Annotated in this window: 39 protein-coding genes, 1 tRNA gene and 2 pseudogenes (1 of these 42 running past the window's edge); 15 read left to right on the top strand and 27 right to left on the bottom strand. The window is 58.5% G+C overall.

Annotation, left to right across the window (positions count from 1 at the left end; translation table 11 throughout):
* Positions 1-4, bottom strand: the 5' portion of a protein-coding gene (locus GRI65_RS06065) for an enoyl-CoA hydratase-related protein (RefSeq protein ID WP_160755671.1). 779 nt of this gene lie to the left of the window's left edge; the window shows 4 of its 783 coding nt (coding positions 1-4); the start codon lies at positions 2-4; its stop codon lies beyond the left edge, outside the window.
* Positions 1-1,047, bottom strand: coding sequence for an enoyl-CoA hydratase/isomerase family protein (locus GRI65_RS06060; RefSeq protein WP_160755670.1), 1,047 nt, complete (start codon positions 1,045-1,047; stop codon positions 1-3). Before GRI65_RS06060 ends, GRI65_RS06065 begins: the two co-directional genes overlap by 4 nt.
* A complete protein-coding gene (locus GRI65_RS06055) occupies positions 1,044-2,189 on the bottom strand; it encodes an acyl-CoA dehydrogenase family protein (RefSeq protein WP_160755669.1) in 1,146 nt (381 codons plus the stop codon). Before GRI65_RS06055 ends, GRI65_RS06060 begins: the two co-directional genes overlap by 4 nt.
* Positions 2,190-2,240: 51 nt before the next feature.
* Complete coding sequence (locus tag GRI65_RS06050; RefSeq protein WP_332872609.1) at positions 2,241-3,203, bottom strand: polysaccharide deacetylase family protein; 963 nt, start codon at positions 3,201-3,203, stop codon at positions 2,241-2,243.
* Positions 3,200-3,589, bottom strand: a complete 390-nt coding sequence (locus tag GRI65_RS06045; RefSeq protein ID WP_160755668.1) for a RidA family protein — start codon at positions 3,587-3,589, stop codon at positions 3,200-3,202. Before GRI65_RS06045 ends, GRI65_RS06050 begins: the two co-directional genes overlap by 4 nt.
* A 212-nt stretch (positions 3,590-3,801) precedes the next feature.
* On the opposite strand from GRI65_RS06045, the gene GRI65_RS06040 reads away from it, so the two are divergent.
* Together GRI65_RS06040 and GRI65_RS06035 are read left to right on the top strand one after the other, a co-directional pair.
* Positions 3,802-3,875, top strand: a tRNA-Gly gene (locus GRI65_RS06040).
* Between the two features lie 123 nt (positions 3,876-3,998).
* On the top strand, positions 3,999-4,877 hold the full coding sequence (locus GRI65_RS06035) for an HpcH/HpaI aldolase/citrate lyase family protein (RefSeq protein WP_160755667.1): 879 nt from the start codon (positions 3,999-4,001) through the stop codon (positions 4,875-4,877).
* Positions 4,878-5,000: 123 nt separating this feature from the next.
* Here the strand turns inward: GRI65_RS06035 and GRI65_RS06030 are convergent, their stop codons facing one another.
* A complete protein-coding gene (locus GRI65_RS06030) occupies positions 5,001-6,503 on the bottom strand; it encodes a tryptophan halogenase family protein (RefSeq protein ID WP_160755666.1) in 1,503 nt (500 codons plus the stop codon).
* Between the two features lie 395 nt (positions 6,504-6,898).
* On the opposite strand from GRI65_RS06030, the gene GRI65_RS06025 reads away from it, so the two are divergent.
* The 5 genes from GRI65_RS06025 (at position 6,899) to GRI65_RS06005 (ending at position 15,297) form a co-directional block, all read left to right on the top strand.
* Positions 6,899-10,039: a TonB-dependent receptor gene (locus tag GRI65_RS06025; RefSeq protein WP_232843982.1), complete on the top strand. Its 3,141-nt coding sequence runs from the start codon at positions 6,899-6,901 to the stop codon at positions 10,037-10,039.
* Between the two features lie 175 nt (positions 10,040-10,214).
* A complete protein-coding gene (locus tag GRI65_RS06020) occupies positions 10,215-11,270 on the top strand; it encodes a LacI family DNA-binding transcriptional regulator (RefSeq protein WP_160755665.1) in 1,056 nt (351 codons plus the stop codon).
* A 114-nt stretch (positions 11,271-11,384) separates the two neighbouring features.
* On the top strand, positions 11,385-13,868 hold the full coding sequence (locus GRI65_RS06015; protein WP_160755664.1) for a glycoside hydrolase family 3 protein: 2,484 nt from the start codon (positions 11,385-11,387) through the stop codon (positions 13,866-13,868).
* Positions 13,869-13,991: 123 nt separating this feature from the next.
* Positions 13,992-14,879: a glycoside hydrolase family 16 protein gene (locus tag GRI65_RS06010; protein ID WP_232843981.1), complete on the top strand. Its 888-nt coding sequence runs from the start codon at positions 13,992-13,994 to the stop codon at positions 14,877-14,879.
* 73 nt (positions 14,880-14,952) lie between these two features.
* The gene (locus GRI65_RS06005) at positions 14,953-15,297 is read left to right on the top strand and encodes a hypothetical protein (RefSeq protein ID WP_160755662.1); all 345 of its coding nucleotides are present in this window, start codon (positions 14,953-14,955) and stop codon (positions 15,295-15,297) included.
* Positions 15,298-15,429: 132 nt separating this feature from the next.
* On the opposite strand, the gene GRI65_RS06000 is transcribed toward GRI65_RS06005, so the two are convergent.
* A complete protein-coding gene (locus GRI65_RS06000; protein ID WP_160755661.1) occupies positions 15,430-15,714 on the bottom strand; it encodes a hypothetical protein in 285 nt (94 codons plus the stop codon).
* A gap of 14 nt (positions 15,715-15,728) precedes the next feature.
* Positions 15,729-15,953 carry a toxin-antitoxin system YwqK family antitoxin gene (locus GRI65_RS05995; RefSeq protein ID WP_160755660.1) on the bottom strand — a complete coding sequence of 75 codons (225 nt, stop codon included), beginning with the start codon at positions 15,951-15,953 and terminating at the stop codon, positions 15,729-15,731.
* Positions 15,954-16,187: 234 nt separating this feature from the next.
* On the opposite strand from GRI65_RS05995, the gene GRI65_RS05990 reads away from it, so the two are divergent.
* The 6 genes and pseudogenes from GRI65_RS05990 to GRI65_RS05965 all read left to right on the top strand — a co-directional run bounded on the left by GRI65_RS05990 (position 16,188) and on the right by GRI65_RS05965 (position 26,108).
* The gene (locus tag GRI65_RS05990) at positions 16,188-17,516 is read left to right on the top strand and encodes a TrkH family potassium uptake protein (protein ID WP_160755659.1); all 1,329 of its coding nucleotides are present in this window, start codon (positions 16,188-16,190) and stop codon (positions 17,514-17,516) included.
* Positions 17,506-18,168: a potassium channel family protein gene (locus tag GRI65_RS05985; RefSeq protein ID WP_202391204.1), complete on the top strand. Its 663-nt coding sequence runs from the start codon at positions 17,506-17,508 to the stop codon at positions 18,166-18,168. Before GRI65_RS05990 ends, GRI65_RS05985 begins: the two co-directional genes overlap by 11 nt.
* Before the next feature lie 270 nt (positions 18,169-18,438).
* Positions 18,439-19,269, top strand: a pseudogene (locus tag GRI65_RS05980) (glycosyltransferase family 87 protein); the annotation flags it as partial.
* 397 nt (positions 19,270-19,666) lie between these two features.
* Complete coding sequence (locus GRI65_RS05975) at positions 19,667-21,748, top strand: TonB-dependent siderophore receptor (protein WP_202391203.1); 2,082 nt, start codon at positions 19,667-19,669, stop codon at positions 21,746-21,748.
* A 5-nt stretch (positions 21,749-21,753) separates the two neighbouring features.
* A complete protein-coding gene (locus tag GRI65_RS05970; protein ID WP_332872608.1) occupies positions 21,754-23,004 on the top strand; it encodes a PepSY-associated TM helix domain-containing protein in 1,251 nt (416 codons plus the stop codon).
* Between the two features lie 224 nt (positions 23,005-23,228).
* Complete coding sequence (locus GRI65_RS05965) at positions 23,229-26,108, top strand: M16 family metallopeptidase (RefSeq protein WP_160755658.1); 2,880 nt, start codon at positions 23,229-23,231, stop codon at positions 26,106-26,108.
* Positions 26,109-26,783: 675 nt separating this feature from the next.
* Here GRI65_RS05965 and GRI65_RS05960 read toward each other — a convergent pair.
* The 4 genes from GRI65_RS05960 to GRI65_RS05945 form a co-directional block, all read right to left on the bottom strand.
* The gene (locus GRI65_RS05960) at positions 26,784-27,410 is read right to left on the bottom strand and encodes a tyrosine-type recombinase/integrase (protein WP_202391201.1); all 627 of its coding nucleotides are present in this window, start codon (positions 27,408-27,410) and stop codon (positions 26,784-26,786) included.
* 232 nt (positions 27,411-27,642) lie between these two features.
* Positions 27,643-28,536 carry a TIGR00341 family protein gene (locus GRI65_RS05955; RefSeq protein WP_160755656.1) on the bottom strand — a complete coding sequence of 298 codons (894 nt, stop codon included), beginning with the start codon at positions 28,534-28,536 and terminating at the stop codon, positions 27,643-27,645.
* 18 nt (positions 28,537-28,554) lie between these two features.
* Entirely contained in the window at positions 28,555-28,695 is a 141-nt protein-coding gene (locus GRI65_RS05950; protein WP_160755655.1) for a hypothetical protein, read from the bottom strand.
* A 119-nt stretch (positions 28,696-28,814) separates the two neighbouring features.
* A complete protein-coding gene (locus GRI65_RS05945) occupies positions 28,815-29,096 on the bottom strand; it encodes a hypothetical protein (RefSeq protein ID WP_160755654.1) in 282 nt (93 codons plus the stop codon).
* Between the two features lie 220 nt (positions 29,097-29,316).
* Between GRI65_RS05945 and GRI65_RS05940 the strand changes: the two genes are divergently transcribed.
* Positions 29,317-32,337, top strand: a complete 3,021-nt coding sequence (locus tag GRI65_RS05940; RefSeq protein ID WP_160755653.1) for a TonB-dependent receptor — start codon at positions 29,317-29,319, stop codon at positions 32,335-32,337.
* A 225-nt stretch (positions 32,338-32,562) separates the two neighbouring features.
* On the opposite strand, the gene GRI65_RS05935 is transcribed toward GRI65_RS05940, so the two are convergent.
* From GRI65_RS05935 to GRI65_RS05870, 14 genes are all read right to left on the bottom strand, one after another.
* On the bottom strand, positions 32,563-33,492 hold the full coding sequence (locus GRI65_RS05935; RefSeq protein ID WP_232843980.1) for a sugar kinase: 930 nt from the start codon (positions 33,490-33,492) through the stop codon (positions 32,563-32,565).
* 21 nt (positions 33,493-33,513) lie between these two features.
* Entirely contained in the window at positions 33,514-34,269 is a 756-nt protein-coding gene (locus tag GRI65_RS05930) for an SDR family NAD(P)-dependent oxidoreductase (protein ID WP_160755652.1), read from the bottom strand.
* Positions 34,270-34,305: 36 nt separating this feature from the next.
* A complete protein-coding gene (locus GRI65_RS05925) occupies positions 34,306-35,577 on the bottom strand; it encodes an MFS transporter (RefSeq protein WP_160755651.1) in 1,272 nt (423 codons plus the stop codon).
* The gene (locus GRI65_RS05920; protein WP_202391200.1) at positions 35,574-35,945 is read right to left on the bottom strand and encodes a cupin domain-containing protein; all 372 of its coding nucleotides are present in this window, start codon (positions 35,943-35,945) and stop codon (positions 35,574-35,576) included. Before GRI65_RS05920 ends, GRI65_RS05925 begins: the two co-directional genes overlap by 4 nt.
* Positions 35,938-38,118 (bottom strand): heparinase II/III domain-containing protein, encoded by a 2,181-nt coding sequence (locus GRI65_RS05915; RefSeq protein ID WP_160755650.1) that lies wholly within the window; start codon positions 38,116-38,118, stop codon positions 35,938-35,940. The genes GRI65_RS05920 and GRI65_RS05915 overlap by 8 nt, the downstream gene beginning before the upstream one ends.
* Positions 38,115-40,343 carry a chondroitinase-B domain-containing protein gene (locus GRI65_RS05910; protein ID WP_202391199.1) on the bottom strand — a complete coding sequence of 743 codons (2,229 nt, stop codon included), beginning with the start codon at positions 40,341-40,343 and terminating at the stop codon, positions 38,115-38,117. The genes GRI65_RS05915 and GRI65_RS05910 overlap by 4 nt, the downstream gene beginning before the upstream one ends.
* A gap of 164 nt (positions 40,344-40,507) precedes the next feature.
* A complete protein-coding gene (locus GRI65_RS05905; RefSeq protein ID WP_160755648.1) occupies positions 40,508-41,245 on the bottom strand; it encodes a FadR/GntR family transcriptional regulator in 738 nt (245 codons plus the stop codon).
* 147 nt (positions 41,246-41,392) lie between these two features.
* Positions 41,393-44,443, bottom strand: a complete 3,051-nt coding sequence (locus GRI65_RS05900; RefSeq protein ID WP_160755647.1) for a TonB-dependent receptor — start codon at positions 44,441-44,443, stop codon at positions 41,393-41,395.
* 1,518 nt (positions 44,444-45,961) lie between these two features.
* The gene (locus GRI65_RS05895) at positions 45,962-46,615 is read right to left on the bottom strand and encodes a PEBP family protein (RefSeq protein ID WP_160755646.1); all 654 of its coding nucleotides are present in this window, start codon (positions 46,613-46,615) and stop codon (positions 45,962-45,964) included.
* Between the two features lie 14 nt (positions 46,616-46,629).
* Positions 46,630-47,217 (bottom strand): YbhB/YbcL family Raf kinase inhibitor-like protein, encoded by a 588-nt coding sequence (locus tag GRI65_RS05890; RefSeq protein ID WP_332872637.1) that lies wholly within the window; start codon positions 47,215-47,217, stop codon positions 46,630-46,632.
* Entirely contained in the window at positions 47,214-48,077 is an 864-nt protein-coding gene (locus GRI65_RS05885) for a YHYH protein (protein ID WP_202391198.1), read from the bottom strand. Before GRI65_RS05885 ends, GRI65_RS05890 begins: the two co-directional genes overlap by 4 nt.
* 612 nt (positions 48,078-48,689) lie before the next feature.
* Entirely contained in the window at positions 48,690-50,261 is a 1,572-nt protein-coding gene (locus tag GRI65_RS05880; protein WP_160755643.1) for a M61 family metallopeptidase, read from the bottom strand.
* A gap of 336 nt (positions 50,262-50,597) precedes the next feature.
* Positions 50,598-53,390 carry a DUF3857 domain-containing protein gene (locus GRI65_RS05875; protein WP_160755642.1) on the bottom strand — a complete coding sequence of 931 codons (2,793 nt, stop codon included), beginning with the start codon at positions 53,388-53,390 and terminating at the stop codon, positions 50,598-50,600.
* Between the two features lie 499 nt (positions 53,391-53,889).
* Complete coding sequence (locus GRI65_RS05870; RefSeq protein WP_160755641.1) at positions 53,890-55,680, bottom strand: SLC13 family permease; 1,791 nt, start codon at positions 55,678-55,680, stop codon at positions 53,890-53,892.
* Positions 55,681-55,859: 179 nt separating this feature from the next.
* Between GRI65_RS05870 and GRI65_RS05865 the strand changes: the two genes are divergently transcribed.
* Positions 55,860-56,663: a lipid II flippase Amj family protein gene (locus tag GRI65_RS05865; protein WP_160755640.1), complete on the top strand. Its 804-nt coding sequence runs from the start codon at positions 55,860-55,862 to the stop codon at positions 56,661-56,663.
* Between the two features lie 681 nt (positions 56,664-57,344).
* Here GRI65_RS05865 and GRI65_RS05860 read toward each other — a convergent pair.
* Positions 57,345-57,671 (bottom strand): annotated as a pseudogene (locus GRI65_RS05860) (PD40 domain-containing protein); the annotation flags it as partial.

Below are 57,671 nucleotides of genomic sequence, written 5' to 3'. Positions count from 1 at the left end.
TCATAGGGGAGTCCATTCTTCATTTTCAGGCAGCGGCGCGAAAATCGCATCCAGCAGCTCCTCGGTGACGCCTTCCGGCGTAGCTGGGTTCCATGCCGGGTCGCCGGTTTTTTCCACGATCACCGCGCGAACTCCCTCGGCGAAGTCCGGACGGACAAGCACGCGTGACGCGATCCGGTATTCCATCCGCATATTGTCGGCAAAATCGGTCAGCTGTGCGCTGGCGGCCAGTTGGCGCAGCGCGACCTTGCAGGTCTGCGGACTCTTGGTGCCCAGCGTATCGCGTTCCTTCTGCGCCCAATCGCTGTCGTCCGCTTCCAGCCGGGAGAGTATTTCCTCATAGCTGTCGGAAGCGAAGAACCGGACGATCCGGTCAGCATTTTCCTCGATCCGCGGCTTGGGCGGGGTCACCGAAAGCTCGGACAGAATACCCGCGATACGGCTCGGGTCTGCGCTGATCCGGGCTTTCGCCTCGGCAAGTTTCTCCGACGGCAGGTAGTGTGTCGCGAGGCCCGCCCACAGGCATTCGGAACCGTCCAGCCGCGCACCAGTCAACGCGAGAAATTGGCCGATCCGCCCGCCGAGGCGCGACAGATACCAGCCGCCGCCCACGTCGGGAAACAGTCCGATACCCGTTTCGGGCATGGCGAAGCGCGTGTTCTCGGTCGCAATCCGGAATTTGGCCGGCTGCGAAATGCCGACGCCGCCGCCCATGGTGATCCCGTCCATGAACGCGACCACTGGCTTGGAATAGGTGAACAGCTGGTGGTTGAGCTGGTATTCGTCGTGGAAGAACTTGCGGCCGGAAACACCGCCGTCGTGAAGCGCCGAATTGCGCAGGAAGGCAATATCGCCGCCCGCACAGAAACCGCGCCCTTCGGCATGATCGATGATTACCGCGCCGACCGCATCGTCGTTCGCCCATTTGCACAGGGCGGAACTCATCGCATGGCACATCTCGAGCGTGAGCGCGTGCAGCGCCTTGGGACGGTTGAGCGACAGATGCCCGACCGCGCCGTGGGTGTGGGTAAGGACGTCCCGGGTCATTGGCGCAGCAAGTCCCGTCCGACGATCATTCGCATGACCTGGTTGGTGCCCTCGAGAATGGAGTGGACCCGCAAGTCCCGCCAGAACCGTTCGATCGGGTAATCCTTCAGATAGCCGTACCCGCCGAACAATTGCAGCGCATCGTCGACGACCTTGCTGCCGTTGTCCGTGGCGAGGCGCTTGGCCATCGCGGAAAAGCGGGATTTGTCCGGCGCGTTGGCGGTTACCTTTGCCGCCGCGAGATAAAGCAGCGCGCGGGCTGCCTCCAGATCGGTCGCCATATCGGCCAGCATGAACTGGGTGTTCTGGAAATCGGATACCGGCGTATCGAACTGCTTGCGGTCCTTGGTGTAGGCGATCGCTTCGTCCAGACAGCGCTGCGCCCCGCCCAGTGAACAGGCACCGATGTTCAGCCGTCCGCCGTCGAGGCCCATCATCGCAAAGCGGAACCCTTCGCCCTCCGCGCCGACGCGGTTGCCAACCGGCACGCGGGCATCCTCGAAGATGACCTGCGCGGTGGGGCTGGCGTTCCAGCCAAGCTTGCGTTCCGGGGTGCCGAAGCTGACGCCGGGAGTGTCCTTGTCCACCACCAGGCAGGTGATCCCGCCGGTCTTGTGATCTCCGGTGCGGACCATGGTGACATAGACATCGTTGACACCGCCGCCGGAAATGAACTGCTTGGTGCCGTTCAGAACATAATGGTCACCGTCAAGCCGTGCGGATGTCTTGAGCGCCGCCGCATCGGAGCCGGAACCCGGCTCGGTCAGGCAGTAGCTGGCGAGTTTTTCCATGCTGACGAGGTCGGGCAGGTAGCGGTCCTTGACCTCCTGACCGCCGAAGTTGTCGATCATCCAGGCCGCCATGTTATGGATCGAGATAAAGGCGCTGGTTGCGGGACAGCCGTAAGCCATGGCTTCCATGATGATCGCGGCTTCCAGCCGGCCGAGGCCGATGCCGCCGGATTCCTCAGACACGTAGATCGCGCCGAAGCCAAGCTCGGCCGTGGATTTGATCACATCGCGGGGGAAAATCTTCTTTTCATCCCACTCCGCCGCGAAGGGCGTGATGTTGTCGGCGGTGAACCGCTGGGCCATTTCCTGGATCGCCAGCTGGTCTTCGTTCAGTTGAAATTGATCGTTCATACGTCCTCGTTAGCGCAAAGAATTGCGCGATGCACCCGGTGTGGTGACGACTTAATCTTTTTGCCCGCCAATCACGCGGCGGCGAAACTCATCACCCGCCAGCGATGGGTTATTGCGTGCGTACCAGCGGGGGGCGGGAAGCCCTAGTTCCCACGCCAGCGCCTCGGTCAAGGTTCCTTGTGCGGAGGGAACATCGGGCTGCAACTGCCCAATCGGATCGGCGAAGGCCTCGTCGGCGGAAATGATCCGCCAGCCCTTGGCCTTCAGCGCAGTCACCAGATCGGACAGATACAGCGCGGCCAGATCGGTTTCATGCAGCAGCATCACCTGGGCCGGCGCGCGGCCTAGCGTCCGCCGGGCGAGGGCGTCGCTGAATTCGGCCGACTGGACGTGGCTTTCAACATACAGGTCCCGCAGGCCGTCCATGTCCATGACCTGACCCGCCGCCTTCGCGTCGATCGCCGCCTGTTCGTAAAACCAGTCGGACGCGTCCACCGTGACGTAACCATTGCGCAAACCGCGCTCCGCCAGCCCCGCACGGACGGTATCGCGCTTCACCTTGTCCCGGCCGCCTTCATCCAGAAACGGATAGCGGAACCAGGGGCGATAACCTTCCCGGCCTTTCAGCCAGTTCTCGGCAGTGTCGATATCCGCCAGGTACGCTTCGGCGTCGGTATCGGACAGGTGCGGGTGGGTGTTGGAATGGTTGGCGATCACGTGACCCGCCGAGACATAGCGGGCGATGCGGTCCGCAGCCCCGGCGCGCCCGTCGATCATGCCCGGATTAAGGAAGAACGCGGCCTGTGAAACGCCGGACTCGGCCAGGTTGGCGATGATCCGCCGGGTGCGCTCCTCGTCATCGAAAAAGGCACCTCGTCCACGCGGGATATCGTCGAAGGTCAGCGCTATCCGCTTATCCGTTACGGCCGCGCCATCCAGTGCGCCGGCGTTCGAAATCGCGGCGCATGCAGCGAGAAGGGCAGCGAGGACCGAAACCAGTGCTGCGCGGATCACGGAGCATTCCCCATTACCGCTTCAGCCTCGATTTCGACCAGCCATTCGGGCCGGCAAAGCGCCGCGACGCCGACCATCGTCGCCGCCGGCCGAGCTATGCCAAAATAGCGGGCATGCACTGCGCCGACCGTATCCTGATCGCCGAGGTCGGTCAGGAACATGCGTGTCCGGACTATATCGGCCGCGCTCCCGCCCAGTTCCTCAACCGCCCGGACGATGATTGCACAGCACCTCGCCGCCTGCGCGGCCGCATCGCCCGGAGTGCTCGACCCATCCTCCTCGATCGGGCCAGTCCCTGCGACTATAATGCGGTTGCCGATCCGAACCGCCCGGGAAAATCCGAATCGCGTTTCGAACGGGGAACCGGAAAGGGCATGCTGGCGCAACGGAAGTCTCCTGCCTTGTAGCCGGGCTCTTAATCCCGCAAAGCGGGCGGGCGCAAGGCGCAGTTCGAATGATAGCGGTGCATGGGCCTTCGATCTTGCGTTGACCGGGGCGGCCCGCTTATGGCACTTGGCAACCGATTGCGGGGAGGCCCTTGAAGCCAAGCCGTAAATCGTTTGGTTTTTTACGATGACATGTGCGATTTGAACGCCTTGCGGGTGTAGCTCAATGGTAGAGCAGCAGCTTCCCAAGCTGACGACGAGGGTTCGATTCCCTTCACCCGCTCCAAACCGGCGTTCCGGCGCCTTGTCCCGATAGCGCCGGACGTCATCCTGATCGGCATCGCGGAACCTGCGCCGGGTTTGACATGATCTTACTGACCACAAAGGTGCCGCTGTGACTGCTGCCGAAATGACCACGCTCAAAATGCGCTCCTGGCTGTTCGCTCCCGGGGACAGCGAGAAGAAGATGGCCAAGGCCTTGGCAAGCCAGGCGGACATCGTGATTTACGATCTCGAAGATGCCGTCGCGGCGGAGAACAAGGCAGCGGCGCGTCAGATGGTGCATGATTTCCTGTGCGAACACCCTGATGACCGGGCGCGGATGTGGGTACGGGTCAACCCGCTCGATGGACCGTATACGCTTACCGACCTGGCGGCGATCATGCCCGGAAGGCCCGGCGGGTTCATGCTGCCGAAGGTTTACGGGCGGCAGGATGTCGAAACGTTCGACAAATATCTCGCCGCGCTGGAAGTCGCGAACGGGATCGAGCAAGGCTCTACGCCGGTGATCGTGCTGATCACCGAAACAGCGGAAAGCATGTTCCACACCGGCGATTACAAGGGCGCTCCGCGGGTAGCGGCGCTGAGCTGGGGGGCGGAAGACCTGGCCGATTCTATCGGGGCAGCGTCCAACACCAATACCGATGGCAGCTACGGCTTTACCTATGAACTGGCCCGCAGCTTGTGCCTGCTTGGTGCCGCGACCGCGGGCGTTCCGGCAATCGAAACCATCCAGGGGGATTTTCGCGACCTCGAAAAGCTGCGGACGCGAGCGGAGAAAATGCGCCGCGACGGTTACCGCGGAATGCTGGCGATCCATCCGGCGCAGGTCGATGTGATCAACGCGGCGTTCACCCCTAGCGCCGAGGATATCGCGCAGGCCCGGGAAATCGTCGCACTATTTGCGGCCAATCCCGGGGCGGGCACCATCGGTTTCAAAGGCGGGATGCTCGACCGCCCGCATCTGTCACGCTCCGAACAATTGCTCGCGCAGGTGGACGAAGAATAGCGGAAACATCAGACTGCCCTGTTTGACCATTCCGATGGTAACCTGCCCGAGACGCCGCGGAGGCCGGGTTGGCTTAACTCAGCGGGGAAGGTGGCGGCGGCCGTGATGGATATTACGGAGCCGTTACGCGGGCGCGGCGGGGCAGTATTGCCGGACGAAATCGCTGTGGGACGGAAGGGCGTTAACCAGGAAACGGATCGATTTCTCGACCTCTCCGACTTCGATGGACAAAGCGGGTTCCTTCAAGGTGGCGGTCATCGGATTGAAATTGGCGGGGCTGATGCCCTGGCCCATCATCACGGCGACCCAGCTTGTTTCCGTGAACAGCTCATCCTCTTCACGGAAGATCTGGCCGTTGATGCGGAACAGGTCGATTTTTTCTTGGAGGCTGTCTGGAATGCTCATCGTGCGACAATAATTCCAAAACGGGCTGTCGTCCCTCTCCGTGGCATTATAATGCAGGATCAGGAAATCCCGGATCCGTTCGTATTCCTTGGTTGTCAAACGGTTGAAGGCATCCTCCTGGGCCTTGGACACGCCGTCGAGCGAAAGCAACGCGATCAATTTGGAAACGCCGGTGTGGATCAGGTGGATCGAGGTTGATTCCAGCGGTTCCATAAAGCCTGCCGCAAGCCCGAGGGCGACCACGTTCTTGTTCCAGAACTTCTTGCGCCGACCGGTCGTGAAACGGAGGAAATTTGGTTCTGCGAGCACTTGCCCGTCGAGGTTGTCCGTCAGGATGCCGTGGGCCTCGTCATCGGACATGTATAGCGAGCAATAGACATGGCCGTTGCCGTTGCGGTGCTGCAGCGGCACCCGCCATTGCCAGCCAGCAGACCACGCGGTGGCGCGTGTATAGGGCAGGTCCGGACCTGAGTTGGCGCAGGGCAGGGCGACCGCCCGATCACACGGTAGCCAGCGGCTCCAGTCCTCGTAACCGGTCTGCAGCGCTTGTTCGATCAACAAACCGCGGAAGCCCGAGCAATCGACGAACAAGTCGCCGGCAATCTCGCTTCCATCATCCAGCGTCAGCGATGCAATGAAGCCGGTTTCTTCATGCAACCTGACATTATCGACCTTGCCTTCGATCCGCACCGCGCCGCGTGCTTCGGCATAGCGGCGCAGGAACCGCGCGTATTGGCCGGCGTCAAGGTGATAGGCGTAATTGATTGGCGGCAGGTCGTCATGCTGCATCGTCTCGGTGCGGGCGAACTTGCGGTGCTGCGCGGCGATCGTTTCCGGGCTGAAATTGTGCAGCGGGCGCTGGTCGCCTGCCATTCGGTATTTTAGCCAGACATTATGAAACGACACCCCGTCGATCTCGTAGCCGTAATTGCCGAACGGGTGGAAATAACTGTCGCCCCGGTTCCCCCAATTGACGAACTGGATACCGAGCTTGAAGGTTCCCTTGACCTCCGACAGCAATTCCTGCTCGTCGATCTCCAGCATCCGGTTGAACAGCACGAAGGGCGGGATGGTCGCCTCGCCCACACCGACTGTGCCGATCTGCTCGGATTCGATGAGGGTAATATCCACCGGATTGTCGCTTTTCAGGCGGGACAGCGCCGCGGCGGCCATCCATCCGGCAGTTCCGCCGCCGACAATGACAATGCGTCTAATGGTCATCCTGTTTCCCGTTTCGCGCTGTATTCAGAGCCTAGATCGCCCAGTCGGCCAGCACGGCCAAGCGAAATGTTGCAATTTCACAACAAAGTTCACGAATAATCCAGCCGCTCCCTTGCTGCAATCTGCTCTGGCCAAAGAAAGACCCGGAATCCTTCCCATACCGTAACCGATCCGGAGCGCTTGATAGTCATCACAGATATCTGATTTCACATCTGAAAGTTCGCCAACGTGTGTTGAATGTGAACAAGCTGACCCGTTGTCTCTCCCGCATTTCAATCCGCTCAAATATCAACTTTTGTGAACGTTCATCTTTATCTTGATAACGCTCACAATGTGGCATATCAAGGTCGGATAACAAGGCGTTTTTGAGCGCCGGGAATTACAGGGAGAGAGATTTGTCCAGCCACCTCCAATTGTGGAACGGGTTCCGTTCCGGCCGCCTCGTGGTTCTCGGAACCGCGTCATCACTCGCGATCAGCATGGCCCTCGGCACTGCTGCGTCGGCGCAGGAAACCGAAAGTCCTGTCCTGGCGGAGGCCGAAGCATCTCCAGCTCCGGAAGACGCGCTGGATGAAGGCGATGTCATCGTCGTCAGCGGTTACCGCGCGGCGCTCGAAAACGCCCAGAACATCAAGCGCAATTCCGACACCTTTGTCGATGTCATTTCGGCGGAAGACATCGGCGCGCTGGCCGACCGGTCGGTAGCCGAAGCCCTGCAGCGCGTTCCCGGCGTCAACATCAGCCGTTTCGAACAGCGCGACGACCCCGACCGTTTCTCCGTTGAAGGCACCGGCGTCATCATTCGCGGACTGCCGTTCGTGCGGTCCGAACTGAACGGCCGGGACATTTTCTCCGCGAATGGCGGACGCGTTCTCAGTTTCAACGATGTGTCGCCCGAACTGCTGGGCCGCGTCGAAGTGTTCAAGAATACCACCGCCGACATGGTCGACGGCGGTATTTCCGGCACGGTCAATCTGGTAACCCGCAAGCCGCTGGACAAACCCGGTTTCCATATCGCCGGAACGATCGAAGCCAATTACGGCGATCTTGCCAAGGAATGGTCGCCCGGGTTCTCCGTGCTTGGTTCGACTACCTACGAGAACGATGCTGGCCGGATTGGCGTCCAATTGGCTTACGCGCAGTCGGAACTGGTCACCAGGACCGACGCTTCGCAACTGACCGACCCGTGCTACCGGGCGGATACGCTCGACGGCCCGTGCATCCGGATTCAGGATGTCGGTTCCGGCGGGCTTGGCGGCCAGAATTTCGACGCGAGCAATTTCCCGCCTCCGGGAACAGTCATCACGCCCAAGGGCGCCGGTGTTCGCACCACCGACCTGACGCGCGACCGGAACGCGTTTTCCGCCGTGCTCCAGTATGAAAGCCCGGGCGGCGAATTCGTCATGACAGGTGAATATCTGCGGGCGGAAACGTCGGCGACGATTAACGAATACGCGATCCTCGCGCTGGTTAACGACGATGCGTTGTTCCCGGTGCAGGCACCGGGAAGCACCTGGCAGTTTGACGAAAACGGGATCTTCCAGTCCGGTGTCCTGACCCAAGGCGGCGGTATTCCGGCGGAATTCCTGCGGTTCCAGCGCGAAGACCAGGCTGAAACGGAAGACCTGTCATTCACAGCGCAATGGGATGTCACAGACCGTCTGAGCCTGAATTTCGAAGCGCAGACGCTGTCATCGTTCCGGAACGAGAACGGCCTGATTGGCGTGATGCAAAGCGCAGCGGACATTTCGATCGACGCGACCGGCAAGACCCCTGATGTACAGTTCCTGCCCCCGACCGGTTCGGGCGGAGGCACCGACTTCTTCACCGATCCCGGCCAGAGCTTCTACTGGTTCCTGATCGATAACCAGGTGAAGAACGAAGGCAGCCTCGACAGCTTCCGCGGTGATATCGAATACGATGTCAGCGACACCGGCTTCTTCCGCAAGGCTAGCTTTGGCGCACGCTGGGCGGAACGCAACCGCGTGACCCGCAACGCGAACTTCGGCAACTGGGGCAACCTTTCCGCGCCGTGGTCTGGCGGCGCGGTGTTCGCCAACAATCCTAACGGTAACGTTTCCAGCTATTCGCAGGTTCGCAACCCCTTCGAAGGTTTCCAGCGCGGCAACACCACGCTTCCGGTACCCGGTGGGGCAGGCATCTTCTTCGGCGGCGATAATCTGGTCGACGAATATCTGAACCGGGAAACCGAAGCGCAGGCTGCCGAAATCATCGGTACCATCGGCTCGTTCGCGCCGTGGGGCCCGCTCTACAATCGCAGCGACGTGGTCGACGGAACTTTCCGTTCGGGTGAAATCTCCGACGTCGATGAAAAGACGGTCGCGTTGTATGGCCGGATCGATTTCGGTGCGGACGACCTGTTCGGAAACGGCTGGGAGCTCGACGGCAATTTCGGCCTCCGGTATATCAAGACGACGGTAAATTCCGAGGGCACGATAAGCTTCCCCGCGGTAGGCACGGCACCTGCCATCGGAGGTTCAGCGTGTGATCCCGCGTCACTTCCCGCCGGACAGCAGCTACCCGGTTTCTGCCAGCTTTCGCCAGCGCGGCAAGCTGAATTCCTTGCCGTTTTCAACGGGGACATCATCGACAATTCGTCGGGCATCTCCTTCAAGAACTGGCTCCCCAGTTTCAACGCGAAGCTGGATGTCGGCGACGGGTTGCTGTTCCGAGTAGGCGTCTCCAAAGGCATCTTCCGCCCCGATCTGGCACTTTACCGGACCAACGCGACGCTGGCCGACAACACCAATAACTTGCGCGCAGAAGGCACCCTCGAAACCGGACCGTTGTTCCTGATCGATACCGGAAACCGTTTCCTAACCGCGACCGAAAGCTGGAATTACGATCTTTCGGCCGAATGGTACTGGGCCGATGTCGGATCGCTGACCGTGTCCCTGTTCATGAAGGAACTTTCCGGGATCGTGAATGGCGGAACATCGATCGTCACGTTGACCGGACCTTCCGGTCTGTCGGTCGACACCAGGCTGGATGGGCCGACGAACTCGGCTGGCGGCACTCTCAAAGGTGTCGAAGTTGCCTACCAGCAAGTCTATGATTTCCTGCCGGGCTTCCTCAAGGACCTTGGTGCGGGCTTTACGTACACCTATGTCGATGCCGGTGATTTCACCGAACCCGATCTGGACGCCAACCGGAGCCTGATAACGTCCGGCCTGCCGCTGGCCGGGGTTTCGAAGCACACGGTCAACGCTGCGATATTCTACGAGAACGACTTCGTGTCGGCCCGCGCAGCCTACAATTGGCGGTCCGATTTCCTCCAGACGCCGCGGGACGTGATCTTCCCGTTCTCACCTATCTACGGGGAGGCTACCGGGCAGCTCGACGCGTCCTTGTTCTTTACTGTGATGGACGGGCTCAAGCTGGGTGTGCAGGGCGTCAACCTGCTGGACGAAGTCACCGAGACTACGCAGGTCGTCGATTTCGACGGTACGCGGATCACCCGTTCGGCGTTCCGCAACGATCGCCGCTTTACCTTCCTTGCGCGTTTCGACTTCTGAGGAACGGCTAGGAATATGCACGATGGAAAAGCGGCCGATGTTACGGCAGCGGCGCTTTTCCTAGTGCACAGCGGGCGCGGCCGAATGGGCTTTTGCCCGGTATAGCGGGGTTCTGGTCATGACCGGCCGATCCCGCTAACGCGGCCACAAATCAATCTAAGGGACACATTCGGATATGCCCCGGCGGCGTCAGGCAGTTACGATCAAGCATGTTGCCGCAGATGCCGGGGTGTCGCTGCAATCCGTCAGCCGTGTCATCAACCAGCAGCCCAACGTGCGCGAGGAATTGCGCGACCGGGTGCAGGCCTCGATCGATAAGCTGGGGTATGTACCGTCGATTGCCGCCCAGCGGATGAGCGGTTCGCGGTCCTATTTGATCCTCGCCATAAACGACCGGGAACGCACGATTGCGGACTGGCGGGCACGGCAGGGCAGTGACTGGGTCGACCAGATGCTGCTGGGCGGCATGCTCAAATGCGCCGAGCTCGGCTACCGCCTGATCTTCGAGCTGGTCGACACGCATAATGACCACGTGGAACGTGAATTGCAGGCGGCGATTGCGGCGTTGCAGCCGGACGGGGTGATCCTGACGCCGCCGCATTCCGACAATCCCCTGATTACCGACTTGCTCCGCGACCAGTCGATCCCCTTCGTCCAGATCGGATCGCGCGGCGAGGGCGGGGGGATCCCGATCATCATGGGCGATCACGGCGCGGCGCGGATGGCCACCCGCTACCTCATCGATCTCGGGCATGAACGGATCGGCTTTATTGCCGGTTCGCCCGAATATCGTCTCAGCACCTGGCGAACCAAGGGTTGGCACGAAGAAATGGCGTCCGAAGGTCTGCCGGTCGAAGGCCTGCTGGCCGAAGGCGATTTCACCCTTGAAGCCGGGCGGGCGGCAGCGCGCGAACTGCTTTCACGCACGTCGCGCCCGACTGCCATCCTCGCGAGCAGCGACCAGATGGCAATCGGCGCGATCGAAACCGTGCGGGAGCAGGGACTGGAAGTGCCCCGTGACTTGTCCGTGGTAAGTTTCGACAACACTCCGATCACCCGTTCGACCCGGCCCACGGTGACGGCGGTCGACCAGCCGATCGCGGAAACCACTTCGCGCGCGGTCGAATTGCTCGTCGCCGCGAAACGGGGTGAGGAGATTCCCGAGGGGCCGATCAACATTCCAGTCGGATTCATCGTACGGGAATCCACCGCAGCGCCTCCGCCGGACTGATCTCGGCTCGAGAGCAAATGCTTGCAGGGTAGTCCTTGATTTCACCAATCCGGCGTGTATAGCTTGGCGTTGAGAACGTTAACACAATAACGCAAAACGGTAGAGGATCATCGGATGCAGAGCCTGAAACTGGCGATAATTACGGCTGCGTGCTCGACGTTACTAAGCGCATGCAGTCATGGCCCGGCGCTGGATGCACAGGCCGTCCCCGCCATCTGGCCCGCCGCCGCAAGCCCAGCCGCCATTACCGATGCCGCGACCGAACAGCGGATCGATGCCCTGTTGGCGCGCATGACCCTAGAACAGAAAGTCGGTCAAACCATTCAGGCCGACATCAGCACGATCACTCCGGACGATTTGCGGTTGTATCCGCTGGGTTCGCTGCTGGCAGGGGGCAACAGCGGCGCTTATGGCAACGAACGCGCACCCGCTGCCGACTGGGACCGGATGGTTCGCGAATTTCGTAGCGTATCGATCGCTCCGGACGGCCCGGGCGCCGGCATCCCGATCATCTTCGGGGTCGATGCGGTGCACGGGCACAACAACATTCCGGGCGCCACGATCTTTCCGCATAATATCGGGCTGGGGGCCGCAAGGGATGCGGCGATGATCCGCAAGATCGGTGCCGTTACCGCGGCCGAAATATCCGGCAGCGGTATCGAATGGACTTTCGCCCCGACGCTGGCCGTACCGCAGGACCCTCGGTGGGGACGCACATACGAAGGCTATTCCTCCGATCCCTCATTGGTCGCGGCTTATTCTAAGGCAATGGTCGAGGGCCTGCAGGGGCCGCTCGTCCCGGGGCAGCCGCTGCAGCCGGGCAAGGTGGCGGCCACCGCCAAGCATTTCCTGGCCGATGGCGGCACCATGGACGGCAAGGACCAGGGCGACGCGGTCATCTCCGAAGCCGAACTGGTTCGCGTCCATGCGGCTGGTTATCCCCCCGCGATCAACGCGGGTGCGCTGACCGTGATGGCGAGCTTTTCCAGCTGGAACGGCGTCAAGCACCACGGCAACCGGTCGCTGCTGACCGATGTCCTGAAGGAGCGGATGGGCTTCGAAGGTTTCGTGGTCGGCGACTGGAACGGGCACGGCCAGGTTGAAAATTGCAGCGTGACCAGTTGCGCAGCTTCTCTGAACGCCGGGCTCGACATGTATATGGCGCCCGACAGCTGGAAGGACCTGTTTGCGAACACTGTTCAGCAGGCGCGAGACGGCACGATCCCGATGGCCCGGATCGACGACGCAGTGCGCCGCATCTTGCGGGTCAAGGCGAAGCTGGGACTGCTGGACGATCCAATGCGCGAAGGCAGCAGCAATTATGCCGCAATCGGCGCACCGGATCATCTGGCGCTGGCGCGCGAAGCGGTCGCAAAATCGCTCGTGCTGCTAAAGAACAACGGTTCGGTCCTGCCGATCCGCGCCGGCGCCAAGGTGCTAGTCGCAGGGCCCGGGGCCAATGACCTCGCCATGCAGTCAGGCGGCTGGACGATCAGCTGGCAAGGCACCGATGTCATGCCGTCCGATTTCCCTAACGGCCAGACGGTTTGGCAGGCGCTATCCGATGCCGTCCGCGAGTCCGGCGGGACGGCACAACTGGCGGTAGATGGCCGCTATGCAAGCAAGCCCGATGTCGCGGTCGTCGTTTTCGGGGAGCGTCCCTATGCCGAATTCCAAGGCGATGTTCCGACGCTGGATTACCAACCGATCGGCGCTTCCGACCTCGGACTGTTGACACAGCTGAAGGACCAGGGGATTCCGGTCGTCTCCGTCTTCCTGTCCGGCCGACCGATGTTCACCAATCCTGAAATCAACGCGTCCGATGCGTTCGTGGCGGCGTGGCTGCCCGGAACGCAAGGCGGCGGGATTGCCGATGTACTGGTAGCGCAGCGTACGGGCAAACCAGTGCGCGATTTCACCGGAACGCTCCCCTTCGCCTGGCCTTCGGACGCCGCGTCGCCGGTGACGCAGCCGCAGTTCGCGCTAGGTTACGGCCTGTCCTACGTCGCTAAGCGTGAAATCGGCCAATTGTCCGAAGATCCGGGCATTGACCTAGCAACCGCGATGAACCTCGAGAATTTCTTCAGCGGCGGTGTCGCGCGGTCCCCTTGGACGCTGTCGGTGGGCGATGCGGGCGGCAAACGCCCGGTGCCCGCAGGGGCGATCACGAGCCCCGACGGCGCTGTGTCTGTACGGTCGGTCGATGTCGCGGCGCAGGAAGACGGCAAGGCGTTCGTCTGGACAGGTGCCGGATATTTCACCATCGAGGGCCCGCCTGCCGATTTGCGCAGCCAGTATGAGAGCGGCGGCGCGCTTGTGATCGACTGGCGGATCGACAGTAAGAGTGGCGGCGGCGATGCCATGCTGATCCTTGGCGGCGGCAGGGTCGCCCTTGGCTCGCAAGTCGCGGCCGCGCCGTTGGGTCAGGTATCCCGCCTGTCGATCCCGCTGCGCTGCTTCTCGGCGAACGGCTCCGATCTCGGCACTGTGGATACGGCGTTCCGCATCGAGGCGGCGGCGGGTCTGGCGCTAACATTGCGAGCTGTCCGGATCGACACTTCAGTTCCTCCGGCATCATGCCCCGCTTGGGCCAAATAAACGAAACCAGAAAAAGTCCGGGTCAACCGGCGCACGGGAGAGTTTGAGATGGCACTAGCAGCTTTTGGGATGGCACCGACGTCCCGCCGCCACCTGACACATTCGCATCGGAAAGGAATGGATATGTCCAAACTGAGCTTGGCTTTCTCCGTCGCCGCATTGGTCCTTGCCGCACCTGTGATCGCACAGTCTTCGTCCTCTACCGAAGTGGAGAGAGCCGCCCATGCGAAGGAAATGCTGTTCCGCGACGAGTTCGACACCGGTGTACTCGACCGGACGAAATGGAATGTCGTCGGCCCCGATTTCTGGGTCAACAACGAACAGCAGGCTTACATCGATTCCGGCGATACCATCACCTTCCGTCCCGCGGGCGTTGTCCCCGGTGCCGATGGCGGCGTGCTGGTCCTGAAGCCGCAGTGGCGGGAAGGGTTCGCGACACCCGACGGCCGCAAAGTCGACTTTGTTTCCGGCCGGATCACTACCCAGGGCAAATTCGACTTCACCCATGGCCGCGCCGCTGCCCGCATCAAACTGCCTGCAGACACCGGAGTCTGGCCGGCGTTCTGGCTGCTCGGCAACGGCCGCTGGCCGGACACGGGCGAGATCGACATCATGGAATATGTCGGAGAGCCGGACTGGACCGGCGTTGCGCTGCACGGTCCGGGATATTCCGGCGAGACGCCGCTGGTGGACAAATTCTTTTTCCCGCCCGGCACAGATGTCACCCAGTGGCATGAATATGCAGTCGAATGGACGCCGCAGGAAATCCTGTTCAAGATCGACGGCCAGCTGACCTACCGGGCGACCCGGGCGATGGTGGAGCATTACGGCGAGTGGAGTTTCGACACCCCAAAACACGTCATCCTCAATTTCGCGCTCGGCGGGGCCTATCCCTTCAAGACCAACGGGATCGAGGAGCCCTATTCGGGCCTCCCGGCAATAACGGTCGAGAGGATTAAGCGCGGTGAGGTCGAAATGCTGGTCGATTGGGTCCGCGTAACCGGCAAATAGCGCCCTTGGTGTGGCGTTGCCCGGGTCATCCCCCTAGGGCAGCCACTGGTTCAGGCAATTCAGGCGCACACATATGGCCCGCAAGCATTCGAAACACGGCCGCTACGAGGACCTGCAGGATAGCGGGGCTGATGAGGCCGAGGCTGCTCCAGTGCCGTGCTGGCTGTGCGGCAGGCCCACCGGCAAGACCATAGTGTGGCATCATCCGGTTCCGAAAAGTCGCGGCGGACGCGAGGTCGTTCCCATGCATCCGATATGTCAGAATACCCTGATCGCCAATTTCACTAATTCGGAACTCCAGCGGCACGCAATGGACGTGGACGCCTTGCTGGCGAATCCGAATGTGCGCAAATTCGTCGATTGGGTGGCGAAGAAGGATCCCGATTTCACGGCCACCACCGCGAAGAAGCAACGCTGATTCCGTTGCGCCTACCGTAGGATTAGTGACGGACCGGGCGCGCTATCGTCCTGAGGGACCGGGCTCCTCCGTTTTGGCGGCTCGAGCAGTTTGTACATACACCGAGTGATACACCCAACAGGTCTTGCCGGCTTAGGTGACACTATTTCCGGAAAATTCGCGGCAGTCGGCTTGATCAGCCACTTCCCATAGTCTGTCCGAATGCCCGTCCCGTTTCCGTACGTAAGCTGCGACCACTACCAGTTCCTCCTGGACATTGCGCGGACCGGTATCGCAGAGAATATCAAGGACCCGGTCCTTGACGCGCGAACTTTCGGCGGCGGCCACACGGACGTTCGTATCATCCGTATCCGGAGCGCCAGCGGGCACATTCTCAAACGTGCAAGACGCCAGGATCGCGATCAGACCTACAGGCATGATGCGCCGTAAATTCATTTCGGTTTCACCCGTGTCGTCTTGTAGGGGAGCCCGCTGGCATCGTAGGTCGTCCATTCGCCGACCTGCTCCCCGCGTGCAAATTCACCGGATCGCTTCAGGGCGCCATCCTTGCGGTACCATTCCCAATAGCCGTGCAGCGAACCGCCGAGCATCTGGCCATTTGCGCACACCGTGCCATCACGGTGGTATTCGGTCTTGGATGTCGTTTCCTCGGTCATGCCGGATTCTCGATTGGCTGGAAGATCGCCGCCATCCTGCTTTAAAATCCTGAAACGGGCAACGGTGTGCGTCGCGCGCAAGAGGCAACTCACCCCGCCATTTCTCAAGCCTGGTTCGAATGGCAGCTGCCGGCGAATTGATCGGCGAACCGGGACATTAGGGCCAACGTTTAGCCGCACGGCGCACCATGCCGCGCTTTACTCACTGAGGTATCCCGCGCAGAGGCGCCTTACATGAAGGGCCTGAGCAATCCGATTCGCCTGATACCGGTGCTGTTCATCTGCGCGATCGTGATCGGCACTCTGCTGCTGAGTCTGCCCTTCGCAACTTCGGACGGGGTGCGGGCACCGCTCTTAACAGCGTTGTTTACCTCCACATCGGCGGTTGCCGTGACCGGGCTGATCGTGGTCGATACCCCGACTTACTGGTCGTTCTTCGGACAGCTCATGATCCTGATCATGTTCCAGATCGGCGGTTTCGGTATCATGACTGCGGCCACCTTGTTCGGGCTGATGGCGGGCAGGGGCTTCGGCCTGCGGCAACGTATGGCTACACAAGTCGAACGCAGCCGGCTGGAAACGGGCGATGCGGCCGCGGTGCTCAAACTGGTCCTGAAAATTACCATCGCGGTGGAGGCCGGAGTTGCTGCGATACTCGCCGTTCGGATGATGACGTTTTATGGCATGCCGCCGGGCGAGGCGATCTGGCACGGGGTGTTTCACTCCGTCAGCGCGTTCAACAACGCGGGCTTTTCCACCCATTCGGACAGCGTCATGGGATACCAGACCGACCCGGTGATCCTGGTGCCGATCATGTTGGCGGTGATCCTCAGCGCGCTTGGTTTCCCGGTGATGCAGGATATTCGCGCCAACCGCCTGCGCTGGCGGCGATGGTCGCTCCACAGCAAAGTGACAGTTGGCGGGACCGGCGCTCTGTTGCTCGTAGGTTTTTTCGCAATGCTGGCGATGGAATGGCAGAACCCCGAGACACTTGGACCGTTGGGGTTTGGCGCAAAGCTGCTCAACGCCGCATTCCATTCGGTGATGCCCCGCACCGCAGGCTTTAACAGTCTCGATGTCGGTGCGTTTCACGACCAGACCCTGATGGTGAACTACATCCTGATGTTCATCGGCGGCGGCAGCGCGGGCACCGCCGGGGGTATCAAGGTGACCACCTTCTTCGTCCTGTTCGCCATTGTCCTGTCCGAAATTCTCGGCCGGCGGGATGCAGGACTGTTCCAGCGCCGGTTCGGCCGCGCGGTCGAGCGTCAGGCACTGACGGTGACCGTGCTTGCAGCGAGCCTGATCTTCGCCGCGACGATATATATCGCGTCGATTACCACGCTACCGCTTGAAGATGTCCTGTTCGAAACGATCTCCGCTTTCTCGACCGTGGGCCTTTCGACCGGGATTACGGCCGATTTGCCTCCTAGCGGGCAGGTTGTGATTGCCGCGCTGATGTTTGTCGGGCGCGTAGGAACAATTACCGTCGCCACTGCGCTTGCCTTGGGCGGGCAGGAGCGGCCTTATCGCTATCCCGAGGAGAACCTGATTGTCGGCTAACAAACGCAGACCCGTTATTGTCATCGGCCTGGGACGTTTCGGGGGCGCCGTTGCGCACACGCTCGAACGGATGGGCCATGAAGTTCTGGGGGCCGACACCGACGCGCAGATCGTGCAGGAATTTGCGCCCAGCCTGACCAAGGTGGTTGAAGCCGACTGCACGGAAACCGCAACCCTCGAACGGCTTGGTGTCGCCGATTTTGAGGCCGCAGTGGTGGCCATCGGGACCGATATCGAGGCGAGCGTGTTGACGGTGCTGGCCCTGTCCGACCTCGGCCTGACCAACATCTGGGCCAAGGCGACCAACGAGAAACACGCCCGCATTCTCGAGCGGACCGGCGCGCACCACGTGGTCTTTCCCGAACAGCGGATGGGCGAGCGGGTGGCGCATATCCTCAACGAGCGCCTGCTAGATTTCATTTCTTTCGGGGACGAATTCGCTATCGCCCGGCTGGCCGCACCGGAAATCATTGTCGGGCTGCCACTCGTAACCAGCGAATGCCGGAAGAAATTCAACGTCACGGTGGTCGGAGTGAAGCGGGAAGGGGAAGATTTCATTCACGCGGTGCCCGACACCATCATCTTTCCCAACGACGAGTTGGTCGTGTCCGGCCGTATCAATGACATCGAGGCGTTCTCGGCAATCCAGTAACGGCGCATTGTTGTGGCGACGCTTGTACCGGGAAGGCGGACCAGAGCGGAATTGACGCTTTTTTGACGGTCGGCACGATTGACCAATAGCGCCAGCCGGGCGCGTCACTGTCCTCGACGAACATCGGTGCAGTCGCTGCCGGCGTTCTTTCGATGGGACATCGATTTTGCCGGGTTATGACCCGAGCCAACCAGCTTTCCGCCGGGCCATTCGCGACCCAAGGCCCGGCGGGAATCCGTTCGGGCACGGCGCAGTAACGCATGGCTCGCAGCGGTCCGGGCATGGTTCTCAAAGCTTGGGCTCAAAGCGCCGGGTATCGTACTGTTCCTCGCATTCCCTCCAGTTGTTGTGACCCTGACCCACGGACAGACCTCGTTCCTGGTCGGGGCGCTGCTCGGCGGGGGATTGCTGATGGTGCGCGAAAAGCCGTGGCTGGTCGGCGTGCTGATCGGACTCGCCACGATCAAACCGCAGTTCGGGCTTCTGGTAGCAGTCGCGCTGCTTGCTGGCGGGCAATGGCGCGTGATTGCCGCCGCCGGGGCGTCGGCGATGGGACTGGCTGGACTGGCAGCGCTCGCATTCGGGCCCGAGGTCTGGAGCGAATGGCTCGCAGTCATGGCAGTTGCCGGCAGCGCAACCGGTGACGGCACGATTGGCTTCGCGAAAATGGTCAGCCAGTTCGCCGGGCTTCGGCTGCTTGGCGTGCCGGGCGCCCTGGCGTTTGCCATGCAGGTACTGCTGGCCGCGGCGATCGGGGCGGTGATTGCCCGGGCCGCTTGGCGGCGACCGTTCTCGCCCGGCCTTGCTGCGCTGGTGCTGGCCGGTGCGCCGTTGGCGACCCCATTTGTCCTCGATTACGACCTGGTCCTACTTATCTTTCCGCTGGCTTACCTCTTCGCCCGAGGGCGCGAACGTGGGTTTCTCGATTGGGAAAGGGTTGGTCTTGCGGCTGTTTTTTGTTCGGCGGCTTTCGCCCGCCCGCTAGCGCTCACGACCGGTGTGCCGCTCGTCCCCCTGTTGCTGCTTGGTATGTTCCTGCTTGTATGGCGCCGCTTACGCACCGAGGCTCCGGCCATGCCGTCTGGCGATGGGCCAGGCTAAGACCATTGAGAGACCTAGATCAGGGACATGTTTCCCCGATTGCAAAATAACTACTCAGCCAACGTAAAGCGTGGACTGCTGATCAGGCAGGCGCCCTACTTCTTCAAGTGCAATTCGGTGCAGTTTGTCGCGGCTCGCACCAATTACGAGCGCAAGATAACTTGTCGGCCGGCGTAATTCCGCACTTCGGTTACTCGAATATCGTGAGCGCCCTTACGCTTATCCGGAAAACCTGCGATTGATTCGCAATTGCAAAAGACCTATCCGGCTTTTGCAAACGATTCGCAATGAGGGGTATTTAGTGTCCGGTTCTGCTTTTTCTCACCTGAAATTCATCTGTCTTACGAGCAGCCTCTTGTCGGCGCCGCTGTGGGGGCAAGATGTTGCTCAGGATCCGGTGGGTTCGTCCGCCGGAATGGAGCCTCGCGGGGCGGACTCCGAGACCGCGCAGGACCGGACGATCATCGTTTCGGGACGCGCGCAGAAGCTATACCGGGCCGAAGAGACCACTACCGGTAAGCTCGCTACCGCACCGCTTGAATCCAGCCAGGTCATCACCACGATCACGCAGCAGCTGATCGAGGATCAGGGCGCGCGCGATGCGCAGGACCTTTACCGCAACATCTCGGGCGTCAGCTTCTTCAGCTACGCGGGTGTTACCGCGCGCGGGTTTCGACAGGAGGAGATCTTCTACGACGGGCTACGCGGGGATCCGTATGCCGGTTTCTCGGTCCCGCAATTGTTCAATGTCGAGCGAGTCGAGTTCCTCAAGGGTCCGGCGGGCATGTTGTATGGCCCCGGCGCGCCCGGCGGGCTGTTCAACTACATTACCAAAAAACCCACCCAGCGCGGGTTCGAGGGGCAGGCGAAGCTGATCGCCGGAACCGAGGACCGCTTCGGCGGATCGGTGGAGGTCAACGCGCCGCTGGGCGGCGATGTCGCGGTGCGCGGCGGTGTGTTCTACGAGGATCGCGGGACCTTTCGCTTCAACGCCGCCTCGCGCACGCTGATCCTCGATGGCGGAGTGGCGTGGGAACCGGGACCAGTGAAGCTGATCCTCCAGGCGACCCGATATGACCAGGAGCTCGACGCCAACCGACTGCGCGGGGTGCCGGTGGACGACAATGGGGAGTTCCTCACCGATCGCCGCTGGAACCACAACGAACCGGGCGATTTCCTCAACCTGCGGTCTGACGTTCTGCAGGCGCGCGTGGAAGCAGAGCCGCTGGCCGGCGTTACCATCGATGCGACCCTGCGCTACAATGATGCGGTCGAGACCCAGAATTATCACGAACCGCGAGGGCTGTTCGATTCCGACGGCGACGGTACGATCGACGCCAGCATCCGGGAGTTCCGCGACCAGATGCGCCAGCAGGAAACCTGGTCCTTCGGCACCAATGCGGTCTGGTCGGAGCAACTGGGCGACGCGCTGTCCAACCGGGTGCTGGTGGGTCTCGATTATTACGAAGCCGAGAGCGCCTTCATGGGCCGTTCGCTGCGGGGGAGGACCACCAACACCCCCGGCTTGCCGAACCCGCTCAGCCTGTTCGACCCGCAATATGGCTTGTCGGACCCGGCGACCTACAACCAAGGACCTTTCAACGAGACGCTGACCCTGAGCGAGCGGTTCGGTGTCTATCTGTTGGACGAGCTGACTATCGGCCGATTGATCCTGACGGGCGGGGTGCGGCTCGACAGCTTTACCGACGATGCCGACGGCACGGTGACGGAGGACGACGAGGTCACCTATCGCCTCGGCAGCGTCTACCGGGTCACCGATGATATTTCATTTTTCGGACAGTACGCCACCAGCTTCGAGCCGCAGGGTGCTGCTTCGCAAAACCCGCTCGCGGGAGGACCCTTTGCGCCAACCGCTGGCGATATTATCGAAGTCGGGATCAAAACCGCGCTGATGGGCGGACGGGTGCAATCCTCGCTGTCGGCCTACCAGATCCGCCGCACGAACATTCTCCAGACCGATCCGCGCGGCGACACCGGCAATGACGGCGTCGACGATTTGGTCGCGCTGGGCGAGATCACCAGCAAGGGCTTCGAATTCGACATCGCCGCCGATATAACGCCCGATTGGGTGCTGACGCTGGCGTATGGCTATAACGACACGCGCATTACCGGCGACAATGGTGGTGGCGGTTTTTCGAACGCGATCGGCGACCGGTTCGCCAACGCGCCCGAACATCAGCTCGGGTTCTGGACGCGTTACCAGTTCCCGGCTCAAGGGCTGGCGGTAGCGCTGGGCGGCGATTACGTTTCTGACCGGATCAGCATCAGCGACCAGCCGGTGAACGACTACATCGTGTTCGACGCCTCCCTGATCTACGAGACCGGTCCGGTGCGCGCGTTGCTGCGCGTCGACAACCTGTTCGATGCGACCTACGCCGCATCGGGCTTCATCGACCGGACGGGGCATTTCCCCGGCGCGCCGCGCTCGGTATTCCTTGAGGTGGGTTACCGCTTCTGATGGGGGTGGAGGGCACCCCGATCGAGGTCGCGCTGCCGAGCAGCCGCCATGCGCCCAGCCGGGCGCGCGGCTGGTGGACGGTGCACCAGTGGGTCGGCCTGAAGCTCAGCCTGTTCCTGACCTTCATCCTGTTCACCGGTACGCTCGCTGTGGTCAGCCAAGAGATCGACTGGCTCCTCCAGCCCAGCCTGCGCGTAGCTCCGACGAGCGTCGAGGGTCCGGTGCACTGGGAAGCTATCGCCGGAAGCGCAGCGGAGCACGAGGTGGGAGGAAAGGTGCTCGCAATCGAAGCGCCGATCGCTTCCGCCTTCGCCGCGCGGGTGCGGGTCGAGCGTCCCGACGGCAGCCTGGCCTTTCTTCATGCGCATCCGACAACTGGCGAAATCCAGGGGGTCGGCCCCTGGGTCGGCGCGGCGCGGATACTCAGGAATATGCACCGGCATCTTAACCTGCCCGTCTGGCTGGGCGTGCCGATCGTGTCGTCACTCGCCTTCCTGCTGCTGGTGAGTTTGGTAAGTTCCTTCGTGGTCTACAAGAAATGGTGGCGCGGCTTCGCCAAGCCGCTGCGAAAGCGCGATGCTCGGATGTGGTGGGGGGATTTCCACCGGCTGGCGGGAGTCTGGTCGATGTGGTTCGTCGCGCTGATCATTATGACCAGCGTCTGGTATTTCGCCGAGAGCCTGGGGCTCGACGCTCCGCCCGCACCGCGTGTCGAAGCCGCCGCGCCAGCCGGCGACGCAGATCCGATTTCGCCCGAAGTAGGTGACCTGTCCGCCGCGCTAGCCGCCGCGCAAGAGGCCTATCCCGGACTGCGCATCAACCAAGTGCTGTTCCCGGGCGAGGGCAGCCCCTATCTCGTGCTGCATGGTGATTACGAGGCACTTTTGGTCCGTCCGCGTGCCAATTCGGTTTGGATCGATCCGGGATCATCACAGGTGCTGCTGACCACCGACGGCCGCGATATGACGGTCCATCAGCGCATCGGGGAGATGGCCGATCCGCTGCATTTCGGCAATTTCGGCGGATATTGGACCAAGATCCCCTGGTTCCTGTTCGGTCTCTTGCTGACCGGCCTCGCGCTATCGGGCGCGGCGATCTACTCGCTTCGTATTGCGCGTGAACGCCATTCGCAAGTACGGCTGTCGCGAAGCTTCAGCGGCATGTGGCATGGTATGGGGCGTTGGCGGTGGCTCTCGGTGGCGCTTATTGCGACCGGTTTGACCCTGCTCGTACTTCTCGTCACGGGCTCGCCATAGGTCCGTTAGCGAAACTGGAGTCATGCGACTAACAGCCGCCCAAAGCAGCTAGATCAGGCTGCAAAGCAGGCTCTTACCGTCGCTCGGCGATCCGATCTGCAAAAGACCCGATAACGGTTTGCCATTCTGTTTTCCCTGACATAGGAATCTGATCACAGCGGGATCGGGTCTGATCAATAACTGGCCGGGTTTTCAATACGATTCAACAACACAGGGGACTTTCCGTGGGTCGCAACACCGTCAAATCCTTTCGCGTAACTTCACTCTTTGCGCTGGCCGCATGTCTGGCGCTTTCCGCCCAGCCCTGCCTGGCGCAGGAGACCGCGCCTCAGACCAGCACGGCGGCAAGCGAGACTACCGGGGTGCCAGCATGGGGCATTGTCAGCCCGGATTTCGCGCCTGACAGGGACATCGTGTTCGGAGTGCTGCCCAACGGTATGCGCTATGCGATCCAGCGCAACACCAATCCTGCGGGCGAGGCAGCCGTGCGCTTTACCGTGGAAGTCGGTAGCCGCGAGGAAACCGATGCCGAAAACGGCGCAGCGCACTTCGTCGAGCATATGGCATTCAATGGTTCGACCAACATCGCGGAGGGTGAATTGCTGCCGCTTCTCGAGCGGCTTGGCCTGGCGTTCGGTGCAGACACCAACGCCGAAACCGCGCTCGACTATACGACGTACAAGCTGGCATTGCCCAACACCGACGAGAACACGGTCGACACCGCACTCGAGGTGATCCGCGAGGTCGCGGGCGAACTTACCCTTGATCCCGAAGCCGTCGAGCGCGAACGTGGCATTATCCTGAACGAAGCCCAGGTTCGCAACGATCCTTCGCGGCGGCGCATCGCCGATTATCTCCAGGTTGCCCTGCCCGGATCGCGCGTGGGCAACCGGGTGCGCGCCGATGTCGAGCGTATCAGGAACATATCGGCCGCCGATTTGCGCGGATTTTATGAGGGATACTATCGGCCCGAGCGGGCTACCCTTGCGGTGGTCGGCGATTTCGATGTGGCGGAAATGAAGCGCAAGATCGAAGCCGAGTTTTCCGACTGGGAGGGAGAGGGCAGCGCGCGCGATCCGTACACCGGTCCGGTTTCTACCGGCGATTCCGCAGTGGTCGCGAACTTTGTGGATCCGGCCATACCGGAGATCATCGAACTGCAACGCATTTCGCCCTGGAAGCCCTCGACGAACACCCTGGTCGAAGCTCAGGGCGAAGTCCTGCGCGCTATTGCCGGCATCGCCCTTTCGAACCGCATCGCCGCCCTGTCGCGCGCACCAGACTCGCCGACCTTGGGTGCCCAGGCGATTGAGCAGCCTCTGTTCCGGACCGCCGAAGCTTTCGGTCTGCTGATTGTGGCGAAGGATGGCCAGTGGCGCGATACGCTGGCCTTGGCCGAACGGGAATTACGCCGCGCGACAGAATACGGGTTCACCGCCGCTGAAATTGCCGAGGCCAAGGCAAATATCGAGACCGCGCTTCGCAACGCCGTGGCGCAGTCATCGGGCCGACCCAGTGCCGCACTGGCCGAGGCGCTGGTCCGCGCCAGCCTTGACGACACCGTCCTGACATCGCCGACAGACGATCTCGCTTTCTACCAGGCGATCGAGCCCGGCATCACGGCTGAAACGGTCAGCAGCGCCTTCCAGACCGCTTGGAACGAAGGTCCGAGCATCGTCCACGTGTCCACCAAGCAGCCAATCGAAGGCGGCGAAGAAGCGATCGCCTCAGCGCTGGAGGAAAGCACCGCGGTCGCCGTGACAGCGCCTCAGGAAGCTGCTGCCGTCGACTTCGCTTACGAGGAGTGGGGCGCACCTGGGGAAGTAGTCTTCGATCAGACTGTCGAGGATCTGGGTATCCGCACCGTACGGTTTGCGAACGGTTTGCAGCTTAACCTCAAGACGACGGACTTTGAACCCGGCAAGATCGCCTTCTCGCTGCGCGCCGGCACAGGTATCAGCGGCTTTCCTGCCGACCGTCCCGGCCTCAAAGAAATGCTGCCGATCGCGATGAGCGTCGACGGTTTGGAAGCCCACGATCCGGACGAATTACGCCGTGCCCTCGCCGGGAAGGCTGTCGTCGCAGGTCTCGCTGCTTCGAGCGGCGCGCTGGTCGCGTCGGGAACTACCACGCCGGATGATCTCGAACTCCAGCTCGACCTGCTGGCCGCGCGTTTGACCGCGACCGCATGGCGGCCCGAAACCCAGTCGCAATGGGCAGGTGTCGCGCCGCTCCTGGCCAAGAATATCCGGTCGGCCCCGATCCAAGTGTTCGTCAACGCGTTCAATTCCGTGCTCGCTGGCAACGACGCCCGATTGGGTGTCGTCGATGCCGAGCGCCTGACGGAGGTTTCGCTCGCGGACTTGCGCGCTGCCGTTGCGCCGCAGCTTGCCGAAGGGCCATTAGCCTTGGGTCTGGTCGGCGATATCGACGCGGATGCGGCAATCTCCGCCGTGGCGGCCACGCTTGGTACGCTGCCTGCGCGCGCTATCCGGCGTGAAGCCGGGGAGGTCACCCCGCCCATAGGGTTCGTCGCCGATCGGTCGACGAAAGTGCTGACCCATACCGGACAAGCTGATCAGGGAGCTCTGTCCGTCAGCTGGCCAACCGACGATTCGGCGGATCTGCGTGATGACATCATTCGCGATGTGCTCGCAGCGACGATAGGCCTGCGCCTGACCGAGAAATTGCGCGAGGAACTGGGCTCGACCTATTCGCCCGAAGCGTTCAGCTATTCCCAGCGCACGTTCGACGGCTTCGGCCACCTGACCGCCTTTGCAACCGTACCGCCGGAGGCCATGGATGCGACCGCCTCGGCTATCCGCGCAATCGCGGATCAGATGGCCGCCAATCCGGTGAGTGCAGACCTTCTTGAGCGCGCCCGCAGCCCAATCAAGGAAGGTTATCAGCGCGCCGAGACCCAGAATTCCGCGTGGCTCGACCTGGTCGCCATGGCGCAGAGCGACGTCGAAGTGCTTGATCGCCGCCGGCAGCGCATGGAGATCCTCGAGGCCATAACTCCTTCGGACATCCAATCCGCCGCACAAAAATATATCGGCGGTCAAAACCCACTGGAAATTCGTATCATGCCGGAAACAGAATGACCGTGGCAGCCTGATCGGCAAACGCCCCGTTCTCCACTTTTGCATAATCCGCTTCGCAAGCCGAGGTCTCCCTCGGTTTGCGGAGAGGTGATCCGGGTTAAACAGGCCGGTGGCGGAGACGGAGGGATTCATTTTTCTAGAATAAATAGTTGAAGTTACTAGTTTTCCTATTCTTTCCGGAAAAGTTGTGCCCCCATCCGTGCCCCCGGTTCGGTGCCTAATTTTTCCGACCCAAATATGGAGGTGTACCAACAAAACTGATGGCACAATCACATCCAAGTTTTTCGGTAGCTGGGATGTCGGCATTGCGTCATCATTGTCGACGAGATGAGGCATCAAATGATCCTAAATCCCGCTGTTTATGCGGCCTGCGTCAAAGCTGAACTGAGAGACTGTGTCTTCGGACGATCCGGAATGGCTCCTTTCTAGCGCCGATTAGTCCAAGCCGCCATCAGTTCATCGAATTAGATTCTGGGTTCTGAATGACCGCTTCGTCGGACAGACCGGAAAGTCCGCTGTTAGGGCGGCGATGGCGATTAGCTGCCGTTCGTTCACTCGATGAAAGACGGTGGCTTTACGCCCGCCGCGGCATTCGAGCTGATTTGGCGAGAAATAGCAGCGGCCCGTCTGCAATCGGCGATAGGGAGATGCCAACCCCAAGGGGCCGGCTATCACTTAGATTTCTGTTTGTTCCGATAAACTGAGTGCGTCTTCGATGTCGACTCCCAGATATCTCACCGCATTTTCAATCTTGGAGTGCCCCAGGAGTATCTGGATCGCTCTGAGGTTGCCGGTGGCCTTATAGATCATGGCCACCTTCGTTCTCCGCATCGAATGTGTTCCATATTCCTGCCGCTGCAGACCGATGGATGTCACCCATTCGTCTACCAAACGGGCATATTGACGTGTACTTAGGTGTTTGGTGCGGTCTTCCCTACTGGGAAAGACATAGGCGTTAGGTGATCCGCCCCGTCTTGCAAGCCAAGCTATTAGGCTATTGCGGGCATCAACCGCGAGCTTGAATTGAACTGGGCGGCCTGTCTTGCGCTGGGTAATCGACGCCCGGTTTCGGATCTCGGTGCCCGCCATTAGATCGCTAATTTTCAGCTCGACCAAATCACACCTGCGCAGCTTGCTGTCGATCGCCAGATCGAACAAGGCTCTGTCGCGAACACGCTGTTCACGATCTAGATAGAACCTGATTGCCCATATCTGTTTCTGCGTTAGCGGCCGCTTCGGGCCGATCTTTGCCCCCTCATTCCATGCACGCCGATGTTCAGCTGACGGATCAAATTGTGACATTCCCACTGATATTCTCCTCTAGCCGGAATGGCCGAGGCAAAGATCGCGACAGAAACTTAAGGAACGCTAGACTTGTGAGGTCCGCAGAAGTGCAGCTTTTGTGCGCTTCGTGAATCGCCAGGATGTCTGCTTTTGGGGCCAGTCGTTGGTGCCGGTTATGACTGAAACTGGGTGGCTTCCTGTCAATTGTGGAGCGTTAGCCCCCTGAGCGCGGCGGTTGGTTGGGTGATCATCATCCGCTCGCACCGAGATACCCAAAAACGCCTTCCCAAGCGCCAAAGCCGAGCAGAATGTGTCCCGCCATCATCGCCATCAGCAGTCCCAGCAAAAGCACCCAGACCAGCATGATACCCGTAGTCATGCGCCAGCTTTTGGGCGGCAGGCCTTGAAACAGGAAAGTCGCGATACCCGCGACATTCACGCACACCAGATTGACCGTAAACAGGAACATCGCGCTGGCCCCGGCAGCGGGCAATCCTGCCCCGGTGTAAATGCCCGCAGCGGTCAGCGGCGGAACCAGTGCAACGGCGACCATCACACCCACAAGCGCTAGTGACGCCCCGCGACTAAAGGCCAGCACCCCGGCCGCGCCGCACGCGAGAGCAAGCGCAATATCGGCGGGCTGAACCAACGTCCGGTTGCGCAGCTCAGGGGTTAACGGATCAATCGTCACGATCACGCCGATCACCATGCCCGCCAGGATTGCTAGCGCGCAGCCCACGGCCAGTGTCGCAATTGCCTGTCGGCCCAGCTTCCAGTCACCAACCGTCGCTGCCAGCGCCAATCCCATCGTGGGGCCAAGCAAGGGCGCGATGATCATTGCGCCAATCACCACAGCAACCTGTCCGCTGCGCATTCCCAGCCCGGCGATGATGGCCGACAACGTCACCGTCAGCACGAAGGAAGGGCGGATATGCAGGCATTCTTCGATGTCATCATAAAGTTCATCAGTGCTCAGCCGGTCGCGGCTGAAAAAGCGTTCCAGCCATGTGGGCGGCGCTAGGCTGGAAGTCAGCGGCATTTCGGTTGCCGGGTTTTCTTCCACGGCAGGTAACACGGCTTCCAACTGCGCAACATGGGCCGTGAAAGACGGCACAGCGGCGAAGGCATCCTCCAGATCAGTCAAAAGACGTTCGGTATAACGCTACTGGACGATGCAAGTGTATTTCTCCTGCGCGCCCGGCACGGTTTCGCGCCAGAACCTGCGCGTGTGGCGCGGCAGGATTGTTTCCAGTCGATCGATCTGATCTTCAGGCAGGTATATCTGGACAAGTCTAGCCGACATGGAGCCCCCCAATCTCAGAAAACGATCTGGTACCGCTAGAGTAGGGTAACTTGACCACCCAAACCAGAGAGATGATGCCGGTGAAACAGTGTCGCATGCACTTGGACAAACAACGTTCGCTAATCGATCCGCAGCACCGCCGCCTTCAATGACATGACAATCTGCGCTACCAGCGAAGGCTCCAATCCCCTGTTCCAGCAGACATAGGCAGGAAACGGGAAAGCCGGTACGTCAGCCACGATCTTCAATGTTCCGTCCAGAAGAGATTTCCCAACCGAGCGCCGGGGCATGAACCCGGCCATCGCGTGAGATTTCAGCCAGTCTGCCGATCGTGCGCCGAGGTCCAGAATCAGGCCGGACTGAGGAGTAATGTCGAGGCGGCTGGCAATTTCCGCTGCCATCTCGCGACCCCACTCGATCCGGACATAGCTATCTCGCCAATGGTCAGCGTCAATCTCACGACGTGACGTGACACATAGACCTCAGCATATCAGCGGTATAGTTGATTGGTATACAGACTTGGTACCTTAGTATATTCGTTTTCTATGGAATATAGGTTGACAAATTGGTAGTACACGTTCAGTTCTTTGGCATAAAAGTATAATCGGGAGGGTAAGATCAATGATTTCCATCGGTACAGCCGTAGCAAAATCGGCGCACCAGATTACAGGCCCCAAGCGTTTGCTCGTGGCCTTGTTGGCGGGAACAGCCATGACTCTGTCTGCATCGCCTGCGTCGGCACAGGATGCGGATGCGCCTGCTGTGGAGGCGGAAGACGATGATGTCATCGTTGTCTCCGGCATTCTAAGCTCTCTCAAAACAGCGCTTAATGAGAAACGCCAGGCTGACAGCTTGGTTGAAATTATTCAGGCCGAAGCAATCGGCAAGCTGCCCGATCAAAACCTTGCTGAAGTACTCGAAAACATTACTGGAATTCAGATCACTAGAGAAGCAGGTGTGGGTACCGGTGTTCAGATCCGTGGCTCCAACGACAATCGCACCGAGATCAACGGTGTTGGCACCGTCGGTTCGGGTTCGGGCCGTAGCGGTATCAATTTCGAGGATGTAAATGCCGCGATTATTTCATCCGTGGAAGTGATCAAAGCGCCGACCGCGATGACGACCGAAGGTTCGGTTGGCGGCACCATCAACCTGCGCACAATCCGCCCACTCGACTTGCGTGATCCATTGATTGCGGCCCGCGTTCAGGGCGAATATTCCGAGCTTTCCAAAAGCATCCAGCCCCGCATCTCTGCCAGCTTCGGTAACAATTGGGCCGTCGGTGACGGCGAGGTCGGCATTGTCCTTAGTGGAAGCTATGCCAAGCAAGACGCGCTGTCGTTCCGGCCGCGCGTTGATCGGGATACTTTGACGGCTCAAGGTACTGGTGTCACCGCCACTGGGGCTCCCGGCCCAGCGTTCGATTATCTAGGCATTCAGTTCCTGAACCAGGAGCTGGAAGATTTCAAATATGAAACGTACAACCTGGCCGGCACGCTGGAATATGCCCCCACCGATAGTTTGAAATTCTATTTCGACGGATTTTATAACAAGCAAACGCGCAAGCAGGAAAGTACCAGGATCCAAGCTTCCGGTGTAAGCAATGTTCAGAGAACCAACGTCCCTGACACATTTGAAACGGTCGATTTTGGGTCGCTCGGCGGCGTCGATCTGGGCAGTATCCAGGCTGCGGAAACCGGGACCTTACAGCCGACCGTAGCCAACAAGCCGAACTTGCGTTTTTCGAGTGATGTCGGCGCCCGCCTGACCGATAGCAATCTTCTTCGGTTGGGTACGGAATGGGAAAGTGGCCGCTTCAAAGCGCGGGTCGAAGCGTCGCGCTCTCTCTCGAGCACGCGCACTCCAGACCTGAGCACAACGCTGAACTTCATAAATCCGAACACCCCGCTTACTGGCGCTACCCTTCCGAATGACAACGGCACCCCCTTCGCCTATGATTTGTCGGGTGGGACGCTAGCATTCGGTATTGATACGTCATCGGCAGTTGCGCCGACAATTGCCCAGCTGCTCGATCCAAGCAATGTGGTTTTGGACGCCGTATCAGTTGGTAACAACACGACAAGGAACGTCGAATATGTGGGCCGGATGGATTTCTCGCTCGCCCTAGATGATTTGACGGGATTCCTCACCTCCTTCGATTGGGGCTATCGTTATAATGATACCTCGACCGAGTTTAACGAATTTACCTCTAGTATTGGCCTGTCTGCATTACGCGACAGCCCGAACGGAACGGTGTTTTCAGAGCTTCTTGTCGCCGGTCCCTCAATCTTTGGTCGAGCCGATGGCCGATCGCTCTTCTTTGGCGATTTTCTCATCATTGATCCGAACCTTGCATATTCCGATCAAGCGGGAACGCTAGCCACCTTGCAGGCCGCCCTGGCAGGTGAACCGGGTGGGCGCAGACTGGCCGACCCTAGCTTTGAACCAGCATCGTTTTATAAAATCACTGAAACGTCCCACGCCGTTTACGGTCAACTTAATTTTGCAGCGGGTATTTTTAGCGGGAATGCCGGTCTGCGCTATGTAGATACTATCGTAAACTCGCTCGGTAATAATATCGGCGCTGGAGGTACAATAACGCAGGTTACCACGCCGGGCAAATATCAGGTGTTGTTGCCACGGCTTAACCTGGCGGCAAATCTAACTGACGATATTGTAGCGCGAGCAAGTTATGGTCAAGATATCAATCGGCCAAATTTCAACGATCTGAAAACCTCGGTGCGGTTTACCAGTGGCCCGAATACTGCTGTCGTCATTGGCAACCCAGATTTAGCACCAGAAAAAGTGACGTCTTATGATGCCTCGCTTAGTTACTATTTTGCGCCGGCAGCGGTGTTTAGCGTTGGCGTTTTTCACAAGCGGCGCACAAACCTGTTTGTGACGCAGGAATTCGCACCCGCAGTGGAACCAGTAACTGGCTTTAAAGATTTCACTCCCCCGTGTGAAGGCGGTGGCATTTTCAATCCAATCGCGGATCGGAACGTATTTGTCGATCCTGCGAACGCCGGCAATGGACTGTGTGTTCCAGTGACAACCACGATCAACGACCCTGGGGTAACCAAGCAAACAGGCGTTGAAGTGGCGTTCCAGTATGATCTGTCTTCCTTTGAGGACAGCATCGGCTTCGCATCTGGTTTTGGTCTGGCTGCAAACTACACGTACCAAAAATTCAGCGGTGGCGAGGCCACGAATTCATCCGCTGCTGACAGCCGCGCAAACGCTATCTTTAATTCCAGCAGTGGCCTCAATTCAGCACCGTACACCGCGGTGCAGGGCCTGCTAGATTTCTCCCCGCATGCTTACAACATAACTTTGTTCTACGAGAAGTATGGTTTGTCGGCACGGGCACGTTACACATGGCGCGATGCATTCCGTACGAACGATACGGCAGGCGGTGCCACCCTTGGCAGTACGTTGGGCTTTCCGGTTGTCACGTCTGCCAGAGGGCAGCTCAATGGCGGCATTACCTATGATTTGACGGACAATATCAACATTGGGGTAGAGGGTGTTAATCTTACCAAGTCCGAGATAAAACAATATTGCGTCAATGATGGCGCGTTGCTCTGCTTCCAGGGCCTGCCGGATCGCCGCCTTACCTTTGGCGCGTCGATCAGGTTCTAAACAAAAACGTTACCAACAAATTGACCACGTTAAGGAAGCGCTCCACACATGTGTGGAGCGCTTCTTTTCGTATCGCAGCGACACCCGGCAAGTTTGCAGCCTGTTTTGCGGTCGCGGTTTTTCGTCCGGAATGGGTGCGCCAAAACCTGTTTCAACAGAGCAAAGGCTGGTACGCCCCCCCCCAGCTGGTCACAGCAAGACGTTAGCGAAGCGTTGGCAGTATTGTTATGCGCGAAAATCAGCCAGCAATTGGCGCAGATCGTCGTCGATGGGCGGAACCGCGCCGTGGCGGCGGATGACCCAGCCGGCGAGGCGTTGGCCGCGCGCTGCGGCTTGTTCGGGGTCCAGCCCCTCGATCCGCGCGGACAGATAGCCCGCGTTAAATGCATCCCCGGCTCCGCTGGCATCGACCATAATCAGGCGGTTGACAGGGATAGTTTGCATTTCAGAGTCCCTGCGGGCCAGCAGGCAGCCTCGCTCGCCCGCTTTCACCACCACTTCAAAGCAACCTTGGTCGAGCCAATTGGTGGCAATTTCCTGTTCGGTCAGCGCGGTGCCGGCGATTTCGCATTCGTCGGAATTGGTCGGGAGCCCGATCGAGGCACAGGCAATAGCACCCTGAGAAGACTGCCACGCCGCTTCGCGTGTGGGCCACAGCCGCATTCGGAAATTGCTGTCATAGGCGACATTCCCGCCCGCTTCGCGCACGGCGCAGGCCGCCTCCAGCAAGGTCAGGCGCGCGCTTTCGGGCAGAATAGCCAGCGTGATCAGGCTGTAATAAATAAAATCGCATTTTACGGTGTGAGCCAGCGCATCGGCCATGCCCGGCTGGCCAAACATCTCCCGCGCGGCGCTTTGATCTCGCCAATACAGAAAGCTGCGTTCCCCTGTCACATCGACATGGATCGCGTAAATTCCCGGATTGCGATCGGGATGGCGCAGCACGAAGCGGGTGTCGATCCCCTCGGCAGCCCATCCGGCAACCAGTGCGTCGCTGATCGGATCGCTGCCCACCGCAGTCACATAGGCCACATCGTGGCCCATGCGCGCAAGGTGGATAGCGGTGTTCAGCGTATCTCCGCCATAGCGGAGACCCCCTGAGGAGCCGCCACTATGGTATTCGAGCATCGCTTCGCCGAATATGATGACTGACATGGCCGCACCCTTGTCCTTCTCTTACGAGAAGAACAGACCGCCGTTGATATCGATATTGGCACCGGTGATGAATGAGGCTTCGTCCGATGCCAGGTAGACCGCTGCATCGGCTGTTTCCGATGCCTTGCCCTGCCGGCGAAGCGGCGTCGAATTGGCTACGTTCGTGCGCACTTCATCCTTGGTGAAGGTGTCGTGGAAAGTAGTCGCGATCATACCCGGGCACAGCGAGTTTACGCGGATACCCTTTGGGCCAAGTTCCTTCGCCATGCCGCGGGTGAAGGACATTACGGCCCCCTTTCCGGCGGAATAGGCCGATGCACCCGGCCCGCCGCCATCGCGGCCAGCCTGCGAGGCGAAGTTCACGATTGCGCCACCTGCGGGCATGTGAGGGACCACCGCCTTGGTCGCGAGGAAGGTCGAGGTGACGTTGAGCCGCATGACATGTTCGAAGAAATCGAAGTCCATTTCATCAAGCGTCTTGCGCGCAACCATGCCGCCTGTGACATTGACCAGCACGTGGATTTCCTCACCGAAATTATCCAGCGCGGCCTGCACAACCGCTGATACATCATCGGGCTTGGTCATGTCGCCCTTGGCAATTACTGCCTTACCGCCGGCCTGCGTGATTTCATCAAGCGTGGCCTGCGCTGCACTTTCATCGTTCAGGAAATTGACCACCACGGAGGCGCCTTCTTTGGCGAGACCGACTGATACGGCACGGCCGATGTCGCGGCTTCCGCCGGTTACGATTGCTACTTTGCCTGATAGTTTGGACATGTGATTTCCTGTTTTTAGCTTAGAGGAGTGTCTGCGCTAGGCAGATTTGGGATTCAAAGGTTTGATGTTGGGGCAGAAGATCAACACCGAAAGAACCGTCATGATCGCCAGTCCTGCGCCTACTGCGAAAGCAGGTGCGTAACTGTTGACCGTGATGAACGGGATAAGGGTATTGAGGCCGACCACCGCCAGTTTCGCAGCGGTGCCAGCAAAGCCCGCGAGCGAGCCGACCGATTTGCCGCTGTAGAAATCGCTCGGCAGGGTCTGGATGTTTCCGACAGCCGTCTGGAACCCGAACAGGATCGCCGCCATCAGCAGGACCGCAAATAGCGGGGTGGCGGCCTTCATTGTCATCAAAAGCGAGACCAGCATGATCAAGCCGCCCAACGCAATAATCACTTTGCGCGTCTTGTTGACTGTCCAGCCGGCCTTGATCCGGTTCTGCGCCATAAGCCCGCCGAACCAAGCGCCAAACATCGCGCCGACGTAGGGGATCCAGGCGTAAATGGCGATTTCCTCCACTCCGAAACCATAGGTTTCGGACAGGTAGAGCGGCAACCAGCCGACAAACAACCACCAGATCGGATCGCTGAAAAAGGATGCCAGAATAACGCCCCAGCTTTCCTTTCGCGAAAGGATTTCGACCGTACCGGGCGCATAGGTCGCAACTTCGTTGGTATCCTTGTTGCGCTGCCCGGTCAGGATAAATTCGCGCTCCTCAGCAGAAACCCAGGGATGAGTTTCCGGGCCGGATTTGTAGACGATCAGCCACGGCACCAGCCACAGAAAGCCAATCGCGCCGACCGCAATAAATGTTGCTTCCCAAGTACCAAGAAAGACAAACAGCACGCCAATGATTGGGGCTGATATGATCCCCCCGATGGCGGCGCCGGAATTGAAGATGCCCTGCGCCAGCGCGCGTTCGTTGATCGGGAACCATTCAGCGTTGGCCTTGGTCGCGCCGGGCCAGTTTCCTGCTTCGGACACGCCGAGAATTCCGCGAAAGATCGCAAAACTGGTCAGGCCAGTAGCCGTAGCATGCAGCATAGTTGCCGCCGACCACACGACAATGGACAGCACGAAACCCAGCCGGGTGCCAATCCAGTCGAAGATCTTCCCGAACAGCGACTGACCAAATGCATAGGCAAAGGTGAAGACGTTGAGGATAATCGCATAATCGAGTTTCGTAAGGCCAAGCTCTTCGGAAATTTCCGGCCAAAGGAAACCGATCGCACCGCGGTCGATATAATTGATGATTGTCGCAATCGCGACCAGACTGACAATGACCCACCGGAACTTGCCGTTCATGATACCAATTCCGCATCAGCCAGGAAATCTTCCCGAAGAGGGCTGAACGTATCTATGAGGACCCCTGCTTCGATACAGGTGGTGCCGTGATCGACATTGGGCTCGATATAAATGCTGTCTCCGGCGGCCAGCTCTCGTTCGGCACCGCCGACTAGCGCCTTGAACCGACCGGACTCGACGTAAGTTGCCTGGCTATGGGGATGTGAATGGACTGAGCCTTTCGCTCCAGCGGCGAACGTCACGCGGCAGATCATCAACTCCGCTCCGTAGCTCAGCATCTGGCGGAAAATCCCGGGATCGACTTCCTCGTTGGACCTATCGCTTGCAAAAACGAACGGTCCGCTGCCGGCTGTCATCGTGTTATTCATGGCTGGATCCTCTCCCCGGGATATCAATTTTTTTGGCGAAACCAGTCCAGTTCAGAGCGGTGCCATCGATTTTTGCGCTATGGCGTGTTGCCGGGTCGGCATCATAGGAAATTGCAAACGCCGTTCTGCTGCCGCTGATCGTTTCGACCACCAGCACATCGCTGCCGTCAATCTGCTCGATCCTGATTGTTTTTATCTGGCTGTCGCTGGCGGTGGTCTGTTCAGCGGCGCCATCGTAGCGGCCATGCGCTTCCAGGACTGAGGCAAAAACCGTGGAGCCGCTACTGTTGACCCGCTGGATAACCATCGGCTCGCGGCGGAGATTGAACTCCGGGTCATTGGCACCGCTTTCAGCGAGAATAGTTTCGCTGCCTGCCTGCGGAACCCACCGCGCAGTGTAGAACCGGTCCCCCAGCAGCCAGGTTAAATGCGCGGTTGCGGAATCCGTTGGCGCACCCTTCGCATCGACCCAGATATGCTGATATCCGTTGGCGCTGCCCAATACCGGCCGCGTGGTGACGTTCGACGTCAGGTCGAAGCCGACCCGCATAATCTGTCCCATATAATGCAGCGGCAAATCATAGGTATGCGGGGTATCGGAATTTACCCGCATGACATCCACCACCAGCGGCTGCGACAATCCGTCGACGTCCAGCAATGCCATAGTGCGGGTGAAGGTCACGCCTTCGAATGCGCCGCGCATGATGGCCGAACTGACCTGCTCGCCCGGAGTGGCGGAGTAATACAGCTGCTGGGGTGCAAGGGTATCGGCAAGCTTAGCGTCACCGCCAAAGTCGGACATTTCATCGACCACCAGCGTGTTGTGCGCGACAGTCTGCTTGGCCCAGCTTTCGTTTTCGGGGAGATAGCGTCCGCCCTGCTTGGCCTCGATATTGAGGAAGCGGGCTGCGCCGTAATCGGTCACGATCTCGCGGCCATTGTCGTAATATTGCCAGCTCAACTTGTCGAAATGGCCGTGACCCATCCCCTGCGAGCTGTTCTTGGTCACCAGTGTCTGGCCTGTGAAGCCAGAGCCGGTTCGCAACAGAGCAACTGCGCCCAGATTGCCGTTCGGACCATCGCCGAGCAACTTTGAGGTAAAATCGAACGGGATGGCTTTGCCCGCCGCCAAATCACGCGCCAGCAGTAACCCCGCATCGGTTGGCACGGTACGGCCCTGCCATTCGGCCACCGAAAGCAGGCTTGGATCCCGCGTCTTGGCATAGGCGATGGCGACGCCCTGATACAGTTCTTCGGTACGCAGGCTCTTGTCCTTCAGCGCATCGTTGAAGGGCAGGAAGTGTCCGTTATACGTAAGTTGGACCGTGGTGAGCAGCGCCTTCAGCAAAATGCCATCGCGATGTTCGAAGATCTTGCGGCTGGGATCGTTACGCTCGATCGAATCGGCGAATACCATGAAAGGCATCAGCGCATAGCGCTGGTAATAGGGACCTTCCGTATAATAGCCATCGGGTGAAAACAGCAATTCGGTCTGCCGCAGGAAACCGGTCTTACCATCCTTTTCAAGACCGTTGAGCGCAATATTGACGAGGTTTTTGTCGCCCAATACATAGCCCGTCATGCCGACACCGGCAGCAGCCCACGTCGCATGATTGTGGATGCGGCGGAACGTGTTGGCCGAATCTACGGAAAGGAATCTGGCGGCCCTGCGGAAGACCTGATCGTCGATCTGCTTACGCTGTGCGGCGACCAGCGTGCCGCGTATCGCCTCATAGCCCTGCACCGAATTTACCAGCCAGACTGCATCGTTGAGGACCTGCCAGAACAATCGTCCGCTATTCTGGTTTGCCTTGGCCGGATGATCCCCCAAAGTCGGGTAGAGTTTGGCATAGGACAGCAGCATATCGCGCACGTAATCGGCATATTTCTGCTCGCCCGTCAGCTTGAACAATTGTCCGCCGAGATAGATCGCGCGGTAATTGCGCTTGTGCTGTTCGTGGGTGTAGCCGCCGCCAGGATCGGTCGGTACGGGAACAACCACACCTTGCGCCATCATCTGATCCAGAAATGCAGCAGAGCGGGCAATTTCCTCTTCGAACAACGGAGCCGGTTGCGCGACAGATACGGTTGCCGGGGCTGGTTCAGCCGCTGCTTGTGCCGGTTGGGCCGTTCCCAGCGCCAAAGACAATGTTAAGAGAGCCGGGCGGATCATTTTTTGTTCCCCGCAGCAGCTTTGCTGCCTGTTATGATTGCCCGCTCAGTTCCTTTATAGAACAACTCTTCAACTTCCGGCCCGGCCCCGGTATCGAAAATGTTGTTTGTAATGACTGTGCTGGGATTCCCCACAGTGTGGGCGATTTTCAGCGGAGCGCTTTGGTTAAAACTGTTATTTTCGATTTTGGTGACCTGCACGCCGTGCAACACCAGCGATGCGCCTGAGGCATTGTTCTTGCCCTGACCCACTTCGGACAGTGCCGATCCGGAGAGCCGGAAATGCGGTCCAAAAGTACTTTCATCTGTACCGCCGCGATAAATGGCGGCGATCCCGTTCTGCACCTTGGCGAATTCGGAATCCTCAATCACCACATATTCGGCGTTATACTGGCCGTAATCATCGGATTCCGCTGCGGCATTCACCACCATTCCACTGATGTTTGCAAAGCTGCTGTTCTTAATCGTAACTTCGTCGGCGAGCGCTCCCTTGCCGATAACCAGCACATCGAACGCTTTGTTCACGTCAAGGCTGGAAATGGCGACATGATCCATCTCGATCAGGAAGTTGCGCTTCATTGGTCCTGGCACAGTCCGGATCACGCTGTTGCCGACATTGTCGGGCGCATCTTTACCGGTAATGGTCAAATTGGTGAGACGCAGGCTGCCACCCTCGGCTATTTCAAATAGCGAGGGCCGCCCGAAACTGATTGCAGCTCGTGCCCCTTCACTTGCCGCTGTCCCAGAGACAGTGATCGGCTTGTCGATCAGCAATGTCTTGTTTGTCAGATATTTGCCGGGTGCCAGTTCTAGCCGGTCGCCAGATTTGGCGCTGGCCACTGCGATGGCGAGAGTATCGTCGCCCGGCTTCACCGGGATAATTACACCGCCGTCGAATTCGGAGCTTGAAGTAGGTTTGGGGTACCAGTCGGGTCCGGCCATGTCGCGCGTCAACGGCGTCAGATCACGCGGCGCGCCCAGTGCGGCATAAGCAGGCCCAACCGGATACAGCAGACCGTTTGCAGCACGCTCCAGCTTGATCTCTGCCCGCCCGATTTCTGACGCAGCGCTGTGGACTTGCCCGGAAGTCACCGCATTGTTGGAGAAAGCAATGCCTGCAATGTCATCATCGACCTCGATAAACGACCCATTCCCCGCGCCGCTTAGCAAATTGTCGGTGAACCGGCTATTGACCGGAGGCGCGGAGCGTTCTTCGCTCTTGCCCGCGCCAAAGGTCACGCGAGTGCTGTCGAGGATTGAATTGTGCTCGATTAGGGCTTTGTTTACTTGGACGTAGCGATTGACCGGAGAATTGGGCACACCGTTCATTACGGTCAGGGCACTGGCAAATCCGGTTCCCCGCAAGCCTTCCATGTAATTGCCACGGACTGTCTGGTCCTGATTGATTACCCGAATGCCGCCGGTGTGGTCCTTGCCGCGACCGAAGAAGATGTTTCGCTCGACCAGATTGCCATCGCCATGGCGCAAGGTTACCGCACCGCGGCTGGTATCGAATACATTGCGGCGGATTATATTCGCGCCCGATTTGATCGAGATAATCTCTATCTCGCCGTCGCATTTTTCGAAATAATTATCTTCGACGACCGTGTTGGAATTGAACATCGAATATTGGCTGGTACCAATCCGTAATGTTTCGCCGCCGTTTGATCCCAGCACCGGGCGCGGCCCGAAATAATTATGGTCGATCCGGTGGCCATTCTCCTGGCTGCCCTTGCTGTCCAGCCGGACTGCCAATGTTACGCCTTTGTTGGTTTTTCCAGCCAGATAGTTGTGGTCGAAGCGGTTGTTCTTGCCATACATTCCGACCCAGTAATCATCGTCATAGCGATTGGGCTTGCTGAAATTATCGATCACGACTTCGGTTATGCGGCTGTTGCGTGCCTGGTCGTCCTTGCTGCGGCGGAATGAAATAACTTCTCCGGTGGGGCTGTAACCGTTCAGGAAAACCAAACCGGTAACCAGAATATGATCGCCGCCGATGCGAAGGTTGGACTTTCCGGTAATTACTACCTTGCCGGGGGTCTCTGAGATCAGCGTAATTGGTTTGTTCTTGGTGCCCTTGCCAGTCAGGACGATTTCAAAATCCTGCCAATTTCCGTTGGCCAGAATGATCACATCACCGGCCTGCACTTTTTTGGCGGCGGAAAAATATTCGGCGTGGTTCTTGACCAGATAGTGTTCGGCAAAGGCCGGGGACGCTGACATCAACGTTACACCCAAAATCAGACAGCGCCCGACGAACATATCAATCCTCCCACATTATTATGATGGAAGGGGTATCAGGAGTCTAGAGAGGCGTCAACCAATCTGTCATACCATTAAGCAATTTAAGTTAGACCAGTTTGCCAGACAATAATTCTGGGGTAGAATTATTCATCGGCTGGTGTGAGAAATCGCTGGCGACTCTCGGTGGCGCGTTGGCGCACTTTGAGCAATTCTTCGCGCTCAGTCACGTCGAGCATGGACGATATCAATCGCAGGAAATGTTGCCGCATCGCCGTGCGAGCGGCAATGGGGTCGCGCGCTTCGAGCGCATCGAGGATATCCTTATGCTCGCGAGAACGCGCTGTGACGTCGTCATCGCAGATCGCTTCGTAGCTGCGCTTCACTGCCGGCAATTCCTCGCGCATTCTCCAAAGCGTCTCGATCGTATGGAGCATCGCGCGGTTGCCCGAGGCTTTCGCAATCAATGCATGGAATTGCTTGTCCGCCGCGGTCGATACGGCATCGTCTGGCGTCTCCATTTCGGCAAGAAGTTCACGGAGCCGTTCGAGAGTCTCGTCGGTCATCAACTTCGCAGCCAGACCAGCAGCCTCTGCTTCGATCAAGGATCGCGCTTCGGTGAGTTCGAAAGCACTTACATCGGGCAATTTTCCTGGCCGCAGTGGCTGCTCTTCGCAAACATAGACACCGGCACCCGTTTTGATTTCAATACGTCCGACGGCCTGCAGGGCAATTTCTGCCTCGCGAATAGTCACCCGGCTGACATCAAACCGCTCGGCCAATTCGCGTTCGCCAGGCAAGCGCGATCCAGCAGGAAATACGCCCTTCTCGATCATCTCGCTCAACTGTTCTGCGATAGTATGAAACAGCCTCTGTTCTGCCATGGTTCGCGCAATCCCGCCCTAAATTGGTCTATACAACTGGTTAAATCCCTAGCCTAAAAACTGCCGCGCTGTCGACAGCAACGTTCGCATTGCCCCTCAAGGTTGCGCGTAGTGTAATGTCGGACCACACCGCGCGCCGTGACGGACCTAGAATTTGACCCGCACACCTGCATAATAACGCGGACCGTATGAGGAAATTGAAGCGAAATCGTCAATCGTCGGACGGTAGTCGACCCGAGGCTCGTTAAATAGGTTCAACCCTTCGAGCGACAGGCGAACATTCTTGTTCAGCTTATAGGAAATGCGTGCTTCGAACACGCCGGTGTCGTCGACGAAGCGGAGCCGTCCAGGTGTGCTGACGAACTGCTGGAAATATCTGCTGCGATATTTGTACACGCCCTGAAAATCGAACCCACCCAGCTGGTAATAAACCTGCGCCGACAACACATGCTTAGACAGACCGAAAATCTCGGCCGGCGGCACAACTCCAATACGCCTTGTCACAGTTCCATCCGCGGCGACGAGGGTGGACGAGCCCAGATCCTCATCTTCAAATTTGAAGTTGGAACTTGCATAATTGTACCCAACCTTGAAGCCTAGACCATCCAGCGGGGCAGGCAGATAGCTGAACCGGTGCGCGGCAGACACCTCGAAGCCGTAAATCGAGCTGGTTTCACCGTTCGTGTTGGTCGTGGTCACAATCGTATCCAGCGCCTGACCGTCGACAATGAAAGTTTCTGTCTGGCTGGTATTCACAAAGCCGCCGTTAAATGTCTTGTAATATGCGCCGACCGCCAGAATTGAATCCTTGTCAGGATACCATTCGAGAGCCGCATCGTAATTCCAGGATAGCAGCGGATCGGTAAAGGGGTTACCAGATGCCGTCGCGGTCCCGACAGCATCTGCTATCGATGTGACAGTATCATCAAGCAAAGCGTTGAACGAACGACCAAACCCGAGCGCCGAAGGATCGGGCCGCGACAGTGCGCGGAATACTGCGAAGCGGGCCAATAGGTCCGGCTGCAAATTGGCCGTAAGGTTAAAGCTGGGCAGGTATTCGGTATATTTTCCGCCGCCTGAAACTGTCGTCAGGGAATTCTGGTTCTCGGTGATGATCAGCGTGCCATCCGGCCGGGTCGAAGACGTGAGCGTACCGCGGAAACCGGATGAATCGACTTTGGTCTTGATTACCCGCAATCCCACATTGCCGCGTAAGGGCAAGGCACCCAGATCGCTGTCGAAGTTGGCCTGGACATAGCCTGCCCAGGTCTTTTCATCGACGTTGTTGTTCTGTATCGAATCAAAATTGCCGGTGGGGAAGCTTGGTACACCATTCTCATCGAAAGTAATGGTGCCGCTTGGATTGCTAGCCTCAAGAGATTGCACCAGGCACAAAGCGTCAAACGTCGCATAGGTGTTGGTGGAACTGATGACATTGCCGGCTGAGTCGACATTGGTAATTAGCGGGTTGCCGCTCGAAACCGATGACAGAAAACCGCTTTCGGGGAAGGGTGTGCGACATGCACGGTTGGCGGCAGCCAGTGCCGCATTGCTATAGGTGATTTCGTTGCGGCTGGTCCCGGTGGCGGCCCCGGGAACATCACGATATTTCAATTCCTGGAAGCGGCCACCCAGTTCCACGGTCTTGAATAATCCGTCCAGTTCGTATTCGAGATCAGCGCGCGCCGCGAAGATGCTGTTGTAGCGATCCTGTTCGAGATCGTAACGCGTCCGAGCATTGTCGGCGAAGAAACCGTAATTGTTGACGTCAAACTGCTGGACGACGAAATTGAGCGCTTGCGAACCATTCTGTTGGATTAGATAGGCGGTCTCGATCCGGTCGTTCGAGGTTGTGCCATCGCTTTCGCGAGAAAGCGGATAAGTGTTTGCACCATCCAGATTAATCTGGTCCCTGATCCGCATGCGAACCTGCACGGATTCCTCTATCCGCTGCGTTTGCGAATAGGACAGATCGGCTGAAACCTTTAGGCGATCAGTGGCCTGAACTGAGACTGACAGGCCGCCGCCGTAATATTCTTCATCCCGTTCCAAATATTCGCTGTTTGTTTCGACACTGGTTTCCCCGGTGAACTGTTGCAAGGCGCCTGACGAACTGACCATCAGAGGAAAATCGAGCGCATTGGCATCGCCCAAACCGTCGATCCTGCGACCTTCCGAAAATACCAGATCGCTGCGTTCCTCGCGGAACAGGCGCTTGGAATATTGGAAATCCATATTGATATCGACGTCGGAATTCGGTTTCAGCTGCACGGAACCAAAGAAGGAATCGCGCGTGTCATCGGTAATGTTCTGACGCAGCGTGTAACTGTTATGTGCGATTACGAAATCCTGCGTCGGATCATAGGCCGAATTACAGTTATTATCGTCAAATACTCCGCTCGCCCGGTCGGTCGGGTCGTTTTTGCAGAAATTCACGGTGCCGCTGACATTGGCTTCCTGCTCCGGATTGGTGGAGACATTGCGTGAGTAACCCAGCGAAATGCCTACTTCGCCGCCGCCCAGTTCGAACTGGTCGATATAGCTGACGGTCCCGCGATAGCCGAAGTCCTGAAACCGCTGGTCCTTATCAATATCGAAGTTGTCCGGGTTGTAGTTGACCTTGAGTTCGCCTTGGATCAGTCGCTTGCCGTAATCAACAGGCCGGACAGTGCTCAATGAAATCTGGCCGGCAACACCGCCTTCAATCATGCTTGCAGATTGGGTTTTGTATACTTCCAACCTGTTGAACAATTCGGATGGAAACTGGCTGAAATTGACCGAGCGATCCCCGCTGCCATTCGATGCCGAGCGGCCATTGACTACGGTGGAACCAAGGAAAGGGCCTAGGCCGCGCAGAGAAATTTCAGTCGCACCGCCCTGTTCGCGGTGCGAAGCGGCACTGGTCAGAGTTTCGATGGCCTCGCCAATCGACAGGGCGGGCAAGTCACCAATCTCATCAGCCGAGAGCGCCTCGACGATCTCGTCGGAATTGCGCTTAGTATTGATGGAGTTTTGAATGGTCGCACGAATACCGCTGACGACGATCGCGTTGTCGGCTTCCTCAAATGCTTGTTCGCCCGGAGCGTCCTGTGCTGCAACCTGCGGTGCATAGGCGCCGACCGCGCAACCAGTCAGCAGCACGGACATCAGCCGCAACTTAAAATTGATAGCCGAATCAGGATGCGCCTTCGTTTGCATCAAAACCTCCCTGCAAATCCTATTTTTTAAAGAATTGGACCAACCTACATAGATTGTCAACCAATGATGCAGACCTGCATTCTGTATATTGTCTGCCTAATAGCTATGCCAGTTTGGAACCTAACTTTTTTGAGCGGCACTGCGAGGTTGGTGTTTGCCGTGATTTTCAGGTCGTAAGTCTTCGATTCGCCTACTCGAATGAGACGGCGCGTGTTCGAGTTGCGAGCCCATCCGCGACATAATTAAATGAGGCTTCATCAGTCCGAGCGGTTTGTGCGCTGATAGAGTGGGAGCCCTAAATATAGCAGCCCACACTGCAACGCAGGCTCAATCGATCTCGCTATAGGATGACCGCTGTCGCCAAATTCAATCCAATCCTGACGGCCCAGTTTCAGTCATTGAGCTTAGTCCCATTGAATAGCGGCTTTCTGGATGCAAATTGGTTGTCAGCAGTGACTGCTTCTGGGTCGTTAGCGGAATGTCTGGTATTAACATCACATGGGCAAAAAGCAGACCGTCTGGAAGCGACCACTTAGCTGACGCTCATGCCATCATCGGACCGGTGGCTTCGCCCGCAGTGGCCACAGGTAGATCTGGGCCAAGGCGTTGACCATGCAAACATCCCCTTGGTGCTTCGAAAAGGCGAAAGGCCGCAGTCTGGACAACGAAATGCATACAGTGCCAACACGCCTTGGCTGAGCCAAAACGCAAAGCCAACGACCATCCCCGCCGCACCGAGATTTTGATGCAGCAGTGGCATCCAAACAGGGAAGCTGAAGAAGACGAGCAAAATCCAAGCAAAAAAGAGCCAGCATTTTCGATATAGCGACATGGCGAAAGTCTGCCATTTTTAATCTCGGCTGACAACGACTGGAAACCACCCCAGTTTTTGCCGCCAAAGCCGCCGGGAGCTGGTCCTAAAAGCAGACCGGCAGGAGCCGACCCCCTTGCTGACATTCGCAGCACTCATCTAACATGCCGTTCGAAAGGTTGCGGTAGGCGAGTGAGCGAAACTCTGTATGTCCCCATAGGAGCAATTGTCGCGATCGCTATCGATTGGGCTATTTACACCCACTTGAGTGCCTACCTTCGTGCCAGCTTCCCAAACATTGGGCACCATAGTTACCGTGAAATGTCGCTTGGCAATCCAACCACCCTTCTTCGCACGGTTGCTGTTTTCGTTACCGGACTGGCAGGAGGGCTGGCTTTTGCTACGAAGCATCCGCTCCTTTGGCTCATCGCCGTCAGTTTGTTCGCTGTCACGCACTCGCTAATCTATGCCTTGCTCCACCGGAGAGGCAAGCGCCCCTAATATCCGCATTCCACCTTAGTTTTTGCCGTTCAGCAGCGTTTTGGATTTCACCAAAAGCAGCCCGTCGGCTAATCGTGGCTTTGTGATAAAGCAGACCGGCAGGAAGCGACCCAAGTTCGGACATCGCGCGCCATCAGCTCAATCCCGAATCCAGACGCGCTTGTAAAGTCTTGGTACGCAAGGGAAAGTCCATGCCAAGCCTATGATCACCCAGCGACTGTCATCCGGCATAGCAAAGTATTGTCCTGCACCAAGTCGTCGCTCCAAATAAGCTTCGCCGCGGAATCCCAAGAAATCTCATCATAACCGTCTTTCGGGGACACCTCGCGGGTGCTATGCTCGACAGCGGCCGGCCAATCGCTGTCATCGAAGTCCGTAGCAGTCCAGTTTTCCGGTATCGGTGTCTCGACGAAGCCGCATGGGCCCTTGCCCGCCATTGGAGCTCGTTCCTTGGCGCAGGCCCGGTCGGTTGGCGCACGCTGAACGACCAAGCAGCGCACCTTGCTATCGGTTGCCCCAATAATCTTGCCTGTCGCATTGTCGCGAAACTGCGCAATAAACCCGCCATCGCCCATCTGCTGGCGGTTCGTGCCTATGTATTCAAGGCCGGTATCGTTTTCCTTGAAATCCTTGACCATGAAGGCGACCGTCATTGGCGGCTTGCTAGTGAAATTGGTCGTTTCAGCATTGAATGAACGCTCGGTGGTGATCGGCACGCTATCTTCAAGAACCTTTGCGCCATCCACATACATTTCGAACCAGTTATCGGCCCAAATTTCGGCGGTGATACCTGTTGTCTTGGGCGCGCTGGCGGCGCAACCGGCAGCCAGCAGAAACGCTAGGGTGACAAGCTTACGCATTGGTTTTCCTTTGCTCAGTTCAGAAATGATATTGATGATGAGCCGACGATCTTACCTTTCATGGCAGTTTTCATGGCCGACCAATCGACATCGGGATCGTCCCGCGCGGGGAGAGTATCAAGCGATGCATTCAGCGCGTATAGCGTGATCGTATATTCATGCTGTGAGCCGGGCGGTGAACAGGGCGGAGTGTAGCCGGTTCGCTTTTCATCCTTGTCTGCCCCTTCATCACCGATTGATTCAGGATTGCCACGCGGCAGGGAACGGGTTTCCGGCGGGAAATTCCACAGCAGCCAATACTGGCTGGGAGCATCTATCCCTTCACTGGTCCCGCGCGGGTAATGATACATCATGAGCGCAAGACTTTTGGTGCCAGGCGGGATATAGCCCCATTTGAGCGGCGGAGTGATCCCTTCGCCCCCATCGCGGGTGCATTTTAGAGCGGCAGGTAATACGCCGCCCTCTGTCAGCTCCGGACTGGTCAGCGTAAATCCAGCGATCGGGATGTTGGCTGGCGGCGCATTATCCGCCGCCTCCGCTGGTCCGACCTGCGAACACCCCGCCAGAAAAATCATCATTGGCAAGGCGATTAAGCGGATCACCGGCAATATTCACCAGTTTTGACAGCACCCTTGTTTGTCACCGTTCGGGTGGTGAAATTGTAGCAGTCTGGTTTCCCCGAGGGCTTATAGCGGATGTAATAAGCCTGCCCGTCATAAGTGTAATCCATGCTCCGGCTGCCATCCTTCTGTTGTGTGAAAACCAGATTCTGCACTCCGCCGCGTGGCGGCTCACCCGGAGGCGCACCTTGGCCGGATGCGCTCACCAGCGGGGCGGTGCGCGGGAGATCGCGCAAATCAGCAACTTCACCCATAAGGCATTGAACGATGTAGGGCGCGCCAGCTGACGTGTGATAGCGGTAACCGAAGTTTTTATCCCGCTTCCCATTACAGACATCGAGCCCGCCATTTTCAATTGGTGTGCCATCGGGATTTTTGTCGCCATAAATCGGAAAGCCATCAAAAGCCCAACCGATAATGGCCGCGTCCCCGGCATTTTTCATTTGCGCAATCATGCATTTGGGTTTGACGTGATAATGATAATCATCGCCGCGCCCCGCATGGCCGCCGCAGACATCAAGCTGGTTGGTTTGCAGCGTATCATGCTGCGCCTGATGGTGAGACAGTTCCGCAATGGTCATCTCGCCGCCGCCCGTATAATCAAAGATTGGCACGCCATTGACCGCTACGCCCAAGGCTGCGTCTCTGGTTTGCGGAGTAGTGCCCAGCACCGGCTCCAGCGGCACCGGCGCGGCATACGCTTTCGCAGGCACGGGCACCTGTTCATTGGTGCCGATGATGCCGGTCATCAAGTCATGGTCGGGATAGGTGTTGGAAGTCAAAACCGCATTGCCACCGGTGCAGTCCACCGTGACCTTGTCGAGAAAACCGGCATCTTTCACCGAAGCGGCTACATCGGCACAGCGGGCCGCGCTGGCAACCGGATCAGATGTCGCCGGGGCTGACGTGCAAGATGCGGAGAAAATTACCACAGCAACGCAGGGTATGAAGGGCCAATTTTTGACTATGGTTTTTAGGGGCATATCCGTCCCTAACCAATTTCATAGACCGCGCAAACAACACAAGTGAAATGTTGAGGCGTCACGTTCCAAAACCAAGGGCGATACGTTAATCTACGACGAAACGAAGTCTGCCGTATTCTGAGCACGACTTTCTGTCTGGCAACATCCTACGCTTAACATGAATGGTCTGGTAGCGGCGTGACACGGGCAAACCAAATTCATCTAATGTCAGCGAAAGGGCCTTTCTATCAATAGGCGGACAGTCCGCATCCCACCCAATTTACGCCATTCAACACCGATTTGCGTAGTCCTAATAGCTGCCGGTCTGGGGCGCTCAAGGAAACCTGAACGTATGGCCGGTTTCAGGTGAGAAGATCGAGCCTTTGTATGGCCGCTTTGTCAGCGGGAGCTGACTGATTGTTGGTTCTTACGGAGGGCGGCGCTGCCGACTATTTGCCTGAAGTGGGACCGGCCGAAAATGCCATGAAAAGATTAACCAGAATCGCCACCAGACAGCATCTGCCGGCATTGAGCTGTACCGGATACACTCGACGGGTCGAGCTCTTGAGCAGTATATGTCTCTCGCCCCGCGGGCAGCCAGCTTATCGTTAGCTCTTCATCTTGTTGGGCCACCCGATAGACCATCGGAACGCGAGAATCCCCTTCTTTGCTCGATATATAGGCGATCCGTTTCATTCCATTTTCTAGTCCGGCCTGAGCCGCGGGACCGTCGGGAACTACACCCTGAATTACCCCCGTTTCCGAACTTTTCCTCCGGTCGAAACCTGGGTCGAAACGTGCAAGGTCGACCGTGCGCAAGATTGCGCATGAGCCAAATAGGGCATCTGGCAAGAGGATACGTTCCCCGGCATCGATATACCGTGCAAGGTCTTGGCGCACGTTCAGTCCAAGTTCGCTAGCGGCATCGACAAAAGCGGACCTGAGTTCGGGCTTTTGATCTACCGCCGCAAGACGCCAGCGTTCGCGCATGATCGCCAGCAAATCATCGTAGTTGGCCGAACCCCCGCTCCTGACCCGCAATTGGTAATCGACTAGGAGCGCGAAGAGCCGGCCACGATCATATGGTAGTTGCTGAACGTCGTCGTCTGACCAGAATTCCCGGGCGATGGCGTTGTTGGGGCGGTCACGCGCGGGAGATCCGGCGTAGCGGGCTAGCGCCTCATTCAAGTCGTCCGCAAATTCCGCAGGGGTCCATACACCCGCGCTTAACAGGGTGCGCCCGGTGTAGAAATCGGTCACACCTTCGCTGAACCAATAGTTCAGTGCTTCGTCCTGCTTCGGCAATTCGCCCACCCGGCGAGATATCCAGGTATGTGTGTGCTCATGCGCCAGAATACGCGTCAGGATTGACAGGTCGATGTCGGACGTTGCCTCCAAAGCGAAGCCATCGCTTCGCCCCGTACCGCCTGCGCTGGAGCCGTTCGCGACATCTTGCAGCGCATAGAGTGTAACGGTGTACGGTCCGTTCGCGTCTCCCCAGAATTTCCGCTGCGCGGCAATGACCCGTGTCTGCGCGTTCACGTAATCAGCGATTTCGAATTGAAAGGTCCCGTTCACGCCCATGCGCAACGTGCCGTTCGGAATCTGGCGTTCGAAATATTGTAAAGCAGGACCGGCCAAAAGGGTACTTTCGACGATATCAGCGCCGGTCATCGCCTGGCCAGTCTGCCCGTGATCAATGTCGGAGACAACTCGCCAGCTTTCCGGCCAGCCCTGCCAACGATAACGGGCTGGGACGTAGTCCCTGCCTTCCACTGCTGCGAATAGAGCTTCTCCGAATGCTGCGAACCAGTCGGGACGGATAATTGCGCCGCCCTTCGCATAGGAAGAAGGCGTCTCGTCATAAGCTGAGTTAACACGGTAACGAACCGTCAATAGCTCGTTTGGCCAATGTAGCAGAATTCGAGTGGCGGAGTCCCTTGGCTCGATTTTTCCGCCAATGATTTCCAGAGCGGAAATATGCCGCCAAAGGTCCTGCTGTCCGGCAAATTCCTTGGGCAGGGTCAGGACCGTATTACCGTCCGCATCACCGGCGAACTTCATTGTCACGTCGACTGACTCAAGATCCGCGCCTACGAAATGGGGCGACAGCGAATAGTCTAACGATAAATCGGTCGCCGGAGCACTGGATGTTTGAAGGAGCGCGCTAATTGGCGGCGGGTTGCTTACCGCGCATCCTTGAAGCACAATAAACGAGAGGCTGACAAGAGAAGATCTGACCATGGCGCACACTCCTGTTTACGTGTTCCTTTCTGCCCGCGCATGCTCAATCGTCGAGTTTTCGCTGGTTGCCCTGAAGATGCAGACGTTCGCAGGAACATGAATTGCGGACCTCGGCGATCAATTGGCTAATCCAGAGCGCCTGCTCCCCGCTAGGGCTCAGGGCTTTATTCCATAGGCAGCATAGATGTGCGCAAGGCTTGGCTTCATGTGCAAGGCCAGTTGAACCTCATCGCGCCCGCCCTTGTCCCCCTGTGCGAGCCGCACGACGCCGCGCATGAAACGCGATTCGGCTATCTCGGGAGCCTTTGACACCACTGCATCGAGGTCGGCGCGCGCTTCGCTCAGCCGTCCGAGACGGAAATATGCCATGGCCCGGCTGTCGAGCGCGTTCGCCGACCAGTCGGACTTCTCGACCGCGCGCGTGCAGACGTCGAGCATTGCATCGTCTATCTTGGCCCAAACACCGGCTTCCCAACACTGGGCGTTGAGAAGTTCGCCGTCGCCGGGGCGGCGACCCGCTTCCTTCGCCAGAACAGCCAAGGCCTCGGTGGAGTTGCCTTCCCACATCAGCGCAGTAGCAATCAGTTGGCTGGCGTCCTCTTCGGATTCAGCCATCGGTCCATATTCTCTTGCGAGCGCCACACCTTCGTCGGCGCGGCCGAGCAGTCCAAGTAGCTCGATCTGAGAGGCGTAGCTTTCGCCCTTCGCCTCGAGAGCTTCGGCAGTCTGGAGGTCGCCGAGGCTGCTTTCGAGATCGCCCAGTTCGGTCAGCACCGCCGCGCGCTGGTAATACAACGCAATCGAGGCTTCGTGCTCGATTGCCTTGTCGAGATCCGACTTTGCCGCGGAAAAATCGAATGTTCCGGCGCGAAACGCCGCGCGGTTTGCATAAGCTTGTGCGATCTCATCTTCGGCCGCCTTATCTATGAGCTGCGAGAAGGCCCTTTCCAACGGCCCGAGTAGATCGCGATCGGTGCCTTTGTAGTTCCAGCGAGCTCGTGCCCCTTCCGGTGCCCGCAATTGCGGCAGCTGCCGCTGAATACGCGCCGAGTCACGCTGGGCGGCCGCGATATTCGCGGCAGGGAGTTCTCCCCCGGCGCTCACGACGGACTGCTTGAGAGTGAAAAGACGCTGCTTCAAGTCGGCCGTGGAGCGTACCGCTATTCCGGCAAGCATCTCGTCGATCCCGGCTCCGTCGACGATGGCAAATCCGCGCCCGCCGTCGGGCAGCACGACGCTCAGTTCCAGATGCTGGCTCGAAGGCCCATTGAGCCGGAGCGGGATATCGCGCCAAGCAGACCGAGCACGGTCTGCAGCGAAACTGATTTTTACAGCAGGCTGCCCAGGAGGCTGGAGCTGATAAACTTCCTGCTCGCGCCGCCAAGGTGTAGTCATGACCCCGCTCGCGGTGACGTTCGCGACACCCTTCGTCTGGTCCCATGAGAGGTCGTGGGTCAGCAGCTGCGTATCGCCCAACACTGCGCCGACGATCGAAGACACCATCTGCTCGAGCAGCTGGCCCTCGATCTGACCCGCCATCGCACGGACGGGCGCCGCGGAGGCGCCAGTCAGCTCGATGTCGATCTCGTACATAGCGGGCACGGAAATACCCGCGCTGCTGTCGATCACCAGCTTCAGCTTGTCGCCTTCGCCGGACGGCAGCCGCGGAGAGAGTACGATCAGCTCGGCGCCTTCGGCACGCAGAGGCAAGCCATAATGGAACGGCGGAACGATGGCGATGTTGTCGATTCGTGCGCCCGCACTTGTTCCATCGAGCCAGTAATCGGTCCCGTCTACCACCGCATGCACGATGACGTGATCGAAGCCGCCGGGCATGGGCAACATCTCCGGCAGCGCGTCACCTGCACTTGTCCGCACGAGCATCGGTTCGGCCTCGATGTCCATTGCCCGCAGCAGCGCAGCGAGAAGCAGGCTCTTTGCCTTGCAATCCCCGTAGCGATGCTCCCACGTCTCGGCCGGCGCCTGCGGAATATAGTTCCCCCCGTCCATTCCATTGGCGAGATAACTGATCTCGTCCTGCACCAGCCGGGTCGCGAGCGCGACGCGGATCAGCGGGTCCGTACTTGCCGATTTTAACTGTTCGACTTGCCGCGCAAGGTCACTGTCGGCCGCAATTCCGAGAACCCGCAGATAAAGCGGAGCCATGATTTCAGAGACCTCGGACCAGCCAGAGAAGCTGCTGGCGCCGATAATTGGCGGAATCAGGTACCGCAGCGGAGCGTCGCCTGGCATTTCCGCTTGTTTATCAATCGGCAGATCGAACGACAGGTAGCGATATCCTCTGCGCTCGACAGGCTGTGGACCGGCGGTGACCGCCTTTGCGCGCCAACGAATATCCTCGCCCGCCGGCCAGGAAATTGTGATGTTGCCGCGGTCTAGCGGCACCGGCTTCGCCAGCAGCATACCTTCCCATTGCATCTCGTCGCCGAGCGCCTGGTCGCGCATGCTCACCGAATAGGCGAGCCGCACGACATCGCCCACTCGCGCACCGGGAAGTGCCAAAGACGCAGTACGTATGCCATCGACGACGCGCTGCTCGAGCTGACGCTCGCGGCGCAGGGCGTCGAACCGCGCGCCTTGCGCGATCACGTCCACCGTGGTGCCATCGCGGAGCAGCTCGACTCGGTGGATCACGAGATCGCCCTTGTCTGGCATCCACTGCGCGGTCAGCGTGCCCGCTTGCGTGAGCGCTTCGGGCGAGCTCAGTCGCATTGCCATGTCGTTGTAGCTGGTGACGGTGCCCCCTTCGAGGCGGACCTGCTGTTCGACAAGGACCAGCGGCGCGCCCTTGCTGTCGGCAGCTATGAGCGGCTTGACCTCGACCCAATCGGGGGCCGGCGCATAAAGAATTTCCTCACCGGCGACCGCCGACGTAAGCGGAAGCACGCCGAACGACGAAGCCAAAAGTAGCAAGCGCAGCGGTTTCATTTGATGCCCCCAAGTTGTGCGTTCGGCTCACATGAAACAGAACCTCGCAGCCTTCTCCAGTTGATAACGAGTAAGGCACTCCATTTCAAAGGATAAAGAGGCGGTGAGAGGTCGCCGCCGCCCCTGCTAACAAGACTATGTTGGAGTCGGTGTTTGCATTGTTCCGGCGTGCGACAATTGGCCGCCTTCGAGACCAGTTTTGCTTGCGGCCGTACGGAGGAACCGCGCGTCGGCGGCGAGAGTCAGACGATTGCAACCCCTAAGCATGCCCCGACATCGAGAGACCTGCCATCGGTTGCCCATTGTTTCTGCGTGGGAGTATGGCCGCTTTCAGCAACCAAATTTCGCAAGCGCTATGACTGCTTTGTTCGCGGATGCCGCCATGCTTCCCCCGGTCGAGCCTGTCGGTCGCTAATTACCATTCTCGAAAAAAACCTGCGTTTCCCAGAAAGTAAGTCAGCCGCCAAAACCTGTCTCGACCCTATCCACAAGCGTCGGATCAAAGCGGCCAGATAAGGGGGATGGCCGTGATCGAGGTAATCGCGACCACTACCGTCAGCGGCAGGCCATAGCGCGCGAAATCGAGAAACTGATAACCGCCTGCGCCATAAACCAACGTGTTTGTCTGATACCCTATTGGCGTCAGAAAGCTGGCGCTTGCGGCAAACATGACAGCGATGACAAATGGGCGCGGATCGGCACCTAGGGCAATCGCAAGTTGGATTGCAATCGGCGTGACGACGATTGCGACTGCATTATTCGTCACCAGTTCGGTGAGCAAAAGGCTAAGCAGATAGATCGCCGCCAGCGCCACAATCGGCGGAAACGAGGACAACATTGGTGTCGCAGCGCTGACGAGCATTTCGACCAAGCCGGCGTTTTCGAGCGCTGTTCCTATTGCAAGCATCGCGATGATCAGTCCGATTATCCGCCAATCTACGGATGCAAATGCCTCGTCCGGTTCGATGCAGCGCGTGACCAGCACCACTGCCATGCCCAGCACCGCCAAGCCGGTAATAGGCATGATGTCGAACGCCGCAGCAACGATCACCGACATAATTACCGCGATGGCAATAGGTGCCTTCTGGGTTTTGAACCCGCGCGATTTGGGCTCGGACACATTCAACAAATTTTCGCCTTCGACCAGGCGCATCAGATCCGCCGGAGACCCTTCGACGAGCAGCGTATCCCCGACCCGTAAAGGTGATCTTTCATATCGCTCTTTCAGATTTTCCCCCCGCCGGTGCAAGGCGATGGGACTGACCCCGTATCTCTTCGTCATTTCCAGCTGGTTTAGACTTTGGCCAATACAGCGGGCGTCGGGCAGCAACAGTACTTCGGCAATGACGGATTTGTGAGATGAAACAGGAATGGTCCCATCGTCATCGGCGACTGCCAAAGCTAGCCTTCCACGTTCCCGGATAGTCATAACATCTGCTTCATCGGAATTGAGGATCACGACATCGCCGGGCTTGATGACCCTATCCTCGGCAGTGCGATTGATCGGCACATCGTTGCGAACCAGATCAACAAAGCGGCGGTTACCGCTTTTGAAGATTGCGACATCCTCAGGCTTCTGCCCGACATAGGGAGAAGTGGCCGTGACGTAGACGGACATGGCGTATCGCTTGTTCTGATTCACAGGGAGAAATGCCGACATCACGTCACGATCAGGAAGAAATCGGCGGGTCAGGGCGAGATATCCCACACCCACTATCGCGACAATTATGCCTACCGGTGCCATTTCGAAAATCGTGAATGCAGCCAGGCCTTGCTTTTGCGCGACCCCATCGACCAGAATGTTCGTCGAGGTGCCAATCAGCGTGCAAGTTCCGCCCAAAATTGCTGCAAAGGAAATAGGCATCAGGATTTTGGAAGATGTCTCTCCCAACTGCTTGGCCAAAGTGATGCCGATGGGGATCATGATCATGACCAATGGGGTGTTATTCGTGAATGCAGACATCACTGCCACGGCCGCCAATAACATCGCCGCCGCTGCAATTGGCGCCCTCTTTGCCACCCTGGTAACCTGACCAGCAAAAGCCTCAAGCGCGCCGGTCCGCACCACTGATGCAGATATAATGAACATCGCGGCGATCGTGAGAGGTGCAGAGTTCCCCATCGCGCCTAACAGGTCATCGGTAGAGATGATCCCCAGCAACAGCAGAATGCCGACTGCAGCAAGGGCCGTAACTTCCGGGGGACGAATTTCGAACGCGAAAGCAACCAGCAGCAAGACCAGGGTTCCCCCCACGATCATAGGGGCGAAGGGAGCGATCAAGTCAAACATCTACTCGTTCCGATTCGAAAAGTACGAAAACAATGCGGGCTATTTGCTACTGATCGCGGATGTTCCAAAGACACATTTGATTGCAGGGGTACTCTATTTTTGGGGTCGCGCAGATTTGGTTCGCATCCATGTCACGGAATTCGTATCGGCAGCGTTACCGTCGGCCAGAGAAAACCATTATGGATACGCAGCTATTTGCGATTTGCGCGCTTACCTTTGTAATCCATCTGATCGGCGCACTCGCCTATGCGGCCAGAATAGCAGGAGTGAGGACCGGAAGAATTGCGGTTTCTTTCGCCTTATTCAACATTCTCGTCCTCGTTTCTCGGCTGTCCAACAGTTTTCTCGGACCCTTTCTGGCAAAGCGGATAGAAAACGATATTGCCAATGGTACTGGTTCCGGGTTGGAGATGGACTTCAGGATCGTGCTGCTTTCTGCCAGCGGAGCCGCTATTGTAGGCGCGCTTCTGATACCAACGACGCAGCGCTGGTTTACTTCTGCAATCGCACATTTTCATGAAAACCGGTCGCTACCCAGGCTCATCTGGCATGCCCTATCAAGAGGCGGTTTTGGATATCTGAGGCAGACTGTAACCTTGCCGCGGGAAGTGCATCTGACCGACTTGAAGAAGCCGCGCGGAGTGTCGCTGACTATCATCTTGCTCAACATATTTGCGCAGGCGCTCCTTACCGTGGGTGTTATCGGATCGCTTTATGCGGGCTACCTTAACCCAGAATATCGGGTCACCGCCTCGCAGCTTTCGGCGGTTATTAACGGCTTTGCCACCATATTGCTGTTCGTCGTCATTGATCCCCAATTGTCGGTGATGACCGATGACGTGGTTTCGGGGCGGGTCGCCCAGTCCACTTTCAGAAGAACGATCATATGGCTTTCGTTCAGCAGGCTGGGCGGTACTTTTTTAGCTCAGGCGATGCTGTTGCCCTCGGCCTGGCTGGTCGCCCATTTGGCCGGAGTGATCTGATCCGGGTTTTCGGGAAGGGACACGCTGCCAGTAGCGCTTCTTTTGGTGGAATCGTTTGCCCTGAACGTCGCGTACCTTCCTTGGAACGGCATTGACCGGGCAAATCGCCCATCAGTCAATCTCATCAGTCTCCATGATCGTCGATTACCCCCTTCGAGACACGAAAACGACTAACCAAAGCCTTAATATCGAGGTGGAAAATTGCACAACCAATGGCGCTTGGCTTGGTGCTACAAGATAATTGGGCGCATTGTCATTCACCTTGAAGGCATCGCTGGACCGCTCAGTAGGAGCCTTTTTCCTATTCTCGAACTGCCCGCCGGTTTTGGTTTAGACTGAACTTAGCGGTCTGTCCGGTTTCCACCCAGCTCTTGCCAGTCAATAGCGATTCTCGCAGTCTTAAAAAAGGCCAGTTATGCGCGCTCAACGAACCCTGAATGAAGGACAGGTTTCAAGAGCTTGGATTGAACCCAGGAACGGCAGCTTTGTCAGTGGAAGCGGTCGCACTGTCCTTGATTTAGTCTATCGCCAGCTATTCGCCATCGTCGGAGAAAGTCCGCTGTTCCGGACGCGACTACATTTCGGCCATTGTCCAGCGTATCCTATGGTATGACCGACGGATTTTTCGGACTTGGTCATCTCCTTGATAGGCTCGTTTGACAGGACCATATCAGAAAGTAATCAGGGTAAAATTGGCCCCCAAGCAGGGTCTGAAGCATCCATCGGAGTATCGAGGCTTCGTTCGTTGCGGCCGGTCAGGTCGACTTGCCATAAGGATGTCCGGCCGGAATTACGCTCCGTACGGAAGAACTGAATGATCCGCCCATTCGGCGCCCACGCTGGGCCCTCATCCTGCCAGGAATCGGTCAGGAACCGAAGGCCGCCCCCACCGGGGTTCATCACTGCGATCCGGAAATCGCCGGCGATATGAGTGAAGGCAATCTGGTCACCGCGCGGGCTCCATTCGGGTGTCGCTGCGCGGCCACCGAAGAAACTGACCCGCTTCTG

This window comes from Allopontixanthobacter sediminis, assembly GCF_009828115.1.
In the GTDB taxonomy this organism is placed as follows: Bacteria; Pseudomonadota; Alphaproteobacteria; order Sphingomonadales; family Sphingomonadaceae; genus Allopontixanthobacter; species Allopontixanthobacter sediminis.
This window is presented reverse-complemented; position numbering and strand designations above follow the sequence as displayed.

Bases quoted from the DNA above. Each gene is read 5' to 3' on its own strand.
- GRI65_RS06060 (WP_160755670.1), bottom strand. From the start codon at position 1,047: ATGACCCGGGACGTCCTTACCCACACCCACGGCGCGGTCGGGCATCTG.
- GRI65_RS06055 (WP_160755669.1), bottom strand. From the start codon at position 2,189: ATGAACGATCAATTTCAACTGAACGAAGACCAGCTGGCGATCCAGGAA.
- GRI65_RS05875 (WP_160755642.1), bottom strand. From the start codon at position 53,390: ATGAAACCGCTGCGCTTGCTACTTTTGGCTTCGTCGTTCGGCGTGCTT.
- GRI65_RS06015 (WP_160755664.1), top strand. From the start codon at position 11,385: ATGCAGAGCCTGAAACTGGCGATAATTACGGCTGCGTGCTCGACGTTA.
- GRI65_RS05960 (WP_202391201.1), bottom strand. From the start codon at position 27,410: ATGTCACAATTTGATCCGTCAGCTGAACATCGGCGTGCATGGAATGAG.
- GRI65_RS05925 (WP_160755651.1), bottom strand. From the start codon at position 35,577: ATGAACGGCAAGTTCCGGTGGGTCATTGTCAGTCTGGTCGCGATTGCG.
- GRI65_RS05995 (WP_160755660.1), bottom strand. From the start codon at position 15,953: ATGACCGAGGAAACGACATCCAAGACCGAATACCACCGTGATGGCACG.
- GRI65_RS05900 (WP_160755647.1), bottom strand. From the start codon at position 44,443: ATGCAAACGAAGGCGCATCCTGATTCGGCTATCAATTTTAAGTTGCGG.
- GRI65_RS06010 (WP_232843981.1), top strand. From the start codon at position 13,992: ATGTCCAAACTGAGCTTGGCTTTCTCCGTCGCCGCATTGGTCCTTGCC.
- GRI65_RS05905 (WP_160755648.1), bottom strand. From the start codon at position 41,245: ATGGCAGAACAGAGGCTGTTTCATACTATCGCAGAACAGTTGAGCGAG.
- GRI65_RS06035 (WP_160755667.1), top strand. From the start codon at position 3,999: ATGACCACGCTCAAAATGCGCTCCTGGCTGTTCGCTCCCGGGGACAGC.
- GRI65_RS05935 (WP_232843980.1), bottom strand. From the start codon at position 33,492: ATGTCAGTCATCATATTCGGCGAAGCGATGCTCGAATACCATAGTGGC.
- GRI65_RS05950 (WP_160755655.1), bottom strand. From the start codon at position 28,695: ATGTCGGCTAGACTTGTCCAGATATACCTGCCTGAAGATCAGATCGAT.
- GRI65_RS05880 (WP_160755643.1), bottom strand. From the start codon at position 50,261: ATGAAGTTCGCCGGTGATGCGGACGGTAATACGGTCCTGACCCTGCCC.
- GRI65_RS05930 (WP_160755652.1), bottom strand. From the start codon at position 34,269: ATGTCCAAACTATCAGGCAAAGTAGCAATCGTAACCGGCGGAAGCCGC.
- GRI65_RS05915 (WP_160755650.1), bottom strand. From the start codon at position 38,118: ATGATCCGCCCGGCTCTCTTAACATTGTCTTTGGCGCTGGGAACGGCC.
- GRI65_RS05895 (WP_160755646.1), bottom strand. From the start codon at position 46,615: ATGCGTAAGCTTGTCACCCTAGCGTTTCTGCTGGCTGCCGGTTGCGCC.
- GRI65_RS05990 (WP_160755659.1), top strand. From the start codon at position 16,188: ATGAAGGGCCTGAGCAATCCGATTCGCCTGATACCGGTGCTGTTCATC.
- GRI65_RS05870 (WP_160755641.1), bottom strand. From the start codon at position 55,680: ATGTTTGACTTGATCGCTCCCTTCGCCCCTATGATCGTGGGGGGAACC.
- GRI65_RS05940 (WP_160755653.1), top strand. From the start codon at position 29,317: ATGATTTCCATCGGTACAGCCGTAGCAAAATCGGCGCACCAGATTACA.
- GRI65_RS06005 (WP_160755662.1), top strand. From the start codon at position 14,953: ATGGCCCGCAAGCATTCGAAACACGGCCGCTACGAGGACCTGCAGGAT.
- GRI65_RS06000 (WP_160755661.1), bottom strand. From the start codon at position 15,714: ATGCCTGTAGGTCTGATCGCGATCCTGGCGTCTTGCACGTTTGAGAAT.
- GRI65_RS05910 (WP_202391199.1), bottom strand. From the start codon at position 40,343: ATGTCAGCGTCCCCGGCCTTTGCCGAACACTATCTGGTCAAGAACCAC.
- GRI65_RS06020 (WP_160755665.1), top strand. From the start codon at position 10,215: ATGCCCCGGCGGCGTCAGGCAGTTACGATCAAGCATGTTGCCGCAGAT.
- GRI65_RS06030 (WP_160755666.1), bottom strand. From the start codon at position 6,503: ATGACCATTAGACGCATTGTCATTGTCGGCGGCGGAACTGCCGGATGG.
- GRI65_RS05945 (WP_160755654.1), bottom strand. From the start codon at position 29,096: ATGGCAGCGGAAATTGCCAGCCGCCTCGACATTACTCCTCAGTCCGGC.
- GRI65_RS05865 (WP_160755640.1), top strand. From the start codon at position 55,860: ATGGATACGCAGCTATTTGCGATTTGCGCGCTTACCTTTGTAATCCAT.
- GRI65_RS05920 (WP_202391200.1), bottom strand. From the start codon at position 35,945: ATGAATAACACGATGACAGCCGGCAGCGGACCGTTCGTTTTTGCAAGC.